Below are 43123 nucleotides of genomic sequence, written 5' to 3'. Positions count from 1 at the left end.
TAACTTTCGTGTCTAATATCGTATTTCTAATGGTGTTATCTCATTCATATTCCAATTAACTAAATGACATTGGTTCAGTACCTTCATGGTCACACACTTCGCAGAATAACATCTACTGAATAATTACGATCCAACACTTTATATTTTTAAATCGTATTTTAGCGTTTTCTCAGATTCAACATCTGTCTTGCCTCATCCGGAGTCGCTGGCTCCAGACCCATAGCGCGGATCAGATTTACCAGTTTCTCAACCACCTGCCAGTTGTACTCGGCCTCTACACCTTCTGCCAGATAGTGGCTGTCTTCAAAACCAACTCGTACTACCGTTGCTCCCATAGCAATTGCAGCGGCCAGGAATGTCCAGTTATCACGTCCAAAGTGTGTAACGCCCCAAAGTGCATCAGATGGAACAAAGGAACGGAAAGCTGCCAGCATCTCCGGAGTAGGCTGCATGCCGCCTTTGTGACCAAATACCAGGTTAAACAGCATTGGATCCGCAAATGGCTGCTCAGATTTTACCACTGCCATATTATGTAACATTCCAATATCAAAAACTTCTGTTTCCGGAAGGATTCCTCTCTTATAAACAGCGTCTGCGCAGTAGCGGATATCATCAAAAGAATTAATATAAACTGCTTCGCCAAGGTTTGTACTTCCGCCATTGAGAGATGCGCTCTCTACCTTGGGATAATCAAGCGGATTGCAGCGTTCCTGGATATTCATATCCGAAACACCGCCTGTAGACGCCTGAACTACCACATCTGTCCGTTTCAGAATCTCATCAAAACACTCAGACATATAAGAAATGTCAGGTGTAAGGCTTCCGTCTGGTTTACGGCAGTGAAGGTGACACATAGCAGCACCAAGTTTTACGCTTTTCTCTACATCCTCTGCAAGCTTTACTGCATCCACACTGGTTCCTGCCTGTACAGGTGCCAGAGATATAATTACTTTTCTCATTATGTAAACCTCCTATTTAAGCGAACCTTTTTCTAATAGACATCTTCCTAACATACAGAGTCTCCGTAAGCTGTTCAAAACAGACTAAAAATTTACTTGTTATGTCATTAAAACTCTTACGTAATTGAAATTTGCCACTCGCGTAAACGAAGACCTGCAATCATGCTATTTTTCAGATCAATTCCTCTACAATTTCCTTCAACGTACTTACTTCACCCACATTTCCCGGGAAAATAATGTATGGCATTCCAGGGAATTTGCTTTCTTCGCCGGTCATCCATACCGGGATCCCTTTCTTCACCTGTCCCATAACACGGGCTTTCTTTACCCGAAGTGCTTTCGTTCCTACGTCAGATGAAGTGATTCCGCCTTTTGCAATGATGAATTTCGGCTTCACAGAAAACTTTCCGATAATACTGGTCACTGCATTGGAAATTTTTACAGAAATATGCAGTTTCTCTTCCGGAGTCATATTCTCCGGCGCAAGAAGCTGTCTGCTTGTATAAATTACAACGGTTCTTCCAGACAGGATTTTCTCCTCTGCTGCCTTCACCGTTCTCTCTACCTCTTTCTCCAGACCGTTTTCTTCGAACACGGTATTTACCTGAAATTCCATAAAATCAGCCTGTCCGTCCAGTTCTTTCAGACAGTTCAGCTGATCTGTGGTCTTCTTTACATGGGAACCGATCAGAACGATTCCTCCGTTCTTCGTGTCACCCTCCAACTGCTCTCTTCCAAGAAGAGGCTGGTCAGAAATCCTTCCCATTACTTTGGTGAAAGCTGCTGCTGTTCTTGCCATGTAATGCTTTCCTTCTTTCATTGCAAGCACCAGTGCTGCGCAGAAAACTTTCAAATCTGCATAAGATACTGCATTGACGATAATTTTCGCCATATTCTGTGCGGACATCAGCTTCTCCTTGATTTCCTGCACATCCAGAGCATTCAGCTCGTCCAGGGAAATGGTGATACAGTCCTCTTTATGGTACTTTCCTTCTGTTTTTTCCTCGACGTATTCCGTAAGATCCGAGGATTTGTAGCCGAAGGTTTTGTCCCTGGCAAATTCCGTCATACCGGCTGGAACCAGGTTGTCCTGCTCTTTTACATAATGGATATTGTCCATTGTGTAGCGGCCGCCTTCTGGAAAAAACGGGCAGATGATCTCACCGTCAACAGCTGTGCTCCCTGCAGAAACTCCATTGTCTGCTGCCGTTTTCTCTGGTCCGGCTGTATTCCCGTCAGCCAGTCCTTCCGCCAGAAGCTGTGTTTCCAGCGGATAATGACCTCTTAAAGTGGAATCTCCACGGGAAATAATCATGAAATCCTGTCCCAGCTCCCCTGCCACCTTTGCCACACGTGCGGCAATATCCTGGTGTACCTTTGTGGTCTCTTCCACAGAAAAGCTGCGGGAATTGGTGAGGATAAAAAACATGGATTCTTTTTCCTCAAAGCCCTTGCGGATGGATTCTTCCTCCCAGTCCGTATAAACAGACACATCATGAACGGTCTGCACACCTGTAGGATCATCATCCAGTACTACTAATTTTTTATGAAAACCTTCCATTGCCTGGGAAAGAAGGGCTTCTGCTTTGTCGGCATCTGTTTTGCTTCTCTCCTCGACGGTATGGAAAGGAATTACTTTACATTCCATAATTTCTATAACTCTCCATTCTGTTCGTTCAAAGTATAATAAGAAATTAAGTGACATTTACTGTTCCACCGCCATCGGATTCTGCGCGGCAGGATTTTTTACATTCATATCCCAGGTTGTGATAACTCAATTGTTACTGTTCACTCCGTTCACAGTAACACGCTTCGCGATGCACAGAAGGACGAACCTTCTTGTGACAAGCACAAGAAGTAGCGTTTGCTGCGCAAACTTAACTCTCGGGTTTTCTGTGAACTTTGTTCACAAAAAACACCTCGCGGAATGTTACCAGTGAACAGTAACACTCAATTTATTATACGGTATATGCGACAGGGAACCAGATCCTCATTTCTCCATAATCACGGTTATCCCATGCATAATACGGAATCAGACGTACATGCTTTCTGCTCATGCCATGATATTTCAACGGCTGATAAAGCGCATTTCTGTCAAATTCAGAGCGGTCAATGGCATATTCCTCAGTTTCAAGAGCCATCATTCTTCTTCCCTGGATTTCAAACTCCACAGGAGTAAACTCTGCATTCAGATCCAGGTAAACATCATCCAGATCAGCCGCATGGGTATCCACACTCTCGCAGCAGTATACCAATGGTCCCCGCTCGATTGCTGCCTGTCCCACAGTTTCTTCCACCATATTGTTTGCAACAGTATAGCGAACCTTCATATCCAGGTTCAGCTGCACATCCATATTCTGAGGATCTTCCACCAGAATATCAAGGTAAGTTCCAGCATCCTCTTTCGTCAGTTCACGGTCTGCACCAGCGCCCTTAATGGAACCGCCCGCTGACCATCCCGGAACACGAAGTCTTAAATGAACCGGAGCATTTACTTTCACATCTTTTGCTGTGAAACGGATTGTTCCGTCAAACGGATAATCTGTAGACTGCACAAGTGTAAATTCGCCACCGTTTTCCAGCTTCACCTGTGCCTCACTTGCACCGTACATACCAGTCCATACGCTGTTATCAGATGTCAGATATGCATATTCACTGGACTGTGCAATGGTTCTTGCCAGGTTTGGCGGACAGCAGTAGCTGAGAATATATTCACTTCTTGTAAGAGGCCAGATCAGCTTATAGTCAAGCTTTTGGGCACGTCTTAACATGTTTTCATAGAAAAATCTCTTACCATCCAGACTCAGTGCAGCCAGGTTGGTATTCAGCATCATTCGTTCCAGAATGTCGAAGTACTCTGCCTTTGGCTCCAGCTGGAACATGCGGTACGCCCAGAAAACGCCGCCCAGAGATGCACAGGTCTCATTATATGCCGTGATATTCGGAAGCTGATATTCATAACCATAAGCCTGATGCACAAGCTGATGGTCAAAAAAGTAACCATATGGAGAAGCACCATTATATAACGCTCCACATCCGCCTGTGATATAAAGCTTTTTATCCACAAGACTTCTCCATACCTTGTGGAGAACCTCCATATAATCCGGATCTTCCTCTTCCAGGCAAAGGTCAGCCACACCTGCATAGAGATAGTTTGCACGTACAGCATGTCCCAGAATCTTTTCGTGCTGCTTCAGCGGAATCTTATCCTGGTTATCATCCATACCATTTCTTACACTGTCGCGAAGAGCGATTGCCTGCTTCGCCAGCTTCAGATATCGTTTATCACCAGTAGTACGGTACATTTCCACAAGTCCCATATAATGAGAAGGGCAGACGGCAGTCTGAACTTCTCCGGTGCGCTCTGCTTCTTCGTAAAGATGCTCCAGATAATCTGCGGTTTTTGCCGCTATTGTAAGGAAATTATTCTTTCCGGTAATTCTCTTGTGCACACACGCTGCTGTAAACATATGACCGAAGTTATAAACCTCAAAATCATTGATATCGCCCATTCTTGAGACTCCGTTCCCGGTTCTCTCACCGATAATCTGCTTTGTGGAAAGATAACCGTCAGGCTGCTGTGCTCTGCCGATCAGGTCTATATAATTCTCAATTTCTTCCTTCAGCAGCTGATTGTCTGTCTGGTAAGCAGTATAGATGGCAGACTCCATCCATTTATAGAAATCTCCGTCTCCAAAAACGGTTCCATCAAAATCTCCCTCTGCATCGCCAGCACAGATCTTAAAATTCTCTACTACATGACTGATATCTTTACTGTCAAACATATGTTTCAGCTGAGGCACCGTACTATTGGCACAGGTGTCAAAGCGTTCTTTCCAAAGACCGCCGGTCCACTTTACTTTCATTCCATCCAGGGCATGAACCTTCGCGTAGGGGGATCTGGTTGTATCTGTCAGCATGATTATTCTCCTTCTGTAATTTCATATTCTGATTAAACGGACATGTCGCCTATCAGCGACATCACCATATAGGAAAGTCAGCTGCTCCGCGATATTCCATATATTATTCTTTATAAGCCTTTCGCTTTCAATGCTGCTGCAAGTGCCTGTGCTCCAAAGCGCGGGCTGGAAAGTACCGGTTTGCCGATCTTCTCGTGGATTGCATCTTCTGCATAGGCCATAGAGCCCTGTGCCAGAAGAATTACGTCTACCTGGTCTGCGATCTCAGCAGCTTTTCCGCAAAGAAGTGCCTTAAATTTATCCTGGTCTGCACCAAAAGCATCTACCAGGCCATCCACCAGCTCTACATGGCGATTCATCTCTCTCGCCACACGGGAAACTGTATTCTTAGTTGGTTCCAGGGTGGTAGGCAATGTAGCCAGAACGCCCACTCTCTTGCCAAGGCGGGCTGCCTCGCGGCACATCTCCTCATCAATACGGACAATCGGAATACCTGTATAACGGCCAATATCCTGAGCCGCATCTGCCACCTCGCCAACAGAAGAGCAGCAGTTCAAAACCGCATCTGCGCCGTCAGAAACAGCCTGCATATACATTCCTACAAGACGGGCTGCTGCGCCTGCTGTTACATATCCATGCTCTCTTACTTCTGCCAGAATAGACGGATCCTGATAATTCAGGATTTCCGGTGCATCGCCAAGATTTTTTTTGATTTCTTCATTTACACACTCAATCAGCTCTGGTGTGGTACTTGTATAAACAATTCCTAATTTCATTTCTCTGTTCTCCTTCTCTTAACCAGTATAGAGCCTTTTCAAATACGCTCTGCGTTTTCACAAAGCTCCGGAAACTTTCTCCCTGGCTTTGTATTTTCACTTGTGAATTTTGCCCTATTAAAGTATCAAAACCCACTCCATCCTTTTATAGTTTATACAAAAATTTTACGATTACAGGGCCTCCACCGTCAAGTCCAATTTCTTTATTTAGTGTCACATTTATTTAGCGATGCAGCCACCATACAGACAAAAAGGGACGGCGTAGTTTCTAACCGCGCTGTCCCTCCTGCTTGTACCCTTAAATAAATTTATTTGTTTGTGATCACAGAAGCAACTGCTTTCTTCCATCCTGCATACTTCTGCTCACGTTTTTCCACTTCCATGTCCGGTTTATAGGACACGCGGTTTAATTTTCCAAAAATACTTTCATCCCAGACACCAAGCTGCAATCCTGCCGCATAGGCCGGTCCAATAGCGGAAAGCTCCTCGGAATCCGGAACCAGAACTCCGGCATCTGCAATATTGCTCTGGAACTGCATCAGATAGTCGTTTCGGGTCGGACCGCCATCTACGCGAAGCTCCTTCACCGGAACACCAGCATCCTCAGACATAGCCTGTACAACATCTGTAATCTGATAAGCAATACATTCAAGTGCCGCTCTTACAAACTCAGCCTTGCGGGTAGTACGGCTCATGCCTACAACAGAAGCTCTCGCCTCGCTGTCCCAGTAAGGCGCGCCAAGACCACTGAATGCAGGAACCAGATACAGGCTGTCCTCCTGAATGGCCTCTTTCGCCAGTTTACCGGTCTCTCCAGGAGAAGAAATGATCTGAAGATCGTCCTTCAGCCAGGTAATCACAGCGCCTGTATAGTTCAGGTTACCTTCAAGCACATAGTTAACCTTGCCGCCGATTTTCCACGCAAGAGAAGTAACAACCCCATGGGTACTGAGAATTGGCTTCTCACCAATATTCATCATAATAGAAGAGCCGGTTCCATAAGTGGATTTGATCATGCCTGGCTGCAGGCATCCCTGACCAAAAAGAGAGCCGTGGGAGTCTCCCAATACGCCATGGATCTGGATTTTATGAGGAAGAAGTCCCTCGAAATCCGTTTCGCCGAAGCAGGCGTCGGAATCTGTAACCTCTGCCATATTTGCCGGATCAATGCCAAATAATCCGCAGATTTCCTCATCCCATTTCAGGTCAAAAATATTGAAAAGCTGTGTTCTGGAAGCATTGGAATAATCGGTTCTGTATTCTTTGCCCCCTGTCAGCTTGTAAACCAGCCAGCTGTCAATCGTTCCATGGCAGATTTCGTGACGTTCTGCCGCCTCTTTTGCGCCCTCTTCATTTTCCAGAAGCCATGCGATCTTGGAAGCCGGGAAATATGGGGAAAGATTCATTCCGGTTTTCTGGCGGATCAGCTCTGCTGCGCCAGCCTTTTCCACACGGGCACAAATATCCACGGCACGGGCACACTGCCATACAACTGCATTTCCATAAGGCTTGCCAGTCACCTTGTTCCAGGCAAGGGAGGTCTCACGCTGGTTGCTGATACCAAGACCAACTACGCACTCCTTCTCAACGCCCTCCAGAAGCTCCTTTACTACTGCGAGAACATTGCTGTAAATTTCCTCTGGATCATGGGAAACCCAGCCCTTTTCATTGATGATCTGCCTGTGAGGGCGGTCGGTACGGCGCATAATGCTTCCTGTCTCATCGAAAAGGAGCGCCTTGGTACCCTGGGTACTCTGATCAATACTAATAATATATTTCGCCATGTTTACTATCCTCTTAAACTTTTCTATTCTCTAAAATCAACATCGCTGTAGCTTAAATCTGTTTTGTAGCTAAATAATAAGCGTGCCTGACCGGATCTGCACTTTGCAGTCTGTCAGTCACGCTTAAATTTGTTTCTTATTTAATTTCTATTTCAGAGCTTCCACAGCCTTCTTCGCAATACCCTCGGCATTTAATCCATAGTAATCAAATACTTCCTGGGAGTTACCTGTGATAACCGGAGCATCCGGAAGAGCCATGTTCAGCACTTTCTTCGGGCAGTTAGCACCAACAACCTGTGCAACCATAGAACCCAGTCCACCAAATGGAGCGTGCTCTTCTACAGTGATCACTGCCTTTGCATTCTGGGCAGCTTTGATAACACCTTCTGCGTCAAGCGGTTTCACGCAGTACATATCCAGTACAGTTGCGGAAATTCCCTTCTCCTCCAATAACTTGGCTGCTGCAAATGCCGGGCGCACCATCTCGCCGCAGGCAATGATTGCCACATCTGTTCCCTCTTTCAGAACAGTTGCCTTGTCCATTTCAAATGGGCAGTTGTCTTCTGTATAAATATCCTCAACCGGATTTCTTCCTACACGGATGTAAGATGGTTTCTCATCCTTCAACAGAGCCTCGATCAGATGCTTTGTCTGATGACGGTCACTTGGAAGGTAAACTCTCATATTCGGGATTGCAGACATAGCTGCGATATCCTGTGCAGAATGATGGCTCATTCCAAGTGCACCGTAGCTGATGCCACCACTGATACCGATAAGAGTAACATTTGTATTAGAGTATGCCACATCAACCTTGGCCTGCTCGTAGCTTCTTGTGGATAAGAAGCAGGCTGGTGAGCATGCAAATGGTTTCTTTCCACATTTTGCAAGACCTGCGGAAATACTTACCAGATTCTGCTCTGCAATACCGGTCTCAATAAACTGATCCGGGAAATTATCTGCAAATGGTGTCATGGAAGCGGATCCTCTGGAATCGCTGCAAAGCACCATAATATCTTTGTCTTCTTTTGCTTTATCCATCAAAACTTCACAGATGGCCTGTCTATTTGGAATCTTATTCATGAAGAGCGGCCTCCTTTCTTGCTGCAAAATCCGCGATGATCTGATCATATTCTTCCTGTGTTGGAACCTTGTGATGCCAGTTTGCCTTGTTCTCCATTACGGAAGAGCCACAGCCTTTTACAGTGTTGGCAATTACAGCGGTTGGTTTGCCTTTTACAGTTTTTGCTTCTTCAAAAGCAGCATTTAACTGGTCAATATCGTTTCCGTCTTTTACATCGATCACATGCCATCCAAAAGAACGGATACGCTCATGGAGATCATCATGTCCCATAACGTCCTCTGTATTTCCGGAAATCTGAAGACGGTTACGGTCAATTACTGCACAAAGGTTGTCCAATTTGTACTGATGTCCTGCCATGAAGCCTTCCCATACAGACCCCTCTGCCAGCTCACCGTCACCCATTACGGTGTAAACACGGTAATCTCTGTTGTCTTTTTTGCCTGCAAGAGCCATGCCTACGCATACAGGAAGTCCATGTCCCAGAGAGCCGGAGTTCATCTCGATTCCAGGAAGCTTATTGTTCGGGTGTCCGATATATTTGGAGCCAAATTTTGAAAAATGTGCTTTAATATCTTCCAGGTCCAGAAAGCCCTTTGCTGCAAGTACAGCGTAGTAAGCCTCTACAGAATGACCTTTGCTGAGTACGAAACGGTCACGATTCGGGTCATCCATGTTTTCCGGAGAAATGTTCATCTGGCAGAAATACAGGCTCATCAAAGTATCGATTACACTCATGTCGCCGCCGATATGACCGCCCTTTCCGGCAACGATAATATCTACAGTATCTTTTCTCAAGTCAAAAGATTTTGCCTTTAAATTTTCCATTCTCATTCACCTCTTAAATATGCTTTCACATCTTCTTCAATAGGATCATATAAATCAGGAGTGATTCCCATGTATTTGCATGCCTCGTAAAGTACCGGAACTACATCTTTATGGATACCTACACAGTGATGGATGTATGGTCCTTCTACAATCTTGGCTTCCAGACGTTTGATGTTCTCAACCTCAACCCAGAGATAAGTTCCCATACCTTTCGGTCCGTCAACGCCTTTTGCTTTTCCAAGGAGCATGGAGTATTCTCCGTTATCACCGTCGAAACGTGCCAATGTCACTTCGCCATGCTTTGCTTCTGCTGTAATGCTTCCCGGATGGCTGAATGCCAGCGGATAAGTAAGCTTCGGTGTCTCTCTTGCAACAGAGATCGGCCATGGTCCGCAGTGCTGAAGGAGCTCGCCGTTTTCAATGTCAGGATGGCGGATAGTCCAGTCTGCAAAGAAGCTTCTTGTGTCATCAAGTGCTGCTGCCTCAACAAGAAGAGCGGTAATTGCACCGTGAATATCTGTCTCACATACAACCGGAATTCCCTCTTCATTGAGAAGTGCGTTTGCTGCACATGGCATAATTCCGATCTCGCTCTGCAGCTGGTTCCAGCACTGGATTGCAGCTGCCTGGCAGCCGTATTTCTCGATCAGGTTCTTCATGGCAACTTTCAAGGCTGCTACATTCTCAAGTTCATTATCTTTAATGCAGATTTCCATGTTCTGGCGGCAGTACTCAACAACCTTTGCAACCTCTGTTCCTTCTGCTTTTGCTTTCTTCATCTCGTCTGTCAGCTCTGGCATTGGGATTGGGGTCAGCTGGATGTTGAATTTCTCAAGAAGTTCACCCTCGTTGCACATGGTGGACCAGAACTCGTATGGTCTTGTGGAAATCTGAAGGATTCTCATGTTGCGGAAGGTTTTTACTACATTACAGACAGCCATGAAATCACGAAGGCCACGCTCGAATACCGGATCATTCAGTCTGCAGTTTGTCATGTATGTAAATGGAACGCGAAATCTTCTGAGGACTTTACCTGTTGCAAAAAGTCCGCACTGGGTATCACGAAGACGAACACCGTTCTCGTCTGGTCTCTCATCAAGAGGTCCCCACAGAAGAACCGGTACATTTAATTCTTTTGCAAGTCTTGCGCATTCAAACTCAGTTCCGAAGTTGCAGTGCGGAAGGAAAAGTCCGTCGATTTTCTCTTTTTTGAATTTCTCTGCAATCTTGATGCGGCCTGCCTCGTCATAAAGAAGACCCTCGTCATTTACGTCTGTGATGTCTACAAAATCGATTCCTAATTCTTTTAATCTGTCTGCAGTAAGTCCACGATACTTAACTGCATCCGGTGCACTGAAAATACTTCGTCTGGTTGGCGCATAGCCGATTTTGATCTTTGCCATTCTGGTATTCCTCCTTGTTTATATTTATTATTTTCTTTTGGTTTTCTTAGCTGTAAAATCTTTTTCTTTATTACTTACCCAGATATTCTGTTTGCTTTTCTTTATAGCTTTAGTATAGGTCTCCTCCAGCTTTATTCCAATAAAAAATAAAGTATTTTTGACTTTATTTTTGCTTTATTTTTCACAAATATATTGTTTATTTTTCAATTAAGAAGTACAATATATACAACAGAAAAAACTTCTGCCAAAGAAATATGAACAGTTTCCACAGGAAATCCTTTTACATCTAAAAACTGGTGAAACTTTATCTTTTTGCTTTGCAATTATTACTCTGGGAGGTGCCGCAAATGTCCATTACCGCAAAAGAACTGGCTGAAAAACTGAATCTTTCACAGACTGCCGTCTCCATGGCGCTGAACAATAAGCCCGGAGTCAGCACGGAAACCCGCCGGATGGTGATAGAAACTGCTGAAAAATACGGCTATGACTTTACCAGACTTTCTCTAAAGAAAAATAAAGCTGGAAGCATTTACGCGGTAAGCTATCGTTCCCATAACGCCATCATGTCCTATTCTCCTATTTTTGATGCTATGGTGGAGGGTATGGAATCCGTAGTGCAAAAGGATAATTATAAGCTGAAAGTAATCACATTTTATGAAAAGCGTGATAATCTGGAACATTATCTGGGGGATTTAAGAACTACTGACTGTGTGGGAATCATTTTGTTTGGTACTGAAATGCGGGAGGAAATGGTCCGTCCTTTCCTGAAACTTCCTTTTCCGGTGGTGATCCTGGACGCTTATTTTGAAAACCTTGACTGCAATTATGTCGTTCCCAATAATCGTCAGGGAGCTTATCTGGCTACCGATTATCTGATCAGCCTGAGAATGAAGCAACCTGGATACCTGCAATCTGCTTACCCTCTCCGCAACTTTTCAGAGCGTCTGGAGGGATTTTATCATGCTGTCCATGATAACGGAATGTCCCGTTCCCGCTGTATCATTCACCAGCTTTCTCCAACCATTGATGGTGCAATGGCAGATATGCTTGCAATTATTGACAGAGGGGATGCTCTGGCAGACTGTTATTTTGCGGACAATGACCTGATTGCAATCGGAACTATCAAGGCCTTGCGGCTCAGAGGCTACAAGGTGCCGGAGCAAGTGGCAATTGTAGGCTTCGACAATATCTCTGAAGGACGTATTATCGACCCCTCCCTTACCAGTATCAGCATCCCCCGTCATTATATGGGACAGGTTGCCGCCAGAGAGCTTCTCTCTCAAATAAACGAACCCCGGCAGCATACCTGTAAAATTGAAGTTTCGGCAAATCTGGTAAAACGATTTTCAGTTTGACGCAAAAAAGGTATCGCAACCTTTCACTTTCGGTTGTGATACCTTTTTAATTACTTATTGCAGAGACGTTTAATGCCAAAACCCCTGTCTTTTTACAGTATTTATGATATATTTATTTGTTTCATTTTTTTCGAAAATATCGTCTTTTATTGTGAAATTATCACAAAATTTACTTTTTAATTATAACATCCGTGCATTTTTTCATCTGAAAAAACCGGATTTTCTGCGCTCTTTTCACCCAAAACAAATCACGATGCATACAGATCATGCAGCCTTATATTTTACCCAATTACACTGGTAAAATCTTTACGTTTATGGTATACTTATTTCATTATCTGCAGATAGCAATGTCAGAAATATAGTAACCTGACATTTTCTACCTTACACTAATAACCGGAGGGATATTTATATTGATGAAAAAATCATGAAATTTTTAAGGAAAAACAATATCCATATCAGTAATATCAAATATCTGCTCAGACAGGAGAATAAGACCTGCATTTATATGACCGATGGACGAGTTGTGCAAACTTTTATCACAGTCAAAGATTTATATGAAATTATATATGTCTTTTTGACTATCTTTTTATATCTTCTTAAATGTCCGCAAAGCCTTATTTTATCGGCTCTACGGGCATTTTGCTTTTGTGGTAAACCTCACATATCTAGGTCTATCTTCTTATATTTTCGCTATCAAGCGTGGTTAAAATCGTGGTAAATACTTCTATGCAATTAGACGCTGAACCTCTGATTTTGCGGTATCTATGGACGCATGAGCGTACCAATTCATTGTGATACTAATGTTTGAATGCCCCATGATATACTGTAAATCTTTTGGGTTCATGTTCTTGCTTGCCAGCCTTGTGCAGAACGTATGGCGTAGCGTATGCGGTGTGATATGTGGCAAGGGATTGTCCTTGTGGTGCTTGTTGTATTTCTTTACCATACGGACAAATAAGGCGTTGTAATCAATCGCAACTTTTGGCTTGTCCTTATGATTGACAAATAGGAAATTGCCCCGTCCGTCTATCACAAATGGTTCTGCCTTTGGGCGTTTCTTCATAACCCGTTGAAATGCCTGTATCGTTTCTCTGCTTAATGGTACTTGCCTTATTCCGCTTTTCGTCTTAGGCGTTTCAATATAATAGCCTTGTTCCTTGCTCTTTAGTAACTGGTGGTCGATAATCACAACTTCATTCTTGAAATCAATATCGGCTACTGTCAGTCCGCACAGTTCCGAGATACGAAGTCCTGTTTTTAACAGTATCAGCACATCATCATAATACTTGTGATACACATTGTCCGTCTTGATGAATGAGAGTAAGGCTTGTTCCTGTTCCTCTGTCAATGCAACTTTCTCTTTGGTATCATTTTCTAGGACTTCACTTAACTTGAAATCAAAGGGATTTTTCCTTACGCAATCGTCTTGTATGGCGATATAGAATGACGCTTTTAACGAGCGTTTATGGTTGTTAATGGTATTGTAGGAAAAGCCTTTGTCTTTCATGCGTAACGCCCATTCTTTAGCGTCAGAGGGTTTTATCGTATCAATGCTCCTAGCACCTAACTTATCCTCTTTCAATAACCGCATGAGTTGTTCCCGTTGTTTTATTGTGCTTTTCTTCACATTTGCCCTCTGTGCGTTCTGTTTGGCATAGAGTTGGCAAAGCGTCATTTTCTTGCCTGTGCTGTCGATACCGTCCTCAATATCCCGTCTTATCTGCTGTTCCAGTTCACGAAGTGAGGGTTTTTCCCGTTTTCCCTTTGGTGTCGGGTCTGTGGGTGTCAATCTCCAAGCATACACATATTTTGTGTTTCCAAATGCGTCTACATATTTATATAAGTATTTCCCGTCTGTTCGTTGGCTCTCTCCAGTATGCAGGATACGACCTTTGTTATCCCGTCTTTTTTCTTTCATGGTGTCTGCTCCTTTCCTTGTTGGAAAGAGCCTTGATATGACTTGTGTTCATCATAACACATACAAGGCTCATTTGCATTAGATTGCGTCCAATTTGTCAATAACCTGTTCAAACTGTCGGCGTTTAATCTGTATGCGGTTGCCATTCATAATGAGCCAGCCAGCGTCCTTGTTTTCCTCTGCTAAGCGTCTTAACTTGTTTTCTCCGATACGGAAATACTTTGACGCTTCTTCAATGGTAAGGGTGTATTTTTCCCATACGGGAATATCGTTGTTATTCATCAGATACCCCCTTTCCCATGTTTCGTGTCATACTGGATATAGGGGATAAGGTCGGTGCGGTTTATCCTCTGTAAATGGGCGGTTAATTTACTGGAAAGGGAATTGCTGTATCTTGCCTTATCAAGCATAGTTCCCACTTTTTCCAGTCCGCCTAATGCGTCATGTTCTTCCAAGAAGTAAAAACTTTTGACAGCGGAAATCACGCCACCCTCTGTGAGCCATTGCTGTGTTTCTTCAAGGGAATTTTGCTGTTTTGGTACTTGCAGTTTTAAGACTTCCACAGCCCCTAAAAAGCGTTCCCAAAACCGACAAGTTTTCCATCTGCTCTTATTACTTTCGTTTCTGTTTGGTACGACAAAGCGTAGGTTGTTTGCCAATAGACCGAAAGCCAGTTCTCCAAGTTCCAGCGGTCTTTCCTTGAATGTCATGGCAAAAGCATGAGCCTTATCATCACGCAGTTGCATTTCTGTCCGTTTCCAACTGCCGACTTCCTCAAGCGTCTTATTATGTTTTGAACAGACTTCCTTATCCTTATCATAAAAGCGGTAGGACAATCCCGATTTACCAGCACCGATATAAACAGTCTTTGCGGTGTCGAAATCATCAAACTTGCTTTCGTCAAAGTGGTAGCCCTCACTATTCGAGATAAATTCCTCTTTTTCGCATTTCTTCTTTATCTGCTCTATGGTAAAAAATGGCTTTTCGTTTTTATCATCAATGGCAATATCAAGCCTTGTGAAGTGGAAGTTATCCTGTCCGTATCTTCGCTCACAATGTTTGAACATATCCCCAAAAGTACAATTCCTACTGTCGAGAATACGGAAAATATCATCACACCCTCTGCCGGTCATAACAAGATAACAGCCTAACCCTTGTGGGTTATCCTCTGTTTTTCTTGCGTCGCCCGATACATAAATATCTCCAATCTGCCAGCGTGCTTGATAGGTTTTGTATTTAATGCTTGCCGGATAGACATTGAAAATGTCAGTCGGTAAACCTAAAATGTGCATGATGACATCTTCAGCAGTTGCCGTTTCAAATACAATGCTGATGTAATCAATCTTAACGGATAAATTTTTGTGTGTAGTTATAGTGCATTACTCCTTTCGTATGTCCCGTTTTTTGCGGGGTAAAAATTGTGTTTTTTCCTTTATTTATCACAGTTTCTAGGTACTATGACATGTATGCGCAGGGCGGTGTTACATATACGCCCTGTACGGAACGCCTACGGCGTTCCTTTTCTTCCTGCACCAGCCCCGTTCTTAACGCTCACGAGCCTTTGGGAGGCTCGTGGCTAAACGGGGCAGGCACAGGAAGAAACACCGTTTTCGGTCGGATAGTCCATGCCTATTCATGCTATCAAAGCGAAAATAACTCTTTTCTATGCCTACTCAAGCGTGTGATTGACCTCATTGTGCTTAATCACTATATCCTCCATGATAATAACGCCGTTAGAATTACTTGTCAAGAACTTTTTCTTGACTTTTTCGGCTATAATAAGTATGATAGGCTTATAAAGGAACGAAAAAGCCGGGAAAGGAAAAGATATAAGAAGTTATGGAGCATGACACAAAGAAAATAAATTTTTTAGGGGAGAACATACAGACCATAAGAAAACACAGGAAAATGAAACAGCAGGAGCTTGCGGACGCCATCGGTATCAATATGCAGAGCCTTTCTAAGATTGAACGAGGGGTAAACTATCCCACCTTTGACACGCTGGAAAAGATAATGGACGTACTGGAAGTAACACCGAATGAATTGTTGTCGGGAGAATGGAAGTTTGTCCAACAGGCGGAAAAAGAGGTATGCAAGTTTTTACGGACGGAAGAACGCCTAAATGCAGAACTGAAACACGGACACTATGATAACTTCTTTGACAGTGAAGAAGAATGGCTAGAGTATGAGTTGGAGCAGTTGCGGAAATACATCACAGACTATATCAAGGGAGAGGACATACAAGCGTCCGACCTTTACCCTATCAAAACATTTATCCAGCACTTGAAATTTCAGAAAGTATTAGACCGTTATGATGATTTATACAGCATGGATATGTTCGGGGAAAGCACAGACGGACACAAGTACGGTACACCTTATCAGGTTGTAAAGAGGATAAATCCCAACTCAAAAGAAGATATGGAGCTGTTGCGGGAAGTCTTAAAGGACAGCCATTTTGACAACGGGGACGAGTAGCCTTTTTCCTCTTGCAAAAAGATACAGCAAACAAAAAGCCCAGATCAAGAGTGCAAGCACCACTTCTAAAGAAGTGGCAGGCTCTTGACAGGGCTTTTTCTTTTCTGTTTATGGCAGACAAGAGAAAAAAGGATAGCTATATTGTATAGTTTCTCTAATAATTTTAGAGCAATGAATTTATCACAGGTACTTCGTCTTTTCATTGTAAAAGTACAATCGTGGAAAGCACTAATATTGGCACTTTGATTTTGTGCATTATGCACAAAATATGATAGCAACAAAGAGGTCATATATAAAATAGAAACAAAAATAACTTGACATTTAATGAAATATATGTTATGTAGAGGTTAGTAAAAACAGTACGTGACATAAAACTATCAAAAAGTAAAAAAGAGAAAGGAGGTTTATCGAAGGAGAGCAAAGAAGTTGAGAACGAAAGTAGTTGGTCTTGTAGCAGCAGTTATGGTTGTCGGCGCTCCACTTACAGCGTGGGCTATTGATGTAGCGGGTGGAGATTTGTACTACAATGGAGGGCAAACAGACACCATTGTATATTCCGAAATTGGGCGTAAAGCAGGTATTAGTCGCAACTATATGGTAAAGGCAACTGTAAAGGTCGGCGGAGATACATATACCAGTGGATTCAAGTCAAACTACGCTTACAAAGATGCAAAGAGAGTTTGGTGGGCGAACGAAACATCTTATTATGATTATTATCCATATTAAGTAAAATAGTTCAAACACCTAGGGCGGGGCTATTTGTCCCACCCTATTTTATACATTTCTTCAAAGAAAGGGGCGTATGTTATGAAAAAATTTTTAAAGATTTTTATTTTCCTTGAAGTCATACTCTTTGCATATATTTTTAATACTTCTATTTACAACATTTATGAAAAGAATAACATTGCTACTGAGAATTTAAAAGGGTATGTTTTAGAAGAAACATCGCCAGAAATTCTCGACAAATTTTATACAATATTTACAGAAGAATATTCTCAAAATAAATTAGAACTCATTAACAATACGCTCACTTCCACAGATAAATCTGTTTATGATTTATATTGCTATCCATTAAATGAGTTTACACAAAAACAGCCTATATCTTCCTCTATTTTGTTTCAATATCATGAATTGCAAAAGGAAGATTTTTTAGATAGTGTTGGTGTATTCTATACAGATTTACCAGCTAACGCAATTAAAGAGATAGCTTCTCAACTGTCCGTCGCAATAAATAACTTTGAAAATGACGCTATTCCGTATAGTATGGTATTAGAATTGAATCTTCTGAATTTTGTAATCTTATTTATTGTACTTCAAATCATATACTGTATTTATACGTCTTATAGTTTGAAAAAAATAGGTATTAAAAAAAGCATGGGCTTTTCTACTATACATATTTTAAAGGAGCAAATTACCAGTGTAATAAAATATTTTGCTGTAATATGTTTAGTATTACTGTTCTTGCTAAATTTATATTACGCATTAACAAACAGATATGATTTTTCTTATTTAGCAACAAGTGTACTGTTCTTTATTGGTGTTTTAGCTATAAATATACTTTGTGTTTTAATTACAAGTATTTTAATTAAGTTTGTTTCTTTAGAGGCAATGATAAAAAATAAGACTTTAAATAGCGGCACAAATATTGTAGTTCAGGCTATAAAAATAATTTTTTCGGTAATAATCGCTATCACTATTATTTCATTGCTGAATCAGGGGAACTCATTTAGACAAAGCCAACAAGCTGTTTTAGATTATAAGTATCTGGACGGATATTATACCGCTAATGGTTTTAATTCATCGGAGTATGATTATGCGTTAGCAAACACAGACATATTAGAAAAATATTCTGAACAAACATTAGAGATGTATAATCATAACCATTCACTACTATGTGATTTTAGGACAGACGGTGGTTTGCAGACATCACGCCCCTATTATGAACAACAGCTTGTTATTGCAAATAGAAATTATCTGAATGAATTTTCAAATATCCAGCTCAGTGGAAAACCATTGGGAGAAGATATATTTAGTGAACCAACAGTATTAGTTCCACATAAATATAAGAATGATGAAAATTCTATTAGCGAATATATTAAGCAAGAATATTTCCGATTGATGAATTACAATCAATTTTATGGAATACCGGGAGAAGAAAAAACTATTGATAAATTTAATGTTGTTTATATAGACGATGATTCTACGATAAAAGTCAATACAGAAAATGGTTTTTCGGATATGGCTAATCCTGTTATCATTGTTGATACGGGCAATTTTGCAGGACTTTACTATTTGGATTCTTTAAATACAAGGTGTTTATTTTTTCAAATGGAGTCAAGAGAAGATTTTTCTTCTTTGTTATCAGAATATGATTTAGAGCAATTAGTTACAGCTGGAACATTACTTACACCTTATTTAATGCAACTTGAAAATGTGACATTCGTTCTTAAAACACTCACTATGTTTACGATTGTCTTTATAGTGTCTTTACTGTTTATTTTGTATATTTCAAATTATGTGGACATTTTTGTAAATCGAAAGAGATATGCGGCAAAAGAGATTTTAGGATTCTCTCATTTTAGGACACTGAAAAATCGGTATATTTTTTGGGGAATCGAAATAATTATATCAGGCGTATTAACTGCTATAAATTATTATTTTGCTTGCCTTTTTGCGATTATACTTATTGACTACATATTCTGCGAATTGCTTTATAGAATTTATATCTCAAACGCTTTATATGAGATTGAAAAGGGGGCATAAGTATGTCATTGATTACATTAAAGAACGTCAAAAAAGAATATGGGAAAAATCAGGTTCTATTTGAAAATTTATCTTTAGAAATAGAAAAAGGCGAATTTGTGGGGCTTGTAGGGAAAAGCGGGGCAGGTAAAACGACACTTTTAAATATAATAGGATTGATTACTGATATATCCGAGGGAACAATCACTATTGATAGTCATAAAAATTTGTCCATGAACGGTAAAAATGCTATGATTTTGAGAAGATATACAATAGGCTATCTATTTCAAAATTATGGACTAATAGAAGATGAAAGCGTGTTGTGGAATTTAAAATTAGCTCTTGAATATAAAAAAGTAAAAAAAGAAGAAAAACTGAAACTAATCAATAAGTATTTAAAGCAATTTGAGCTAAGTGACATGCTTAACAAAAAAGTATATCAGTTAAGCGGTGGAGAGCAACAGCGAATTGCAATTATTAAATTGATTTTGCAAGGAAGTCAGATTATATTAGCTGATGAACCAACTTCTGGACTTGATAAAGAGAACGAATTGATAGTGATGAAACTTTTGAAAGAATTAAATGAAAAGGGCATTACTATAATCATGGTCACTCACAACATGAATTTGTGCGATTGTTTTTCCAGAGTTATAAATGTAGAAAACTTTAGATAGTTTGTTAAAGGGAGATACGCGGTTTTATTATACGTGCAATCTCCCTTTATATTTCGTCATATCAAGACTCATATTCAATTATGGTAAATTCGTGGTAAAACACTTATTTTTTCAAGTGATGAACAGCCCTTAAATGCTGTATTTATGCGGATAATCGGATTTTCTATATCAAGTTTAAGGATAAATTCTTATACCTTATGATTATATTTCCATAAATAAAGGCACCGTGGTTTCCAGAGGACAGATTGATCATATTGAGAACTGCACCTATCATATGAAGGATGGCGTACGTCTGGAAGGACGTAAGCGTGGCGCAGCCACTCACAAATTTCTGAACAAATCTTTGCATCAGGATCCTGCCAAGACTTTATCTCCAAATATTCGTACGCGTTTTTCTGTATTAGATGATATGCCCCTTGCTTTTTGTGTAATCGAACTGATTTTTAATAAAAACGGAACTGGAATTGACTTCGTTTTCCGCTATTGCAATAAAGAAATGCTTCTTCTGGAAGGCATGGATGTGCAGGAAATACTTGACCAGTCTTTTTATCAGGTATTTCCCAACGGAGATAAGAAGCTTCTTGTCGCATATACAGATGTTGCCGTGAATGGCGGAAGCTGTCGTCTCAAGACTTACAGTGCCAGGATTCATCGTGAACTTATTATCAAATGTTTCCAGCCATTGGAAAACTTCTGCGCATGTATATTGATTCCTGCCTATGAAATAGAGAAATAAACATTTTCCAGATTTCCATATATACATGATATGAGAGTCAAAAGGTCTTTTGCCACTCATATTCTTATATTTATTGATAAAATATTGGGAGGGAAGCGACTATGCAAAATCCAGTTCCTGACGAAAGATATTCTGTGGCGGATGAAGCCATCCTGGGTGCTTTTTTTAAACTTCTAAAGAAAAAAACTCCTGATCAGATCACAGTATCCGATGTCACTAAGACAGCTGGTATCGCGAGAAGCACTTTTTATAATCATTATCAAGACATTCCTTCTCTTGTATCCGCTGTTGAGGAAAAGACGATCCAGGATGTTTTTTCTATAATGGAAAAATTTCATCCTGAAAATGACCGCGATATCTGTCAGTCCTATTTTCTGACACTTTGCCGCTATACAATGGAAAATCCTTTCCTTTCCAGTCTTCTGAGCACCCCCCATGGGAATGATCTCTTTGAAAAAATGCTGACTATGCTTCATCACTATGTCACCGCTACTACCTCCAGTGCCAGACCTGGCAGACACACAAAAGAGGAAATATCTTATGTGATCACCTGTGCGATCGGCAGCACGATCGGTGTTCTTCACAAATGGACCCGGGATCATTTTGATCTTGCACCAGAAGTCATTGCAGAGATTCTGACTCAGGTTTTCCTGACTGGCATGCTGCCACTTTTATCCTGACGTGTTTGTAAAAGCATTCCCGCAAAGTGGGGCGTGCAGATTGCGGGAATGCTCTTTCAAACAGGCATAAGAAAAACCCGTCTAAGCAATTCACTCAGACGGGTTTTTCTTATGCCTGTGGCTCATCAATCAGGACATCCTGTCTCCTGATTTTCTTTGTTGTACTGCGTATAAACGGATTTTTCCGGATCACCAGACCTGTAATACGACGGTAGGTCGGCTGATTTTTATTGTATTCATCCAGAAATGCCTGAAGCTGTAAACGAATCATCTCAGTATCCAGTGCCTTTGCCTCCACAACTGCCTGTTCCGGATAGATGCGTGCTGTCAGACCATTCTCTTCACCTGTCACAATCACTTCCGCAACAAGCGGGTTCAGCGCAAGCTTGTTCTCAAGTTCTTCCGGTGATACATTTTCCCCATTGGAGAGAATGATCAGATTTTTCACACGACCATTAATAAAGAGGTATCCATCTTCATCCATATAGCCCTTGTCGCCTGTATGCAGCCAGCCATCCTTCAGTGTTTCCGCTGTCTCCTCCGGCATCTGATAGTACCCTTTCATAACACTTGTGCCCTTTACCAGAATCTCCCCATTTTCAAACTTTATCTCCACATTCTCAAGTGGTCTTCCGATAGAACCCGGCTTATGATTTTCCGGTGTATTATTACTGATAACAGGAGAACATTCCGACATGCCATATCCTTCCAGTATCTGGACGCCATATTCTGCAAAACGGTCAATATAGTACGGATCCAGATGTGCCCCGCCGGTAAAAATCGTCTGCAGTTTTCCACCGAATACTTTTTCTGCGAGAACAGCCTTCGGGATTTCCGGATCAGCAGCCGCCAGTCTCTTATAAATTGTTTCAATCATCATCGGAACCATGAGCATGATATCTGGTTTAAAAATGCTCATATTTCTGACCATATGAAGCAGGGAGTCATTGATACAGATAGTTGCCCCCTGAGAAAATCCTTTCAGCCAGTCCATGACAAGGCAGAATGCATGATGGATTGGAAGTACACTGAGCATGGCAGTTCCAGGCTCTGCTGAAATCTTAACTGCCTCAACGTTGGATGCCAGATTATTCTGTGTCAGCATAACCCCTTTGCTCTTGCCTGTGGTTCCGGAAGTAAAGATAATAGTCGCAATAGCTTCTGCATCCGGACAGGAAGCATCTTCTGCTGCACTCTTTCCCATATCTCTCAGCTCATTGATACTGTACACTCCTGAAGGCAGATCCTCCACCTCTTCCTGGAGCATCCATACTTTCTGAAGCTTGGGACAGTTTGCAAGAAATGCTTCCAGATATGGTCTGTGTTTCGGACTTAAGAAGAGTGCTTCGGAATCGGAGCGATTTATCAGGTCGATCAGTTCTTCACACGGGAGTGCAGCATCCAGCGGCACCGCTGTCGCGCATCCTGTAATAATCCCCAGATAGCTTTCGATCCATTCTACAGAACTGGTTCCGATTAATACAATATGTTTTCCCTCAAACCCTTCTGCAAGAAGTCCTTTTCTGGTAGAAATCACATTTTTCATCATTTCGCTGTAGCTTTTCTCCAGAACTTCTTTTCGATTAAGCCATTTTACTGCTTTGACTTCGCCAAATTTCTGTACACTTTCTTCTAATATATTCCTGATCAGCATATTTTTCCTCCTTCACCGCTCTGTGAACTGACACTCTGTTAAGTCTTACTGTTCACTCCGGGAACAGTAACATTAAGTCCTACTGAAGCTCCTCAAGAAGCTTAAGTGCCTCCTCAAGAGTTGTAATTTTTGTCACTTCGTTTTCATCCAGTTCTATATCAAAGGTATCCTCAAGCTCACCCAGGAAAGACATAAAATCCAGGGACGTAAATCCCAGATCCTCACGGAATCTCATCTCACCTGTCATCTCTTCCGGTTTCACTTTACTGTACTGTGCTACAATATTTTTAAATTCCATTTCCTGACTCATTCCATTTCCTCCTGATTTTTGATTTCGTAACTGTTCAGTACCCTCACAGTTACGAGTCAAAATGCATTCCAAATCACCTTCGGTGATGGCATTTTGCCTTGTATGGCTCGGGATTTTGGCAAAAAACATGCCAAAACGCCTCGCGGGATACTACCTTCTGAATAGTTACTTGATTTCTATAAAAACAATGCCGACAAGTTCTCTTTAACCGTTCTTACTCCTTCAAGCTTTTTGGAACCTGTTACGCTTTATACCTGCTCCATAATCTCTCCAATGCTCATATCCGGCTCTGCAATCCCTTTAAAAAGAATACGCATCATATAATAATACAACAGTTCTATGTCATGCTCCTCCAGATGAGCAGTCTGATAATGATAGGAGAAGTTCATTCCCCCATCCTCGGTGTGAGATACGGTCAGATACATTTTCTTGGTTGCAGCACCGTTTGCAAACCATTTGGCATGCTGGCGAATAGTTCCAAGCATTTCATTCTCCACCTTCACCGGCATTGGCTGATAGGTCAGATAGCAGCTTTCATAACTGGTATGCTCCGGTGTATGATATCTTTTTCTCATCTCATCCACAATAAATGCCGGATCATAATTGCTGTGCATATAAATTCGATTCTGCATATTCTGAATTTCATAAGCTGCCGAAAGAAAATCTGTCTCTGGTGAGATCACTGTTCTGCATGGAAACATAATGGTTCGGCTTCCTCCGGAAGTCCATTCGTCATGGGTAGAACGTCTGGATATAAAATTCTGGATTGTAATATCCTCCTGTCCATTATTTACTTTTGACAGATAAGTACGGATACCAAGCAGAAGCAGATTTGTCATAGAAAGCTGATGATTCATACAGAAATCCATCAGGTTCTGTGTTGCATACGGTTCCAGATGATAATCCTTTACTGCAACAAACAGCTCGTTCATCTCAATGTCAGAAGCACGAAGCTTCGGATTTCCATGACGCTTTCTTGCTTCCTCCAATACAGATGGGCCCTGAATATCAGAATATAACGGCTCACCCAGTGCATCCAGCTGGTCATCCCAGAATTTTTTATCTTTTGCAAAACGCTTTTCATTGCCCGCCTTTGCCAGGTCTTTTTTCAGAACCGTTTCAAAATCTACCAGTTCCTGAGGGCAGGCTGTTCCATATCTGTAATGCGTATATAATTGGAACAGATCTTCGATCATAACTACAAGTCCACAGGAATCGATCAGTCTGTGATCCATATGTAAAAAGAAACCATTGTATCCTTCTGGAAGCTTCAGCATGGTAAATTCACACATCGGAATATTATTTCCGTCAAATGTTTCATATGCCCACTGCTGCATCAGCTCATCTGCCTTTGCCAGACTTTCCATTCCTGACAGATCCTTCAGCTCAATATCACGCGGGTCCTGTTTTTCGATATACTGTTTTACATTTCCCTCTTTATCCGGCTTTGTAAAACGGACTCTGGTACAACCGGAACGCTCTGTTTCCATCTGAATACATTTTTTTAATAATCCAAAATCCAGTTCTGCCTGTACAGAAGCCACAACGCTTACGCCAGATACCTGCTGTGTACCATAATCCAGGATCCAGTTGTGATGCATTTTCTGAGCTGCTGTCAAAGGATAATAATTTCTCATATAATAGATAACCTCCATTGTCCCGGTTTTCCTCTTTATCCGGAACAGAAAACATTGTATGTATGCTTCAGGTGAAAAAATATCATACCTTCTCAGGAAATACCAGTACCCTGAAGACTTAATGAACACTTTATAAAAAATTGACCGGGACTTATCATACATTTAACATAGTACATCGAATATTAAGTAACTGCCATATTGACTTATCTGATTTTTCATCTGCTGCGTTGTCGTCAGTCGCCGTAGCCACCGCTACGCCTCCTTCCTCCGCCTTGCATATGAAGAAATCATTCTACGTCAATATGGCAGAAACTTAATTTTCGATGTACTAGCAGTTCAAAGGTGTATTTCCTGCTATATACTATGTCTGATAAATCCCGGTCAGGATTTTTTCCGTTTAATCGTATTTTTCAAAAAATTCCATCATCTTATGCTGATACAGTTCCGGATCTGCATAGGCACTGCACAGATGCCGAGCTCCCGGTATGATCACCAGTTCCTTCTCTGCCCTGCAGAGCATATAGTTCTGAAAAGAGTTATTGGGATATACATAGGTGTCCTTCTCTCCATGGAAAAAGAGAACCGGTCTTTTATTTTTTTTCATGGCTTCTGTAGTGTCTGCATCTTTCATATGAAATCCAGCCACAAGAGAACAGAACCAGTCCAGTTCCATCAGAAGCAACGGAATATGATGCAGGTGAAACCAGTTAGCTGCCATATCACGCATCTGCCTTTCCATAGACTGAAAACCGCAGTCCGCAATCAGGCCTTTCACCTCCGGTGGAAGTGTATGTCCTGATGCCATCAGCACAGAAGCTGCACCCATGGACTGTCCGTACAGGTAAATCGGAAGCTTCTCTTTGTTTCGTTCAGCCATATATACTGCCCATTGCTGCACATCCCATTGTTCCTTTGCTCCAAAAGTAATATATTTTCCCTCGCTGTCACCGCAGCAGCGATGCTCTATAAACAGGACATCACACTGATGCTCATGCAGATATTTCGCCATAAACGACAACGTGCCAAACCGGCTGCCACGATATCCATGACTTAATATGACGATCCGTTTCGCAGCTTCAACAGGAAGATATAATGCATGTAGTTTTAATCCGTCAATACTTTTGATATAACAGTCCTGCATTTTCTGTTCAAAGCACCATGCCTTACTCTCATTATATTCTCTGGCATAACCGTTCTGTGGATGATTTTCCCTGATATGAGACAGTTCAAACCATTTCTTTCTTTCCTTTTTCTGCTCTCCTCTTTTGCAGCGGACCACCATGTTAAAAAAGCGCCATCCCACCTCCAGGGATCCCAGAAAAACAGCCGCCAGTATTGCGAACAGCTTAATAATTTTTTTCTTCATCATGATTTCCTCCGCAGTTCACATTTTGAATAAGAATCCTGCCCGTAAAACTTCAGTTGTATTGGACAGCTTTAAGGTCTTTTGCCATAGACTCATTATAAGCATATTGTCGCTAAATAGGCAATGAGATTTTTCCATACTGGACAGTTACCTTTATATTTTTGGGAAATGTTCCTGCTTTCAATACCCACAACTTTATTTATTCAAATTCCCTCACCTATATCACCCGAATCCTCACCCTCGCCCCGTCCGGTATTTTTCTCATCTGCCAGCCGATTGATGAACCGGCACCGCGGTTGTCTTTGTCTTCTAAGTGCACCACATTTGCACCGGCACCGCCTTCACGGAATACAGCCATTGGCCACTCGTCGCGGTCAAACCAGCTATTTCTTTCCACATTCTTAAGGGATTTTTTTCTTCTTTCGTCAGTTCCATTTCTGTCCAGGGTCACATATTCTGAAAAGCCCATTTTTTGCGCTCTCTTTATATGTTCTGCGGTCTGGGGATACTTTCGGGAATCAACCACGACCACATAATATTCCGATCCAGGCCTTCCAATACAGCCCTGTGCAGGCTCTGTAGTTCTGCTGATTTTATTCAGCTTTCTCATGTACTCTCCCAGAACATGTTTCGCATCGTCAGCCAGATCTGCCAAGCTCATGCATAATCCAGTCCACTCTTCCGTCAGTTCCTCACCCCATTTTTTGCACTCATAGCACAATTCACCAAGTGTTTCTGACTGGTTTCTGTTTTCTTCCCGTTCTTCTGATCTCCACTTTTCTCTTTCAACTGCAGCTATCATTTCGTTAATATCAAAACATACATGGGCTTTGAGGTCATGAATTTCTTTTGAAACTTCATCCATAATATCCATTGCCTCATCCACTGCTTTTATTGTCGCATTCACATCACTCATAACCTCACCTCCCATCTGTACCGCCAATATGCAGCAGCCACCACTTTATCCAGCCCTACTTTTCAAAAACTCTCTAAATATCCCTCAGCTTTGCAATAAGACAACCAATATAATCAATAGATTCATCCAGATCCAGAAGCAGGGAATTGCAGGAACTGCAATAAGCCTGGATCAAGCCTTTCAGGTGTTCGTATTGTGGATCCTGCCAGTTTTCTCCCTGATTCGCAGTTTCGCTTCCAAGAATATCGTATAATGCTTCCAGTTCATCTCTCTTTGCCTGCAGGGTTTCCATGAACAGCTCCAATGAATCCACATCATGTACTAAAACTCTTGCTCCTGCCATTCCCGTGCCTCCTCCAGCTCTGCCAGCTTACTCTCTATTGTCACAAAAAAATCAGTTACTTCATATAACATTTCAGCCATACGGTTAATTCCGCTTTCCAGCGGTTCAATGTAGTCCCTTTCAACCTCTTTGGATTTCTTATCATCCCATTCACTGGAAGTCTGGTTCCATCGTGCCAGCTGATTCCGCACCTCACTGCAATCGTACATCACCCTGCCCTCTTCTTATAACCGCCTGCAGTAATTGTATTGCTGATAAACAGAGGATGGGGAAATATCTCCGCATTTTTTCCACCGATCACGGGTTCGTTGGTATTGCATACCAAAGTATAATTGGTCAGGTAGCCTAACACTCTCGTTGTATACTGATCCGTATCACGGTTCAGAAGATCATAAATAACTTTTACAGCAACAAGTGTTACAAACTCAATGTCCGTCGCAGTTCCCGGTTCAAAATTCAACTTTTTCCCGTCCTCATCAACTGCAAAGTAATGCTGATGGGATGCAGGTCTTTCATCTGAAATCAGCCCGCCAAAAGCATCCCTGTAAAGCGGCATGTCCATATCCGGAGCCCAGTAAAAAATCTCGCCAGCATGTGCCCGTTGCCAGCATCCAGTAGCCACAAATGGAACCTTCAGTACCTCTGCCAGCTCATTGGCCTCCGCAGATGACTCCCTGTTGTCACCACATCCAACCACAATCCCATCCTGAAATCCATCAAGTATCTCCGGGGGAATCTCCTGGAGATATCCCCGGAAGGTATGTACTTCTGCATAAGGATTAATATTGTGAATCGCATCTGCTACAGCGTCAACCTTATATCTTCCAAGGTCCCGGAAGCCCAGCTGATGTCTGCAGATATTATGGATTTCCAGGGTATCTCCATCGATCAGGATAAAATGTCCCACTCCTGCCCTGGCAAGTTCAAGGGCGATCAAGGCACCAACAGAACCACAGCCTACGATCAGCGCAGTCTTATCACTCATTACTGAAGATTCAAGAAGTCCTGTGTTCCTTGAAAAAAGCCTTGTAACCATATCAAACACAGTCACTGCAACATGAGACCGCTTTTTATCTGTTCTATAAAAAATCCAGTCATGATTCATATAAGTTCCAAAGTAATCATACCCTTCAATCTCCACCTCCGGATTCAAAAGCCTTCGAAAATGCTCATTGCTTACAAGCAATCCGTGTGAAGTATACATGGCCTGAGCATCTGTCGGTTTCTCATTCTCAGCTTTTAGGAAAGCAAAATACCTGGTTGTTTCCTGGCATGCAATTCCAAGGATCCCGCCTTCATAGTCAGAATCTTCGATCACCTGGGAACTCAGGCTCAAATGAAAATGCTTTTCAACAGGACCGCCAAAAAAGGAATTCGCAAGATCACTGTCAAACTCTACAGTTCCTTCCACTTCAGCAGATTCAAATCCGCCTTCCATTAATTCGGTCCTTGCTTTATCAAGTGCGTATTCCAGCACTTCGCATTTCCTAACAGGTCCATATTCTACGGGCACAACCTCTCTAAGCAGTTCCTCAAGAATCTGACTGAAACCAGAATTCTTTTCCCCCTGCACACTTTCTCCCATCCTCTTTTCTATTTCGGTTCTTTTGATCATTTCCCACACCTCCCAATCTATCCGTCCGGCAATCAGCAGACATTCTGGACATCCGCCTGCATCTGTGCTTTCCTCATCTTTAAGGTTTCGCCATCAGCAAGTTCCAGATAATCCGTACCGCAAAAATACGCATCCCCAATCTCTACCTTCGGAGTAAAATACTCTCCAGTTCCCTCCCTATCCAGGTAATAACAGGTAAGCCTGGCTTCTGGAACAAAATTTAGTAAAAAGGAAAGGGTTCCATTCCCGATTGCCTTTGCATAGGCATCATTTGCCCTGTTATCATCCTGGGAAAATACCTGCAAATTCTTAGGATGCCTGTGCCAAAGTCCCAGAAGCATTAAATCATGTTTATATATTCTGGCCAGCACCGGATACAAATGATTTTGATAGTCCACATCCATTTCATGATGAACCGCGCTGTGGATTGTCTGCATTCCAGGATCTGTTGCTTCAACCACATACCAGGTATCCACTTTATAAATGCCAAGCAGAATCCCTCCCGTTTCAAGAGGATCTCTGGAAAGCGCCTCTGCAAGAATCGAAGTGTATGCTCTATCGCTGATCACAATTTTTCTGCATCTCTTACAGAAATCTGAAGAATAGCCAAATCTGTTTCTTTTTTTACTTCTTTTAAAAACACTGATTTTTCTCTCAGATATATACTTTATGATCTCTGCTATTTTATCCTTCCATCTCATCAAATCATTCTTTTGTTCCAAAGCTGCAGCCTCCTCTGATTTCTATATTACCCCTTCTTTTTGAAAATTCCCCCATATTACAGGATCAAGAAGCCCCAGCTCAAAGGCGTTGATCCAGCGAAGCGCATATCGAAGGGAAGTTGCTGCCGATGTAATACCCCTAGCAGAAGATCCATCCACTGATACATAGGCACTATCAGTTGAACAAAGATACAGCGCACCTCTTTCATCCTTAAGCAAATGCGGAATCACCTTCGGCGATACATTCGGTGACCGATTTACAATTTCCTGAAGATCTTCCAATGTAGGGTTTAGTAAATATGCCTTTACACTAGTTCCACAAACTGCCTGCGGGTGATTGGCATCATACACAAGATAAATCTCATATACTCTGCAGTCCCGCTTCTCTCTCCCTGCAATTATAGGCTGACATCTGACACACCAGCAGGCTCTTCCATCTGCCAAAGTACCCAGCACCGCTTTATCACCCTGAAAATCGTACATTGCCGCTCTTTCAGCATCCAATAACTGAGGATATCTTTCATACCACTGTTCCATTTTTTCCTCCTTTTTAACAAATTTCATTTGCAGGAACTGCCAACGGAGCCCATGGAACTACTGGTCTTCTTGTCAGCGGATCCGTTTTCCCATTTCCTATTCGTTCAAATATAGTCCCCTCCGGATCCATGCTTATAGGCTTACCTGATGTCAATATCTCTCTCATTTTCTGAATTTCCGGATCTCCGCTTACTGTTGTAAAAGGTACATATTTTGCTTTCATGTTCTTGTCTCCTTTTCATTTTATTTATATTTCACACCGTTTCCAATGCTTTCTATACTTATGGATGCTGCAGCTCATATAATCTCCACTGTTATTTCTAATTTCCATAAAAATTTTCCAACCCTGTCTATAAGATAATTTCAGGTCTGTATAAGATCACCTTTCCCATTTTCTCTGTGTCTTTGTTGTAGTAATATGCTTTTACTGCGTCCCTGCCTGGCACATTGAACTCGCCGCCAGTAAGGTGAGTGCTGTCTGACATGGCACACCTGAGATTCTCCATATCGCCCACAGCCGTGATCCGGATGGGTGCATATCCTGGAAAATATGCCATACTGCTTCTCATGGATTTATAAGATCTGCAATATGCAATTGTTACACCCTCGTGACGTTCTGTACGATCCAGTACTTTCTTAAGCAGATCTACATTAGGATTGCTCCGGATTGATCCAACGGACTGTGCAAACTCTGAGTATTTATCCGGTTCCATAAATACATTGACACAGAATTCTCCAGACATATCCTCTATCTGACGTGCAAGCTCTTCTAACTGCTCCTGGATGGTTTTATGGCAAAATACCTCTGGCTTGTCTCCATACACCTGGTAAACGTCTTTGTCATAACCGAAAATATGCAGTCTGGCGCCATTTCTTTTCCACCGATCCACCCAGATAAACAGAGATGTCAGCATAGACCGAAGCACTCTGTCGTCCGCGCCGGAAAGGATCATATTTTTCAGCATTTCTGCTCTCAAAGAAACTTCTGTATCATCATGGATCGTGTCAACGTCATAGTCCCAGTCTCTGTGAAGCGTGATGGATGCTCCAATCCTCAATACACCATCCCGTTTTCTGGGGCAGGAAACAGACTTTGCATGACGTTTTAACAGGACACTGCTGCCAGTTCCATTCATTGCACTAATAATTTCAATAAAAGCAACAATTACCTCAGGGGAAGCATAATAGCACTGCACAACCGAATTATCTGCCTCACTTTGGCCCATATAGGAATTGTATACAGTCTGTCCCTTCTTCAGCAAAGCGGACCTCTGAATTCCAGAGTTCTCTCTTCCAGTGTCTGCGCATCTTTCTGCCAGCATGCTTCTTGCTGCATTCTGTGGGGTTTTAAATACAAATCTTGAGGTAAAATAATCCTTAAGGCTGGAAGAAAATCCATTTCTCGGATTGTCACTTACGGCTCTCTGACTGGAAAGCACAACATGAATCCCATAGGTAGCTCCTTTTCGCACAAGCTCCGTCATATATGCAGCGCAAGAGGAACCATCAAATAACGACTGAAACTCATCGATCAAAATGATAATACGAGGCATGGCTGGCATTAAATTCCCATAGCTTCTATTAGTCTCACGATAATTTTCATATTTCTGTATGATCCTACCAGTGGCGTCTTCCAGCTCTTCGAACCACCTCTGTCTTTTCTGCATTTCTGCCACATAATAGCCCAGAAAAGATAGCATTGCATCCGGGTCCTCATCATTCACTACCGCATCAATAGACTTCAGATTGCCTTTCGCATAAACATTAAAATCGGCTCCATCCTTAAAATCACCAATTCCAATCCGAACTTCATCTGGAGAGTACTTGGCCAGTGTCTGAAAAATGATCGTATGCAGAAGGCTGCTTTTTCCAACCCGCACATCTCCGATTATCAGTCCATACGGTCTTTCTGATGACAATGTGAATATTGCCTGCCGGCCATTCTCATCAATTCCGAAAGGAATTACAATTTCCTTTTCCGAGCTCTTTTTCTGCCAGCTGTTCTCATCAGGAAGTGCCGATCCAATTGGCAGCACTTTTGATTCTTCTGCATAAGTCTGAAGTCTGCCTGAAATTGAAGCCAGTTTTTTCGCTGAAATCTGATCCTTTAAGGCAATATATGTATGGGTTCCAATTTTCGCCAAATGATTTGTCACATTTAAGGGAATCATGTTCTGATTCAGGTCAGACAGGAATCCAGTCAGCACACGGTCATTTCCATAATCACATAATACCTGCGCGCAAATCACATACACGCCAGCATTGTTTCCATTATTTATGATCCGCAGCATCTGCGAAAAACACTTTTGCGGCACATTTGCCCCAACCTCATTGATAAAAATGAATTTTTTCTTTCTCTTTAATGCAGCTGTACGGTTAAAGTCATCGATGGTTGCAAATTTGTCTCCCAGACATTTCTCATAAGTATCTGTGATCCATTTCTCAATTTCACCAAGTCCTGCTTCTACCTGCGGCTCTGAATTCCATATATGCACAGAAGAAAATTCTTTTAGGGACTGCAGCTGGCGGTACGTACTTCCCAATCCTATGGTGTCTGCGAAATATACTTCCGCATTCTCACAGGCATACAGGATTTCAACAGCCATAGAGCAAAAGACAGCCCCTATATTTTCTGTTCCCTCATGTGTAAGGAAAAAATTTTCCTTCATCTCATCCATTTTTACCGGAAAAGAGATCTGGGATTTCTCAATTGTCACACAGCTCACCTCCCTCAATATACTGTTCCGGAATGCTTCCGCATGTTCCTGGACAAAATATCCTGTCCCAAGCTCTATTTCTTTCTGACCAAAAATACCTCTTTCCTGCTGAAGTCTCGCAATTCCTTCTGAAAATACACTCATCAGACGCATAAGCATATCATTTATCTCCACAGGAATCTGCCTTAGCTTTTCATCCCGCCGCCTTGCTTCCACTTCCATTCTGCCTGATAATGCCAATCCGTATTCCGCTCTTTCCTTCTCAACATCCTGGCACGTCATAAGCATCTCACTATATGCAAATACAGCATCCCTCAACTGAATAATCTCCATATAAAGCTTCTTGCGGAATGGCCTTACAGCTGCCCCCACAACATTACTTGCTGCCGGTGGAACAAATGCATCATCAAGCTCTCTTACTTTTTTTTCAAATTCTTTTACCCCATTATTCAATTTCTCCAGCAACATTTCCGGAGTATCTATAGAACTATAAACAGAATTTTCATTGCACACTTTGCTATATTTCTGCTCCATCCTGTGAAAATGGGGATCTTCAATGCGATCCAGCAGTGCTTTCACATGAACAACTGCCCAGTTTGCTGCCTCTTTTCTTTTCGCGCTCTTACTCTGGCACCTCTCTTCCGCACGATTTCTGGCATCTGTCAGATAAGTTTCCTGGCGGCTGTATTCTCCCTTAACCGCATCCTGCTGATTTCGGCCCAGCTGGATCATTTTTTCCATTTCTTCTGCTGCCACTTCCATAAACTGGGAAAATCGAACAACATCCCCTAATGACTCCACATAGCCTTTTCCCATATCATCCTCCGACGAACAATAAAGCAGTTATTGTCACAGCAATGCCGCAATAAAGAGTATGCCAAAAAAGATTTTGAGGAACTCCCATAAGATCTTCGCTATCCAAATAAAAACTCCTGCCAAAGCTTGCAGACCTGCTACAGCCATACTCACAAGCATGACTCCTGCCAATGCGCTTAATACAGAGAAGAAATAGGTGCCCAGATCGTAATCCCGCTCTTCCGCACAACATGCCCCGTATAATGCGCATCCTGAAACTGAGCTTACAATAAGTGCATAAGGTCCCACCCATGCCCAGACCGAAGCCCAGAAGCTGCTTGCCTCTTCTGCCGTTCCAAACAGCAGTTCCCCGATCAGCAGATAACTTCCAATACCGAGCAGCACGGAAAAAATTATAGAAATCGTCCAGAAAGCTCCCACTCGCAGCTTACTTATCTGATGTTCTGCCGGGTTATAGGATGGATCACCGTATGCCCTGGAAACAGCCGGACTCTCTGTTATGGCTCCTTCATTTGATACAGGTTTGCTGTGGATCGTTCCATCATTCTCGATATAATAGTTTGCTCCCATAGTTTTGCCTCCTTATATTTACTCATTTATTATCCAAATTCCGGATAAGGTCTTTTCCTATTTCTCCCCGGAAAATGAAGGATACCTATATGATGTTTCCTGGCTTAAAATCTCCACAATAATTTCATCTGCTTTCCCGCCTTTCTCTTTTGGATGATGTAAGTATGGCATATAGGTGGTAGGTGGGGCAGTTATAAAAAGGGGGGATTTGGTTTTATTTTGGTGGTTATTTGGCTGTCGTTTAGTATATAGGCGTATAAAAAAGAGGTACCAGAGACAAATATCTCTGATACCTCAGGTAGCACTATTGGTATTCTATTTCAGGTCTGACATTATGAACAATAATTGGGCCGCCACTTTTTTGTTAATTAACTTAACTGGATGATCTTGAACAGCTTTTATTTTTTCTATTAATCCTGTCGGATCAAGATTCATTTCCTCTATAATATTCTTGCAATACTTCGAAAAACAGCCAGGATATAAGGCAAGGTGCCGGAAACAGCTATTAATTTCCCCATTGGATGGTTCCAATATTTCCCCAGTCCTTCCATATTCTGCAAGTGCTGTCCGGAGCACTGTCTCGAATACATCTTTTCGAAACCAGGAAACCTCATGCTTCTTTATTACACCAAGTGCAGAAAGATTCCCAAACACATCCAAATACTTTATTCTGGCTTCATAAGATATATTGTCTAAAATACCATTCAAAATAAACTTTTGATACTTAGCCCATTTAGCTTCTTCTATATCATAGCGTAGATCAGAAGCAATTTTATAACGAAGCAGCCATGATCCTATTTCCAAAATACATATTGCAATAATATCCGATCCAGATTTTTTCCGACTTATCATCTTATCTGCACAGCTATATGGAGCATCCTGGTATCCAAGTATTGCTGCCGCAAGCATAGAACAATCAACACTTCCGCTTGTTTCTATGGCATCTTGACTAATAGTGCACACAGTCTTTTTTACATAAATTTGTTGTTCTGTCAACTTCTTTGAATCCAATATCATTCTGATCATACTTACATTTATAAAATCATCAAAAAACACGGGAAGCGCTTCCTTTATATACGGTTCCCCAACCTTACAATGCCAGATACAATAAAACGCTAAAGTCGCTATCTTATCTTTAAACTCCTTTTCTCTTTCCCCCGACAGTTCCTCAGTTCTTCGAATAGCAACCTTAATAAACGCCTCATTGCCATGCTGATCATTTAAATTTAATAATTCGCATAAATCTTTCTCTTTTGAGCTAAATAACCTCCACTTGTTTTCATCCTGGATAAGCAGTTCAATCAGTTGTTTCCGTTCATTTTCATCAAAGTTGACTCCTGGAATAATAGCAATCTCAATAAGACGCGCAACATAATAAATCCCACTGGTTGAATCCTTTTCTTCTTCAGATAATTCAAACAGAGTCGTTATTATATCATCCCTTAATTCTATATCAATTATAGCGATAATCATATATATCTGATTCCAAAAGTCATCTTTCTCCCGAATATGCTCTTCTATATAATCAAATTTATTTCTTCTTCGCATTTCCCTTGAAAAATTATTCGTGGATATGCAATAAGCCACAAGATAGGCCTGGTACTGTCTGTGAACAAAGTCAAATCCGTCTGTGCTTCTGCTCATCAAATGACTATGGCAAATATAAGAAATAAATTCATCAATACTTTTTTCGTCTTCCGGCCATTCCTGTTGAAAATACCGTTTCAACTCCTTTCTGGACTGAAGAATATATTTCTTTAGATTCTCCAAACTGACTATAATCTTATCATTTTCAGAAGCAGCCATTTGATAGGCTACCTGGGACAGCTGTCTCATCACGTCCTCATAATTATAGCGTGAAATATTTCCCCAGCTCAACCAAAGCTCTATTGAGCGCCCATAAATTTGGGCATAATTAGATGGCAGATAACTATCATAACTGCTGATCATTAACAGGCTCGCTAACTCCAAAGGATTGGATATCAAATTTTCTACATTTACATTCTTGTATACTGGAATAAGAAAATCCCTATCAACATCAAGTTTTTTTCGTCCACTTATATTATTTAAAGCGGTATACCATTTTTTTGCAAACGCTCTTACCGTATGATTTCCCAATTCTCTGATAACATATTTCCGTCCTGACAGCCTGACTCTGCTTCCCTCCCTTTTTATTATTCCGTTCGCATTTTCCATATATTCCCGATAGCGCGAGGATAAATAACATTTACTTCCAGAAGAAAAAACATCCAGCCCGGTTAAAAAGTTTTTTCGAAAATCATAGCTGGAAAATTCCTCCACACTATCTGCTATATATATTTTTCTTTTTACAGATTTCAAAAAATCTTCCAGATCAAAATCCAGTTCTTCCTCTTTTATCATATTGTTTATTATGTCTGCTATAACTTTCTTAAAGCCAGAACTGCTTGCTACATCAGGATAATCTTGTTCATCCAGTTCTCTCACACTGATAAAAAAAGGGCAGGCTCCTTCATTTTTATCAACTTTAAGCAAACCACAGATTTCTTCTATAGCATCCCTGTTTTCAAATTTCCTATTATTTTCTCCAAATAATTCAACATAATATCGGTATGCATGGGACAGACCAATCATTTTAAGCAGAGTTGTTTTTCCCCCTCCTGGAGCAGACAAATACCATTCCCAGTTTAATTCTGTAACTTCTGTCTGTATTAATTTGGTCAATCGTTCTGTTATAGACTCTGAATCGAGTATATCTTTGTGTATTTCATCTAGTACGTCTTTGCTTCTTTCCTCTCTCTCCATCTCCACTACTGGCAAATACGTATATACATCCTGCAATCTAATTTCCGTTCCTCCCGACATCATCGCAGCCGGGATGGAAAAGGCGTCATATGATCCGCAAAATTCGATTACTTTGCGTAAATAGATTTCCAATACCTCTTCATTACTTACCATGTCCCCTTTTCTGAACCTCCAATACTGCGGCTGATCTGCCCTCAAGCTTCTGAGAAACTGCACATTCCAGCCAGTTAATATATTTTTGAGTGTCCTCAATCATATTACGGTTGGTATATACGTTTTCTCCATAATATTTGAGGAAAATTTTTGCAATTGCATCCTGAATCAGCAATTTTTCATCCGTGCTGCATTCAATATCAGACCATCTGGCCTTCATATATTCACAGCAGACTTCTGCCCAGACATATCGGATTTCATCTTTATCCAGCCCATTTGTGTTATATATTCTAATACCTCTGTTATCAACACCCCCTGTATGCAGCGCCAAAGAAGAAGCCAGTACTATTACCGTATATCTGTGCTGAGCGGGAATTTCATCTAACATTCGAATCACACCAGTTTTGTAATCTTTTCTTGAAAGGTATCGCAACACCAGTCTTGCCGCAAGGTGATACGCATACACAGATGAAGTAAACTTTAACCGATCTATCTGGCATTCCATCAATGCAACATTTGTAAAAAAAAGTTCTCCTAAAGATTTAGCTTCTTCATTCTCGTCAGGAAACACCCTATTAAACTTTCTGTCATTTTCACTTCTAATTTGCTCGATACAATCCTGCACTAAACGAAGCACGTCCGTATTATAAAATGATAACCCCTGGTCATCTTTTGTTGAGCATAAATACTTATATGCAATCTCTTCATAAACTCTTTTGTATTGCTCAATATTACTAACAAAGTCCATGGCATCGCAGTAACGAATCTGATTTTCATTCCCAGAAAACTGTCTGGGATCATAGCGAAGCATCATCTGTTCAATTATTCTTTCTACTAATAACCAGATTCCCTCATTTACCTGATGTTCTTTGATCACCCACACAATGATTCCCGGTGTACAAACCAGCTCCCGCATATAGGGGTTGCTGATTATATATTCATACAGTTCCTCTACATTAAAATTCCGATAATTACCGTCATAACTTTTCAGATAGTTTAAAAGGACTTTTTTATCTTCAATGATATTTTTGTTCGATATTGTATACTTTCTGTACCCAGGAAAATTAATCTGCCAGAACAGCGGTCTTACGGTCATTATGATTCTTGAGCCGCTGCCATACGTCAGATCAGACTGAAACTCGTACAGTTTTTTTATTAGGACAGTTCTGTAGTCCATCCTAAGTTCATCCAGACCGTCCACAAGCAGAATCAGTTTTTTTTTTAAATTGTAACTCTCGATTAAGTTTCTGAAATCCTCCTCCTTAATCCACTGATCAATAAGAATCCCATTGAACCCTGACAAGGTATCATAAATCCATTTTACGCAGTCTGGTTTAATATTGTTTGTTTTGGAATTACCTGATCCATCCAAACTTTCTATATCTATATTTTTGCATTCTAAATAAAGGAAAAAGGAATCATCCTCAATCCCATGAAATCGTTTAATTGCTTCATACTTTTCTTTCTCTTTTTCTGACAGATTTTCCCGATATTGGTAAGTAGCAGCCAGCAAAATACTTCTCAGAAATGTGGTTTTGCCATATCCGTTCGGTGCCTCGATCAAAATATTTTTGTTACGGGGGGCCGCGTTATTTATGTTCCACTTGCAGTTCTGGCCAAGTTCCTGCAGCAAAGGAATTTGATATACATCTCCAAGTTTTGCCTGAATTTCACCAAATCTATTTGCACTATCTTTCTGTGCCGAAAGCTCCTCATAACGATCCCAATATAAATCCATTATCATCTTTTCGTTCTTTGGAATTTTTGAGCTTTTCGGTAAGATTAAAATGTAGGCACCACTATTTCCACTAATTAAAGTCTTACTTTCATTCCGGATTATGATCTTAGCAGGATCTTTCTCATCCCCCTTATTACATGGTATCTCGTGGGCATTTAAACACTTTCTGATTTCCGAAATGGCAGCGACAACAGGGGATTTTTCACCATAGGAGGCAATGCCAAGTGCGTTTTCCAGTTCTGTTACTGTACACCATTTTCCTTCTTTCTCCAGTAACATTAAAAAAACAGTTCTCGCCCGCTTTGACATCATATCTTTAAGAGCAAAACTTTTATCTGGCTCTTCAGAAAAAACTATTTTCCCATTTTCCACATCATAATAGATTTTTCCCTCAATATCCAAATATCTCATCTGCTGTATCTCCCTTTTCCCTCTTATAACCTTACAGAACCATATTTCTACCAAAGAACCACCAAAGCACTACCATTTTCAACTTTTTTGTTACTGATTCCACTACCGCTTCTATAAGAAAATTCAATTATCAAAAGAAGCGGAGGTATTCAAAATGAAATCAAATTCAGCTTATATAAAAAGTCCAGCCCAGATCACCCTTGAACAGATCCTTCACCAGCTTAAGGATTCCGAATTGCACATAAGCCACTTGCAGAAAGACCCAGCCTATACTGTTCTTTATCAGGATTTCTCTGAAGCCCTGGCAGCTGTGATCAATAATATTGTTCATGAGCATTCCACCCATAACCTGATCAACTCAGTGGCCCTTTCCTGCTCTTCCCAATATTACAACGATTTAAAAGAGTATGACACCTTATTTGAAGTAATATCCGAAACGCTCATTGGTCTTTATAAGCCTATTACCAAGGCTTACAAAGTGAAGGATCCTAACGCAGATAAAATCCATATTATTGACAACACTGGAAGGATCCGTATAGATACCTTTCAGGATAAAGAACCTGAACTTTTTGTTTGCACACTCAGAAAATATATCCAGAATAATATTATTCTCGGCCTGGCAAGACATTGCAAAATAACTTCCCGGCACGTTGAGCCTGACATGACCAACGCCCCAATAGAAGAAGATACCTTTCACAAGATTGAGTCCATAAAATATAACAAAATTAACATCGAAAATAGCTTTGACCTTGAAAATACAATTGCCTCAAAGCTTTCCTATACACCAGACTTATGCTCTAAACTGATCACTTCCGTAATAGAACGCTTTGGAAAAAGAAAACCTGTAGCGGCTTATATTTATCTGCTTGTTATGCTGGAGAAATACGATGTCAAAAAGGTCATCGGTTGTCTGAAAACCACAACTGATTTCAACACACTTTTTCACAATCTGTTTCGCCAACTGGAAGAAGCATATCCAGTAGACCTTCATACTTATGACAACGTGATTTTTAATGCTGATAAATATCTTGATTCCTTTAAATCCATTTCCGGGACTTCTAAAAAGATTGTCCAAAACACCCGCAGAGGCCGTATCGACCGCCTTGCAACAGAGACCCGGAAAACTGTATACAACCTTTCCTCTTTTAAGGATGCCCGAAAAGACTATGTATGTTTTAGTAAGGACAGCAGAGTTTTCTGTTTATAAATGTCGTTTTCTTATTTTGTTATATTATCTGAATAATTATTGTTTTTACTGTATTTGTAGCTCAAATAATTAGTTTTATTGTACCTTATACAACTAAAAATGTCCATGTTTCAAAAATTATTTTAACACAAAGATGGGGCAGCCCCAAAGGACTGCCTTGTGAACTTCCAGTAATTTTCCTCCTAAAACTCGCACCACAGCCGCAGCTGTGGTGCATTCCTTGTTTATTCCTTTGTTTCTCTCTCAGTTTCTTCCACATTCAGGAAGTTCATTATCTCCTCATAAGATCGTCCACTCTTTACAATTGCTGACAGGATTTCATCCTTTCTTATCGCATCCCGTTTGTCCAAAAGCTCTTTCAAAACTGCGGTTGCATGGTCATATCTTTTCTTCGCTGCGATCACATCCGCTTCCGCTTTTTCAATCTTTTCATCCAGGGCTTCCCTGCTCGTTTTTCTTGTTCTTGCCATCTTTTTCTCCTCTCTACTCCGCCTTTTTTAATTCTTTACTCAGCTCGGATGCATAGTATTTTATGTGATTCGCATCCAGACCAAACGCATTTAATATCGTTTTCTGATTAGCTGTTACTGCATGATCCAGTCTGTATACATTATCCAGTTGACGTACCATTTCTATCTTTTCAAGTTCCTTTAAGGCTACTGGAACTGTCATATAATTCGGTTTCTTTTCCAGGTTTTTCATCTCTTCTTTCAGCTTCGTATACATCCTACAGCGCAGTATCATCGCCACAAACTCAACAAATATCTTAGCCCTTGCCGACTCTTCTGAATATACCCAGATGCTCTTATTTCCAAGATAGGATTTATCCCCACGGAATAGTTTCTCTGATGTATCACGGCTCTTATACAGCTCGATTGCTTCCTTTGCACTCATCTTTTCCGATGTGATTATACAGAAATATCCTGCCAGATCCAGTTCCCTTTCCACTACACTGCAGCGCTCTTCCGGCAGTACAAATGCCTGTGTTTTTTCATCATAATGAAGATTAAAATACTTTTCAAACCCTGGCCCGAATTCTTTTACTTTATTCTGATATTTCTTAAGGTACAATGTCATCTGGTTGAGCCTGTTTTCAATCCCAGCACGCTCTGCACTTTCTTTGGAAATGCTGTGGTACAGGTGAAAATACCGTTCTTTTTTATCACCCGCATAAAGCCTGTGCTTCACGGTCTTCCCATATACTCCATACTCATAGATGTTATTCACGCGCTTACTTTCAAAAGTTCCCTTATGCTGCAAAACCAGTTCATTCACCAGCGAAGCCATTCCCTTCACCATGATCACGAAGCTGTACCCGCATTTATCCATATATTGTATGTTTTCACAGCTGAAATAACCCCTGTCCAAAATAAAGCCAATCTTCTTATAACCATATCCAAAAGCTTTGTCCAACATGAACTGAAGCTGTGAGATATCGTTCAGACTTCCGGGATATTTCTCATAAAATAATGGTTCCTGGTTATGTGTATCATATGCAACCGCATAGTTAAATACAGGCTGTCCTACATCTACTTTTGGATGTCCGAATTCCACCATTTCAATGTCTCCAGCCTGGCAGTTTTTGTTCGTGGAATCGTAGGAAATATATATTTTTTCAAGATGGTTTCTGGTCTCATTCCATGAGTTTAAGACCCCAATACTCTGGTCATCTGTTACGGAATTCAGGAAATCTGAGACAGTAGAATCGCTGTATTGTTTCATCCCATTTGTAAAAAGAGGATGGTTATATATATAGTCTGGATAGTACTGTGCCGCATTGTTTTCTGCAATGATTGAGTATACTGCCAGATCCAGAAAAAGCCCCAGGTCACGCTGTTCAAAATACCCGCCAAGGAGCTCGGCCAGGTTGTATTCTTCTATAATTTTACGCAATACAAAATATGCTCCCACGCGCAGGCAGCTGCTTCTGGATGTCCTGTTTTTTGTCTCTGGAAGCTCTGCATCAGGAAAATATTTTAGGAAATTTTGATTTGGCTGCATCAGTTCCGGGTCTGTTTCAGACAGCTTTCCTATCGTTACTCTTTTTGGAAAAGTATACTGCCTTACCGGATCATAGATCCGGTCATATTCATACTCAATATATACAACATCTTTCTTTTTTCTACGTGTAATCTTCCCCCGTACGAATGGTATTTTTACTAAAAAATCCAGATACATTAGGCTCCTCCTTTTAGGCGGTAATCCACCTAAAATAATTAGGTCATATATCCCGGTCTCCTGCAAGCAGAACCCGCAGAAAATCGGGATTTTTTCAATTTTTTATTCTTTTAATTTTGTT

At 41.2% G+C, this 43123-nt stretch carries 37 protein-coding genes; 9 read left to right on the top strand and 28 right to left on the bottom strand.

What is annotated here, in order from left to right; translation table 11 throughout:
- Positions 1 to 158: 158 nt before the first annotated feature.
- From AB5618_RS18045 to AB5618_RS18010, 8 genes are all read right to left on the bottom strand, one after another.
- On the bottom strand, positions 159 to 959 hold the full coding sequence (locus AB5618_RS18045; RefSeq protein WP_368366952.1) for a 3-keto-5-aminohexanoate cleavage protein: 801 nt from the start codon (positions 957 to 959) through the stop codon (positions 159 to 161).
- Positions 960 to 1131: 172 nt separating this feature from the next.
- Entirely contained in the window at positions 1132 to 2607 is a 1476-nt protein-coding gene (locus AB5618_RS18040; RefSeq protein ID WP_368366951.1) for a four-carbon acid sugar kinase family protein, read from the bottom strand.
- A 310-nt stretch (positions 2608 to 2917) separates the two neighbouring features.
- Positions 2918 to 4879, bottom strand: coding sequence for a glycoside hydrolase family 127 protein (locus tag AB5618_RS18035; RefSeq protein ID WP_368366950.1), 1962 nt, complete (start codon positions 4877 to 4879; stop codon positions 2918 to 2920).
- Between the two features lie 110 nt (positions 4880 to 4989).
- Complete coding sequence (locus AB5618_RS18030) at positions 4990 to 5655, bottom strand: aspartate/glutamate racemase family protein (RefSeq protein ID WP_118577675.1); 666 nt, start codon at positions 5653 to 5655, stop codon at positions 4990 to 4992.
- 308 nt (positions 5656 to 5963) lie between these two features.
- Entirely contained in the window at positions 5964 to 7439 is a 1476-nt protein-coding gene (locus tag AB5618_RS18025; protein ID WP_368366949.1) for a glycerol kinase, read from the bottom strand.
- A gap of 147 nt (positions 7440 to 7586) precedes the next feature.
- Positions 7587 to 8519 carry a transketolase family protein gene (locus AB5618_RS18020; RefSeq protein WP_368366948.1) on the bottom strand — a complete coding sequence of 311 codons (933 nt, stop codon included), beginning with the start codon at positions 8517 to 8519 and terminating at the stop codon, positions 7587 to 7589.
- On the bottom strand, positions 8512 to 9351 hold the full coding sequence (locus tag AB5618_RS18015) for a transketolase (protein ID WP_368366228.1): 840 nt from the start codon (positions 9349 to 9351) through the stop codon (positions 8512 to 8514). Before AB5618_RS18015 ends, AB5618_RS18020 begins: the two co-directional genes overlap by 8 nt.
- Positions 9348 to 10748, bottom strand: coding sequence for an L-fucose/L-arabinose isomerase family protein (locus AB5618_RS18010; protein ID WP_173715703.1), 1401 nt, complete (start codon positions 10746 to 10748; stop codon positions 9348 to 9350). The genes AB5618_RS18015 and AB5618_RS18010 overlap by 4 nt, the downstream gene beginning before the upstream one ends.
- Before the next feature lie 347 nt (positions 10749 to 11095).
- Between AB5618_RS18010 and AB5618_RS18005 the strand changes: the two genes are divergently transcribed.
- Positions 11096 to 12103 carry a LacI family DNA-binding transcriptional regulator gene (locus AB5618_RS18005; RefSeq protein WP_173715702.1) on the top strand — a complete coding sequence of 336 codons (1008 nt, stop codon included), beginning with the start codon at positions 11096 to 11098 and terminating at the stop codon, positions 12101 to 12103.
- Positions 12104 to 12827: 724 nt separating this feature from the next.
- Here AB5618_RS18005 and AB5618_RS18000 read toward each other — a convergent pair.
- The 3 genes from AB5618_RS18000 to AB5618_RS17990 form a co-directional block, all read right to left on the bottom strand.
- A complete protein-coding gene (locus tag AB5618_RS18000; protein ID WP_009243728.1) occupies positions 12828 to 14021 on the bottom strand; it encodes a site-specific integrase in 1194 nt (397 codons plus the stop codon).
- Between the two features lie 78 nt (positions 14022 to 14099).
- Entirely contained in the window at positions 14100 to 14303 is a 204-nt protein-coding gene (locus AB5618_RS17995) for an excisionase (protein ID WP_002607397.1), read from the bottom strand.
- The gene (locus tag AB5618_RS17990; RefSeq protein WP_256151268.1) at positions 14303 to 15364 is read right to left on the bottom strand and encodes a replication initiation factor domain-containing protein; all 1062 of its coding nucleotides are present in this window, start codon (positions 15362 to 15364) and stop codon (positions 14303 to 14305) included. Before AB5618_RS17990 ends, AB5618_RS17995 begins: the two co-directional genes overlap by 1 nt.
- Positions 15365 to 15860: 496 nt before the next feature.
- Between AB5618_RS17990 and AB5618_RS17985 the strand changes: the two genes are divergently transcribed.
- The 7 genes from AB5618_RS17985 to AB5618_RS17955 all read left to right on the top strand — a co-directional run bounded on the left by AB5618_RS17985 (position 15861) and on the right by AB5618_RS17955 (position 21478).
- Positions 15861 to 16496: a helix-turn-helix domain-containing protein gene (locus AB5618_RS17985; RefSeq protein ID WP_101629280.1), complete on the top strand. Its 636-nt coding sequence runs from the start codon at positions 15861 to 15863 to the stop codon at positions 16494 to 16496.
- A 426-nt stretch (positions 16497 to 16922) separates the two neighbouring features.
- A complete protein-coding gene (locus tag AB5618_RS17980; protein WP_226837799.1) occupies positions 16923 to 17222 on the top strand; it encodes a hypothetical protein in 300 nt (99 codons plus the stop codon).
- Between the two features lie 81 nt (positions 17223 to 17303).
- On the top strand, positions 17304 to 19259 hold the full coding sequence (locus AB5618_RS17975; protein ID WP_101629281.1) for a hypothetical protein: 1956 nt from the start codon (positions 17304 to 17306) through the stop codon (positions 19257 to 19259).
- A 2-nt stretch (positions 19260 to 19261) separates the two neighbouring features.
- Entirely contained in the window at positions 19262 to 19912 is a 651-nt protein-coding gene (locus tag AB5618_RS17970) for an ATP-binding cassette domain-containing protein (protein ID WP_009243732.1), read from the top strand.
- Between the two features lie 226 nt (positions 19913 to 20138).
- The gene (locus AB5618_RS17965) at positions 20139 to 20648 is read left to right on the top strand and encodes a hypothetical protein (protein WP_368366947.1); all 510 of its coding nucleotides are present in this window, start codon (positions 20139 to 20141) and stop codon (positions 20646 to 20648) included.
- 101 nt (positions 20649 to 20749) lie between these two features.
- Positions 20750 to 21328: a TetR/AcrR family transcriptional regulator gene (locus AB5618_RS17960; protein WP_195408775.1), complete on the top strand. Its 579-nt coding sequence runs from the start codon at positions 20750 to 20752 to the stop codon at positions 21326 to 21328.
- 15 nt (positions 21329 to 21343) lie between these two features.
- Complete coding sequence (locus AB5618_RS17955) at positions 21344 to 21478, top strand: DUF6783 domain-containing protein (RefSeq protein WP_368072521.1); 135 nt, start codon at positions 21344 to 21346, stop codon at positions 21476 to 21478.
- On the opposite strand, the gene AB5618_RS17950 is transcribed toward AB5618_RS17955, so the two are convergent.
- From AB5618_RS17950 to AB5618_RS17880, 15 genes are all read right to left on the bottom strand, one after another.
- Positions 21438 to 22982: an AMP-binding protein gene (locus tag AB5618_RS17950; RefSeq protein ID WP_195408776.1), complete on the bottom strand. Its 1545-nt coding sequence runs from the start codon at positions 22980 to 22982 to the stop codon at positions 21438 to 21440. The genes AB5618_RS17955 and AB5618_RS17950 overlap by 41 nt on opposite strands.
- A 79-nt stretch (positions 22983 to 23061) precedes the next feature.
- Positions 23062 to 23292, bottom strand: coding sequence for an acyl carrier protein (locus AB5618_RS17945; RefSeq protein WP_173770817.1), 231 nt, complete (start codon positions 23290 to 23292; stop codon positions 23062 to 23064).
- Positions 23293 to 23540: 248 nt separating this feature from the next.
- On the bottom strand, positions 23541 to 24929 hold the full coding sequence (locus AB5618_RS17940) for a condensation domain-containing protein (protein WP_148461447.1): 1389 nt from the start codon (positions 24927 to 24929) through the stop codon (positions 23541 to 23543).
- Positions 24930 to 25326: 397 nt separating this feature from the next.
- Complete coding sequence (locus tag AB5618_RS17935; RefSeq protein WP_368366946.1) at positions 25327 to 26298, bottom strand: alpha/beta hydrolase; 972 nt, start codon at positions 26296 to 26298, stop codon at positions 25327 to 25329.
- Positions 26299 to 26512: 214 nt separating this feature from the next.
- A complete protein-coding gene (locus tag AB5618_RS17930; protein ID WP_368366945.1) occupies positions 26513 to 27211 on the bottom strand; it encodes a NucA/NucB deoxyribonuclease domain-containing protein in 699 nt (232 codons plus the stop codon).
- Between the two features lie 73 nt (positions 27212 to 27284).
- Positions 27285 to 27554, bottom strand: coding sequence for a hypothetical protein (locus AB5618_RS17925; protein WP_295309779.1), 270 nt, complete (start codon positions 27552 to 27554; stop codon positions 27285 to 27287).
- Entirely contained in the window at positions 27533 to 27763 is a 231-nt protein-coding gene (locus tag AB5618_RS17920; RefSeq protein WP_368366944.1) for a hypothetical protein, read from the bottom strand. Before AB5618_RS17920 ends, AB5618_RS17925 begins: the two co-directional genes overlap by 22 nt.
- The gene (locus AB5618_RS17915; RefSeq protein ID WP_368366943.1) at positions 27763 to 29169 is read right to left on the bottom strand and encodes a ThiF family adenylyltransferase; all 1407 of its coding nucleotides are present in this window, start codon (positions 29167 to 29169) and stop codon (positions 27763 to 27765) included. Before AB5618_RS17915 ends, AB5618_RS17920 begins: the two co-directional genes overlap by 1 nt.
- A gap of 32 nt (positions 29170 to 29201) precedes the next feature.
- Entirely contained in the window at positions 29202 to 29891 is a 690-nt protein-coding gene (locus tag AB5618_RS17910; protein ID WP_368366942.1) for a Mov34/MPN/PAD-1 family protein, read from the bottom strand.
- A gap of 21 nt (positions 29892 to 29912) precedes the next feature.
- On the bottom strand, positions 29913 to 30428 hold the full coding sequence (locus AB5618_RS17905; RefSeq protein ID WP_368366941.1) for a hypothetical protein: 516 nt from the start codon (positions 30426 to 30428) through the stop codon (positions 29913 to 29915).
- Between the two features lie 13 nt (positions 30429 to 30441).
- A complete protein-coding gene (locus AB5618_RS17900) occupies positions 30442 to 30651 on the bottom strand; it encodes a hypothetical protein (protein WP_368366940.1) in 210 nt (69 codons plus the stop codon).
- A gap of 127 nt (positions 30652 to 30778) precedes the next feature.
- Positions 30779 to 33961 carry an FtsK/SpoIIIE domain-containing protein gene (locus AB5618_RS17895; RefSeq protein WP_368366939.1) on the bottom strand — a complete coding sequence of 1061 codons (3183 nt, stop codon included), beginning with the start codon at positions 33959 to 33961 and terminating at the stop codon, positions 30779 to 30781.
- Between the two features lie 33 nt (positions 33962 to 33994).
- The gene (locus AB5618_RS17890; protein WP_173772989.1) at positions 33995 to 34531 is read right to left on the bottom strand and encodes a hypothetical protein; all 537 of its coding nucleotides are present in this window, start codon (positions 34529 to 34531) and stop codon (positions 33995 to 33997) included.
- Positions 34532 to 34846: 315 nt separating this feature from the next.
- A complete protein-coding gene (locus AB5618_RS17885; protein WP_173772988.1) occupies positions 34847 to 37468 on the bottom strand; it encodes an NACHT domain-containing NTPase in 2622 nt (873 codons plus the stop codon).
- Positions 37458 to 39617 carry an NACHT domain-containing NTPase gene (locus AB5618_RS17880; protein WP_173772987.1) on the bottom strand — a complete coding sequence of 720 codons (2160 nt, stop codon included), beginning with the start codon at positions 39615 to 39617 and terminating at the stop codon, positions 37458 to 37460. Before AB5618_RS17880 ends, AB5618_RS17885 begins: the two co-directional genes overlap by 11 nt.
- A gap of 154 nt (positions 39618 to 39771) precedes the next feature.
- Here AB5618_RS17880 and AB5618_RS17875 point away from each other — a divergent pair, with 154 nt between their 5' ends.
- Entirely contained in the window at positions 39772 to 40824 is a 1053-nt protein-coding gene (locus tag AB5618_RS17875; RefSeq protein WP_173772986.1) for a hypothetical protein, read from the top strand.
- A gap of 224 nt (positions 40825 to 41048) precedes the next feature.
- Here AB5618_RS17875 and AB5618_RS17870 read toward each other — a convergent pair whose 3' ends face one another.
- Both AB5618_RS17870 and AB5618_RS17865 read right to left on the bottom strand, forming a co-directional pair.
- Complete coding sequence (locus tag AB5618_RS17870; RefSeq protein WP_233455969.1) at positions 41049 to 41294, bottom strand: hypothetical protein; 246 nt, start codon at positions 41292 to 41294, stop codon at positions 41049 to 41051.
- Positions 41295 to 41307: 13 nt separating this feature from the next.
- Positions 41308 to 43002: a transposase gene (locus AB5618_RS17865; protein ID WP_233455968.1), complete on the bottom strand. Its 1695-nt coding sequence runs from the start codon at positions 43000 to 43002 to the stop codon at positions 41308 to 41310.
- Positions 43003 to 43123: the final 121 nt, after the last annotated feature.

Source organism: Ruminococcus sp. J1101004sp1_RTP21198st1_B9_RTP21198_201120 (assembly GCF_040924245.1).
GTDB lineage: Bacteria > Bacillota > Clostridia > Lachnospirales > Lachnospiraceae > Blautia_A > Blautia_A faecis.
The sequence above is the reverse complement of the archived record's forward strand: the minus strand, read 5'-3'. Positions and strand labels throughout refer to the sequence as shown.

Excerpts from the sequence above, each read along its gene's own strand:
- AB5618_RS17900 (WP_368366940.1), bottom strand. The coding sequence starts at position 30,651 with ATGAAAGCAAAATATGTACCTTTTACAACAGTAAGCGGAGATCCGGAA.
- AB5618_RS17975 (WP_101629281.1), top strand. The coding sequence starts at position 17,304 with ATGAAAAAATTTTTAAAGATTTTTATTTTCCTTGAAGTCATACTCTTT.
- AB5618_RS18040 (WP_368366951.1), bottom strand. The coding sequence starts at position 2,607 with ATGGAATGTAAAGTAATTCCTTTCCATACCGTCGAGGAGAGAAGCAAA.
- AB5618_RS17925 (WP_295309779.1), bottom strand. The coding sequence starts at position 27,554 with ATGGCAGGAGCAAGAGTTTTAGTACATGATGTGGATTCATTGGAGCTG.
- AB5618_RS17895 (WP_368366939.1), bottom strand. The coding sequence starts at position 33,961 with ATGGGAAAAGGCTATGTGGAGTCATTAGGGGATGTTGTTCGATTTTCC.
- AB5618_RS17995 (WP_002607397.1), bottom strand. The coding sequence starts at position 14,303 with ATGAATAACAACGATATTCCCGTATGGGAAAAATACACCCTTACCATT.
- AB5618_RS17970 (WP_009243732.1), top strand. The coding sequence starts at position 19,262 with ATGTCATTGATTACATTAAAGAACGTCAAAAAAGAATATGGGAAAAAT.
- AB5618_RS18025 (WP_368366949.1), bottom strand. The coding sequence starts at position 7,439 with ATGGCGAAATATATTATTAGTATTGATCAGAGTACCCAGGGTACCAAG.
- AB5618_RS18005 (WP_173715702.1), top strand. The coding sequence starts at position 11,096 with ATGTCCATTACCGCAAAAGAACTGGCTGAAAAACTGAATCTTTCACAG.
- AB5618_RS17940 (WP_148461447.1), bottom strand. The coding sequence starts at position 24,929 with ATGAGAAATTATTATCCTTTGACAGCAGCTCAGAAAATGCATCACAAC.
- AB5618_RS17880 (WP_173772987.1), bottom strand. The coding sequence starts at position 39,617 with ATGAGATATTTGGATATTGAGGGAAAAATCTATTATGATGTGGAAAAT.
- AB5618_RS17870 (WP_233455969.1), bottom strand. The coding sequence starts at position 41,294 with ATGGCAAGAACAAGAAAAACGAGCAGGGAAGCCCTGGATGAAAAGATT.
- AB5618_RS18000 (WP_009243728.1), bottom strand. The coding sequence starts at position 14,021 with ATGAAAGAAAAAAGACGGGATAACAAAGGTCGTATCCTGCATACTGGA.
- AB5618_RS17950 (WP_195408776.1), bottom strand. The coding sequence starts at position 22,982 with ATGCTGATCAGGAATATATTAGAAGAAAGTGTACAGAAATTTGGCGAA.
- AB5618_RS18030 (WP_118577675.1), bottom strand. The coding sequence starts at position 5,655 with ATGAAATTAGGAATTGTTTATACAAGTACCACACCAGAGCTGATTGAG.
- AB5618_RS17890 (WP_173772989.1), bottom strand. The coding sequence starts at position 34,531 with ATGGGAGCAAACTATTATATCGAGAATGATGGAACGATCCACAGCAAA.
- AB5618_RS17945 (WP_173770817.1), bottom strand. The coding sequence starts at position 23,292 with ATGAGTCAGGAAATGGAATTTAAAAATATTGTAGCACAGTACAGTAAA.
- AB5618_RS17865 (WP_233455968.1), bottom strand. The coding sequence starts at position 43,002 with ATGTATCTGGATTTTTTAGTAAAAATACCATTCGTACGGGGGAAGATT.
- AB5618_RS17935 (WP_368366946.1), bottom strand. The coding sequence starts at position 26,298 with ATGATGAAGAAAAAAATTATTAAGCTGTTCGCAATACTGGCGGCTGTT.
- AB5618_RS18015 (WP_368366228.1), bottom strand. The coding sequence starts at position 9,351 with ATGAGAATGGAAAATTTAAAGGCAAAATCTTTTGACTTGAGAAAAGAT.
- AB5618_RS17920 (WP_368366944.1), bottom strand. The coding sequence starts at position 27,763 with ATGTACGATTGCAGTGAGGTGCGGAATCAGCTGGCACGATGGAACCAG.
- AB5618_RS18035 (WP_368366950.1), bottom strand. The coding sequence starts at position 4,879 with ATGCTGACAGATACAACCAGATCCCCCTACGCGAAGGTTCATGCCCTG.
- AB5618_RS17960 (WP_195408775.1), top strand. The coding sequence starts at position 20,750 with ATGCAAAATCCAGTTCCTGACGAAAGATATTCTGTGGCGGATGAAGCC.
- AB5618_RS17905 (WP_368366941.1), bottom strand. The coding sequence starts at position 30,428 with ATGGAACAGTGGTATGAAAGATATCCTCAGTTATTGGATGCTGAAAGA.
- AB5618_RS17915 (WP_368366943.1), bottom strand. The coding sequence starts at position 29,169 with ATGATCAAAAGAACCGAAATAGAAAAGAGGATGGGAGAAAGTGTGCAG.
- AB5618_RS17930 (WP_368366945.1), bottom strand. The coding sequence starts at position 27,211 with ATGAGTGATGTGAATGCGACAATAAAAGCAGTGGATGAGGCAATGGAT.
- AB5618_RS18045 (WP_368366952.1), bottom strand. The coding sequence starts at position 959 with ATGAGAAAAGTAATTATATCTCTGGCACCTGTACAGGCAGGAACCAGT.
- AB5618_RS17875 (WP_173772986.1), top strand. The coding sequence starts at position 39,772 with ATGAAATCAAATTCAGCTTATATAAAAAGTCCAGCCCAGATCACCCTT.
- AB5618_RS17985 (WP_101629280.1), top strand. The coding sequence starts at position 15,861 with ATGGAGCATGACACAAAGAAAATAAATTTTTTAGGGGAGAACATACAG.
- AB5618_RS18020 (WP_368366948.1), bottom strand. The coding sequence starts at position 8,519 with ATGAATAAGATTCCAAATAGACAGGCCATCTGTGAAGTTTTGATGGAT.
- AB5618_RS17885 (WP_173772988.1), bottom strand. The coding sequence starts at position 37,468 with ATGGTAAGTAATGAAGAGGTATTGGAAATCTATTTACGCAAAGTAATC.
- AB5618_RS18010 (WP_173715703.1), bottom strand. The coding sequence starts at position 10,748 with ATGGCAAAGATCAAAATCGGCTATGCGCCAACCAGACGAAGTATTTTC.